The 56446-nt window shown below is 72.6% G+C and carries 54 protein-coding genes (1 of these 54 cut by a window edge); 27 read left to right on the top strand and 27 right to left on the bottom strand.

From position 1 onward, the window contains the following. The 8 genes from AC0ZLC_RS26820 to AC0ZLC_RS26855 form a co-directional block, all read right to left on the bottom strand. A partial coding sequence (locus tag AC0ZLC_RS26820; RefSeq protein ID WP_476754645.1) for a TerD family protein occupies window positions 1-567 on the bottom strand: 567 nt, incomplete at its 3' end. A 64-nt stretch (window positions 568-631) separates the two neighbouring features. Further along, on the bottom strand, window positions 632-853 hold the full coding sequence (locus tag AC0ZLC_RS26825) for a hypothetical protein (protein ID WP_476754532.1): 222 nt from the start codon (window positions 851-853) through the stop codon (window positions 632-634). 41 nt (window positions 854-894) lie between these two features. Next, window positions 895-1884, bottom strand: coding sequence for a zinc-dependent alcohol dehydrogenase family protein (locus AC0ZLC_RS26830; RefSeq protein ID WP_476754533.1), 990 nt, complete (start codon window positions 1882-1884; stop codon window positions 895-897). Further along, window positions 1881-2732, bottom strand: coding sequence for a carbohydrate ABC transporter permease (locus AC0ZLC_RS26835; RefSeq protein ID WP_476754534.1), 852 nt, complete (start codon window positions 2730-2732; stop codon window positions 1881-1883). The genes AC0ZLC_RS26830 and AC0ZLC_RS26835 overlap by 4 nt, the downstream gene beginning before the upstream one ends. Continuing rightward, window positions 2729-3667 carry a carbohydrate ABC transporter permease gene (locus tag AC0ZLC_RS26840; protein WP_476754535.1) on the bottom strand — a complete coding sequence of 313 codons (939 nt, stop codon included), beginning with the start codon at window positions 3665-3667 and terminating at the stop codon, window positions 2729-2731. The genes AC0ZLC_RS26835 and AC0ZLC_RS26840 overlap by 4 nt, the downstream gene beginning before the upstream one ends. Then, window positions 3664-5031, bottom strand: a complete 1368-nt coding sequence (locus tag AC0ZLC_RS26845) for an ABC transporter substrate-binding protein (protein ID WP_476754536.1) — start codon at window positions 5029-5031, stop codon at window positions 3664-3666. Before AC0ZLC_RS26845 ends, AC0ZLC_RS26840 begins: the two co-directional genes overlap by 4 nt. A gap of 97 nt (window positions 5032-5128) precedes the next feature. Next, window positions 5129-5899, bottom strand: a complete 771-nt coding sequence (locus tag AC0ZLC_RS26850) for a DeoR/GlpR family DNA-binding transcription regulator (protein WP_476754537.1) — start codon at window positions 5897-5899, stop codon at window positions 5129-5131. Window positions 5900-6154: 255 nt separating this feature from the next. Next, window positions 6155-6979, bottom strand: a complete 825-nt coding sequence (locus AC0ZLC_RS26855; RefSeq protein ID WP_476754538.1) for an NAD-dependent epimerase/dehydratase family protein — start codon at window positions 6977-6979, stop codon at window positions 6155-6157. Between the two features lie 287 nt (window positions 6980-7266). Here AC0ZLC_RS26855 and AC0ZLC_RS26860 point away from each other — a divergent pair, with 287 nt between their 5' ends. After that, window positions 7267-8208: a 5-dehydro-4-deoxyglucarate dehydratase gene (locus tag AC0ZLC_RS26860; protein ID WP_476754539.1), complete on the top strand. Its 942-nt coding sequence runs from the start codon at window positions 7267-7269 to the stop codon at window positions 8206-8208. Window positions 8209-8234: 26 nt separating this feature from the next. Beyond that, window positions 8235-9404 carry a hypothetical protein gene (locus tag AC0ZLC_RS26865; protein ID WP_476754646.1) on the top strand — a complete coding sequence of 390 codons (1170 nt, stop codon included), beginning with the start codon at window positions 8235-8237 and terminating at the stop codon, window positions 9402-9404. Here AC0ZLC_RS26865 and AC0ZLC_RS26870 read toward each other — a convergent pair. Continuing rightward, window positions 9338-10576 carry an MFS transporter gene (locus AC0ZLC_RS26870; RefSeq protein WP_476754540.1) on the bottom strand — a complete coding sequence of 413 codons (1239 nt, stop codon included), beginning with the start codon at window positions 10574-10576 and terminating at the stop codon, window positions 9338-9340. The two genes, AC0ZLC_RS26865 and AC0ZLC_RS26870, sit on opposite strands and share 67 nt — an antisense overlap. A gap of 609 nt (window positions 10577-11185) precedes the next feature. On the opposite strand from AC0ZLC_RS26870, the gene AC0ZLC_RS26875 reads away from it, so the two are divergent. The 15 genes from AC0ZLC_RS26875 (at window position 11186) to AC0ZLC_RS26945 (ending at window position 29288) form a co-directional block, all read left to right on the top strand. Continuing rightward, on the top strand, window positions 11186-11773 hold the full coding sequence (locus AC0ZLC_RS26875; RefSeq protein ID WP_476754541.1) for a TIGR03086 family metal-binding protein: 588 nt from the start codon (window positions 11186-11188) through the stop codon (window positions 11771-11773). Window positions 11774-11937: 164 nt separating this feature from the next. Next, window positions 11938-12594 carry a GntR family transcriptional regulator gene (locus tag AC0ZLC_RS26880; protein ID WP_476754542.1) on the top strand — a complete coding sequence of 219 codons (657 nt, stop codon included), beginning with the start codon at window positions 11938-11940 and terminating at the stop codon, window positions 12592-12594. Continuing rightward, window positions 12591-13499, top strand: coding sequence for a dihydrodipicolinate synthase family protein (locus AC0ZLC_RS26885; protein WP_476754543.1), 909 nt, complete (start codon window positions 12591-12593; stop codon window positions 13497-13499). The genes AC0ZLC_RS26880 and AC0ZLC_RS26885 overlap by 4 nt, the downstream gene beginning before the upstream one ends. Then, window positions 13496-15217: an L-arabinonate dehydratase gene (gene araD / locus AC0ZLC_RS26890; protein WP_476754544.1), complete on the top strand. Its 1722-nt coding sequence runs from the start codon at window positions 13496-13498 to the stop codon at window positions 15215-15217. Before AC0ZLC_RS26885 ends, araD begins: the two co-directional genes overlap by 4 nt. Window positions 15218-15333: 116 nt before the next feature. Then, a complete protein-coding gene (locus AC0ZLC_RS26895) occupies window positions 15334-16269 on the top strand; it encodes a carbohydrate ABC transporter permease (protein WP_476754545.1) in 936 nt (311 codons plus the stop codon). Next, window positions 16266-17168, top strand: a complete 903-nt coding sequence (locus AC0ZLC_RS26900) for a carbohydrate ABC transporter permease (RefSeq protein WP_476754546.1) — start codon at window positions 16266-16268, stop codon at window positions 17166-17168. The genes AC0ZLC_RS26895 and AC0ZLC_RS26900 overlap by 4 nt, the downstream gene beginning before the upstream one ends. Next, window positions 17165-18472, top strand: a complete 1308-nt coding sequence (locus tag AC0ZLC_RS26905) for a pectate lyase family protein (RefSeq protein ID WP_476754547.1) — start codon at window positions 17165-17167, stop codon at window positions 18470-18472. The genes AC0ZLC_RS26900 and AC0ZLC_RS26905 overlap by 4 nt, the downstream gene beginning before the upstream one ends. Next, a complete protein-coding gene (locus AC0ZLC_RS26910) occupies window positions 18469-19644 on the top strand; it encodes a Gfo/Idh/MocA family protein (protein ID WP_476754548.1) in 1176 nt (391 codons plus the stop codon). Before AC0ZLC_RS26905 ends, AC0ZLC_RS26910 begins: the two co-directional genes overlap by 4 nt. Continuing rightward, window positions 19641-20483, top strand: a complete 843-nt coding sequence (locus AC0ZLC_RS26915) for a DUF6807 domain-containing protein (protein WP_476754549.1) — start codon at window positions 19641-19643, stop codon at window positions 20481-20483. The genes AC0ZLC_RS26910 and AC0ZLC_RS26915 overlap by 4 nt, the downstream gene beginning before the upstream one ends. Then, window positions 20480-22189 carry a glycoside hydrolase family 43 protein gene (locus tag AC0ZLC_RS26920; RefSeq protein WP_476754550.1) on the top strand — a complete coding sequence of 570 codons (1710 nt, stop codon included), beginning with the start codon at window positions 20480-20482 and terminating at the stop codon, window positions 22187-22189. Before AC0ZLC_RS26915 ends, AC0ZLC_RS26920 begins: the two co-directional genes overlap by 4 nt. Window positions 22190-22229: 40 nt before the next feature. Then, entirely contained in the window at window positions 22230-24263 is a 2034-nt protein-coding gene (locus tag AC0ZLC_RS26925; protein ID WP_476754551.1) for a pectinesterase family protein, read from the top strand. A 141-nt stretch (window positions 24264-24404) separates the two neighbouring features. Further along, a complete protein-coding gene (locus AC0ZLC_RS26930) occupies window positions 24405-25757 on the top strand; it encodes an ABC transporter substrate-binding protein (RefSeq protein ID WP_476754552.1) in 1353 nt (450 codons plus the stop codon). A gap of 119 nt (window positions 25758-25876) precedes the next feature. After that, complete coding sequence (locus tag AC0ZLC_RS26935; RefSeq protein WP_476754553.1) at window positions 25877-26683, top strand: rhamnogalacturonan acetylesterase; 807 nt, start codon at window positions 25877-25879, stop codon at window positions 26681-26683. Between the two features lie 18 nt (window positions 26684-26701). Next, window positions 26702-28030 carry a pectate lyase family protein gene (locus AC0ZLC_RS26940; protein WP_476754554.1) on the top strand — a complete coding sequence of 443 codons (1329 nt, stop codon included), beginning with the start codon at window positions 26702-26704 and terminating at the stop codon, window positions 28028-28030. 136 nt (window positions 28031-28166) lie between these two features. After that, window positions 28167-29288 carry a pectinesterase family protein gene (locus tag AC0ZLC_RS26945; protein WP_476754555.1) on the top strand — a complete coding sequence of 374 codons (1122 nt, stop codon included), beginning with the start codon at window positions 28167-28169 and terminating at the stop codon, window positions 29286-29288. Window positions 29289-29455: 167 nt separating this feature from the next. On the opposite strand, the gene AC0ZLC_RS26950 is transcribed toward AC0ZLC_RS26945, so the two are convergent. The 9 genes from AC0ZLC_RS26950 to AC0ZLC_RS26990 form a co-directional block, all read right to left on the bottom strand. Beyond that, window positions 29456-30286 carry a pectate lyase gene (locus AC0ZLC_RS26950; protein ID WP_476754556.1) on the bottom strand — a complete coding sequence of 277 codons (831 nt, stop codon included), beginning with the start codon at window positions 30284-30286 and terminating at the stop codon, window positions 29456-29458. 135 nt (window positions 30287-30421) lie between these two features. Beyond that, a complete protein-coding gene (locus AC0ZLC_RS26955) occupies window positions 30422-31276 on the bottom strand; it encodes a hypothetical protein (protein WP_476754557.1) in 855 nt (284 codons plus the stop codon). Beyond that, complete coding sequence (locus AC0ZLC_RS26960; RefSeq protein WP_476754558.1) at window positions 31273-31839, bottom strand: SigE family RNA polymerase sigma factor; 567 nt, start codon at window positions 31837-31839, stop codon at window positions 31273-31275. The genes AC0ZLC_RS26955 and AC0ZLC_RS26960 overlap by 4 nt, the downstream gene beginning before the upstream one ends. Window positions 31840-32131: 292 nt before the next feature. Continuing rightward, entirely contained in the window at window positions 32132-33583 is a 1452-nt protein-coding gene (locus AC0ZLC_RS26965) for a peptidoglycan D,D-transpeptidase FtsI family protein (protein ID WP_476754559.1), read from the bottom strand. Window positions 33584-33665: 82 nt separating this feature from the next. Further along, window positions 33666-34322: a response regulator transcription factor gene (locus AC0ZLC_RS26970; protein ID WP_476754560.1), complete on the bottom strand. Its 657-nt coding sequence runs from the start codon at window positions 34320-34322 to the stop codon at window positions 33666-33668. Then, window positions 34319-35590, bottom strand: a complete 1272-nt coding sequence (locus AC0ZLC_RS26975) for a sensor histidine kinase (protein WP_476754561.1) — start codon at window positions 35588-35590, stop codon at window positions 34319-34321. Before AC0ZLC_RS26975 ends, AC0ZLC_RS26970 begins: the two co-directional genes overlap by 4 nt. After that, complete coding sequence (locus AC0ZLC_RS26980; protein WP_476754562.1) at window positions 35587-36618, bottom strand: hypothetical protein; 1032 nt, start codon at window positions 36616-36618, stop codon at window positions 35587-35589. The genes AC0ZLC_RS26975 and AC0ZLC_RS26980 overlap by 4 nt, the downstream gene beginning before the upstream one ends. Window positions 36619-36831: 213 nt before the next feature. Further along, window positions 36832-37302, bottom strand: a complete 471-nt coding sequence (locus AC0ZLC_RS26985) for a GNAT family N-acetyltransferase (RefSeq protein WP_476754563.1) — start codon at window positions 37300-37302, stop codon at window positions 36832-36834. A gap of 1 nt (window position 37303) precedes the next feature. Then, window positions 37304-38077 carry an IclR family transcriptional regulator gene (locus AC0ZLC_RS26990; protein WP_476754564.1) on the bottom strand — a complete coding sequence of 258 codons (774 nt, stop codon included), beginning with the start codon at window positions 38075-38077 and terminating at the stop codon, window positions 37304-37306. A 132-nt stretch (window positions 38078-38209) separates the two neighbouring features. On the opposite strand from AC0ZLC_RS26990, the gene AC0ZLC_RS26995 reads away from it, so the two are divergent. From AC0ZLC_RS26995 to AC0ZLC_RS27015, 5 genes are all read left to right on the top strand, one after another. After that, entirely contained in the window at window positions 38210-39739 is a 1530-nt protein-coding gene (locus AC0ZLC_RS26995; protein ID WP_476754565.1) for an aldehyde dehydrogenase (NADP(+)), read from the top strand. Window positions 39740-39764: 25 nt separating this feature from the next. Next, complete coding sequence (locus tag AC0ZLC_RS27000; RefSeq protein ID WP_476754566.1) at window positions 39765-40373, top strand: DUF1349 domain-containing protein; 609 nt, start codon at window positions 39765-39767, stop codon at window positions 40371-40373. A gap of 152 nt (window positions 40374-40525) precedes the next feature. Next, a complete protein-coding gene (locus tag AC0ZLC_RS27005; protein ID WP_476754567.1) occupies window positions 40526-41017 on the top strand; it encodes an N-acetyltransferase family protein in 492 nt (163 codons plus the stop codon). A 74-nt stretch (window positions 41018-41091) separates the two neighbouring features. Further along, the gene (locus AC0ZLC_RS27010) at window positions 41092-41811 is read left to right on the top strand and encodes a DsbA family oxidoreductase (protein WP_476754568.1); all 720 of its coding nucleotides are present in this window, start codon (window positions 41092-41094) and stop codon (window positions 41809-41811) included. Between the two features lie 127 nt (window positions 41812-41938). Further along, on the top strand, window positions 41939-42988 hold the full coding sequence (locus AC0ZLC_RS27015; RefSeq protein WP_476754569.1) for an aminotransferase class V-fold PLP-dependent enzyme: 1050 nt from the start codon (window positions 41939-41941) through the stop codon (window positions 42986-42988). Between the two features lie 67 nt (window positions 42989-43055). On the opposite strand, the gene AC0ZLC_RS27020 is transcribed toward AC0ZLC_RS27015, so the two are convergent. The 4 genes from AC0ZLC_RS27020 to AC0ZLC_RS27035 all read right to left on the bottom strand — a co-directional run bounded on the left by AC0ZLC_RS27020 (window position 43056) and on the right by AC0ZLC_RS27035 (window position 46989). After that, window positions 43056-43454, bottom strand: coding sequence for an ectoine synthase (locus tag AC0ZLC_RS27020; protein WP_476754570.1), 399 nt, complete (start codon window positions 43452-43454; stop codon window positions 43056-43058). Between the two features lie 35 nt (window positions 43455-43489). Then, window positions 43490-44764 carry a diaminobutyrate--2-oxoglutarate transaminase gene (gene ectB / locus AC0ZLC_RS27025; RefSeq protein ID WP_476754571.1) on the bottom strand — a complete coding sequence of 425 codons (1275 nt, stop codon included), beginning with the start codon at window positions 44762-44764 and terminating at the stop codon, window positions 43490-43492. Between the two features lie 58 nt (window positions 44765-44822). Next, window positions 44823-45368 carry a diaminobutyrate acetyltransferase gene (gene ectA, locus AC0ZLC_RS27030; RefSeq protein WP_476754572.1) on the bottom strand — a complete coding sequence of 182 codons (546 nt, stop codon included), beginning with the start codon at window positions 45366-45368 and terminating at the stop codon, window positions 44823-44825. Between the two features lie 520 nt (window positions 45369-45888). Beyond that, a complete protein-coding gene (locus tag AC0ZLC_RS27035) occupies window positions 45889-46989 on the bottom strand; it encodes a pyridoxal-phosphate-dependent aminotransferase family protein (protein ID WP_476754647.1) in 1101 nt (366 codons plus the stop codon). A gap of 241 nt (window positions 46990-47230) precedes the next feature. Here AC0ZLC_RS27035 and AC0ZLC_RS27040 point away from each other — a divergent pair, with 241 nt between their 5' ends. The 5 genes from AC0ZLC_RS27040 to AC0ZLC_RS27060 are packed head-to-tail and all read left to right on the top strand — an operon-like array spanning window position 47231 to window position 51047. Further along, window positions 47231-48082, top strand: a complete 852-nt coding sequence (locus AC0ZLC_RS27040; RefSeq protein ID WP_476754573.1) for a transporter substrate-binding domain-containing protein — start codon at window positions 47231-47233, stop codon at window positions 48080-48082. Next, window positions 48079-48912, top strand: a complete 834-nt coding sequence (locus tag AC0ZLC_RS27045; protein WP_476754574.1) for an amino acid ABC transporter permease — start codon at window positions 48079-48081, stop codon at window positions 48910-48912. The genes AC0ZLC_RS27040 and AC0ZLC_RS27045 overlap by 4 nt, the downstream gene beginning before the upstream one ends. Beyond that, window positions 48909-49709: an amino acid ABC transporter ATP-binding protein gene (locus AC0ZLC_RS27050; protein WP_476754575.1), complete on the top strand. Its 801-nt coding sequence runs from the start codon at window positions 48909-48911 to the stop codon at window positions 49707-49709. Before AC0ZLC_RS27045 ends, AC0ZLC_RS27050 begins: the two co-directional genes overlap by 4 nt. Before the next feature lie 34 nt (window positions 49710-49743). Next, window positions 49744-50835 (top strand): amidohydrolase family protein, encoded by a 1092-nt coding sequence (locus tag AC0ZLC_RS27055; RefSeq protein WP_476754576.1) that lies wholly within the window; start codon window positions 49744-49746, stop codon window positions 50833-50835. A gap of 59 nt (window positions 50836-50894) precedes the next feature. Then, window positions 50895-51047, top strand: a complete 153-nt coding sequence (locus AC0ZLC_RS27060; protein WP_476754577.1) for an LAETG motif-containing sortase-dependent surface protein — start codon at window positions 50895-50897, stop codon at window positions 51045-51047. Between the two features lie 30 nt (window positions 51048-51077). On the opposite strand, the gene cobC is transcribed toward AC0ZLC_RS27060, so the two are convergent. The 5 genes in view from cobC to cbiE are tightly spaced (each overlapping or abutting the next) and all read right to left on the bottom strand, a layout consistent with a single transcriptional unit that may run on beyond the window. Further along, window positions 51078-52196 carry an Rv2231c family pyridoxal phosphate-dependent protein CobC gene (gene cobC / locus AC0ZLC_RS27065; RefSeq protein WP_476754578.1) on the bottom strand — a complete coding sequence of 373 codons (1119 nt, stop codon included), beginning with the start codon at window positions 52194-52196 and terminating at the stop codon, window positions 51078-51080. After that, window positions 52186-53121, bottom strand: a complete 936-nt coding sequence (locus AC0ZLC_RS27070) for a sirohydrochlorin chelatase (protein WP_476754579.1) — start codon at window positions 53119-53121, stop codon at window positions 52186-52188. The genes cobC and AC0ZLC_RS27070 overlap by 11 nt, the downstream gene beginning before the upstream one ends. Then, window positions 53118-53774: a precorrin-8X methylmutase gene (locus AC0ZLC_RS27075; protein WP_476754580.1), complete on the bottom strand. Its 657-nt coding sequence runs from the start codon at window positions 53772-53774 to the stop codon at window positions 53118-53120. Before AC0ZLC_RS27075 ends, AC0ZLC_RS27070 begins: the two co-directional genes overlap by 4 nt. Further along, a complete protein-coding gene (cobJ, locus tag AC0ZLC_RS27080) occupies window positions 53771-55471 on the bottom strand; it encodes a precorrin-3B C(17)-methyltransferase (protein WP_476754581.1) in 1701 nt (566 codons plus the stop codon). Before cobJ ends, AC0ZLC_RS27075 begins: the two co-directional genes overlap by 4 nt. Continuing rightward, window positions 55468-56446: the 3' portion of a precorrin-6y C5,15-methyltransferase (decarboxylating) subunit CbiE gene (gene cbiE, locus AC0ZLC_RS27085; RefSeq protein ID WP_476754582.1), read on the bottom strand. The gene runs 281 nt beyond the window's last position; the window shows 979 of its 1260 coding nt (coding positions 282-1260); its start codon lies off the right edge, out of view; it ends in the stop codon at window positions 55468-55470. Before cbiE ends, cobJ begins: the two co-directional genes overlap by 4 nt.

Genomic DNA, 56446 nt, shown 5'->3' on the forward strand with positions numbered 1-56446 from the left:
CGGGGCGGCCGCGGGCTGCGCCGGGGCGGCGGCGGGCTGCGCCGGCGGCGGGGCCGGGGCGGCGGCGGGCGCCGGCTCCTCGACCGTCACGCCGAAGTCCGTGGCGATGCCGGCGAGGCCGTTCGCATAGCCCTGGCCGACCGCGCGGGCCTTCCAGGCGCCGTTGCGCAGGTAGATCTCGACGATCACCAGGGCCGTCTCCGTGCCCAGCCGGGGCGGGGTGAAGGACGCCAGGACGGAGTTGTCGTCCGCGCTGCGGATGGTGGCCGTGGGCTCGACGCCCTGGAACGTCTGGCCCGCGGCGTCGGGGCTCGCGGTGACGACGATCTTCTCGATGCCCGGGGGGACCGCGGCCGTGTCGACGGTGATCGCGTCCGGTGCCGAACCCCCGCCGGAGCGGTAGGTGACACCGGGGCCCGCGGGCTGGTTGTAGAAGATGAAGTCGTCGTCGGAGCGCACCTTGCCGTCGGCGGTGAGCAGCAGGCCCGAAACGTCGAGCCGCACGGGAGCGGCGACGTCCACCGTCACGCGGGTGACGGGGAGAGGGATGTTCGAGCCGGGGGTCATGACTGTCATGCCGGGTGAACGACCGACACCGCTTTACCGTTCCCTTACCCGACGGCCAATCGGGTCATCTTCGGTTGCGGGGGTGGTCGCGGGCCGTGCGTTCGTTGCCGTGCCGGTAGTTCCCGGTCCAGCGGGCCATGACGAGCTGCGGGTCCCCGGCCGCGATCTCGGCCAGGAACCGCCCGGCCCGGGCGCCGCGCAGCGTGCCCGCGGGCCGGCCGCGATGCGTGATCACGACCGTGCCGTCGGCGTGCTCCTCGTAGCGGAAATCCTGGGGTGGTGGCATGGCAGGATGCTAGGTCCCCGGCCATGACCGGGGACAGCGGATTACGGGGTCACGACGATCTTGCGGCCCACGCCCGCGGCGAACTGCTCCAGGGCCTGCGGGTAGCTCGTCAGCGGCAGCCGGTCGCTGATGAAGACGTCCGGGTCGAGGACACCGTTCGCGAAGAGCTCGGCCGCCCGCTCGAAGCTGTGCAGGACGGCCATGGAGCCGGTGATGGTGATCTCCTGGTTGTAGATGCGGTACGGGTCGATGGTGACGCGGGTCGCGTAGTCGGCGACGCCGAACTGGAGGAAGGTCCCGGCCTTGGCCACCCGGTCCAGGCCGTCCTGGATCGCGGCGCCGTTGCCTGTGGCGTCGACGACCACGTCCCAGCCCTGGGGGCGGTCCAGCTCGTCGGCGCTGGTGGCCGACGCGGAGACGCCGAGCAGCTGGGCGGTGGACAGCCTCTGCTGGTTGAGGTCCACCACGTCCACGCTCGCCGCGCCCGTGCGCTTGGCCAGCTCCAGCATCATCAGGCCCATCGTGCCCGAGCCGTAGATCAGGACGTGGGCGCCGAGGCGGGAGTTGAGGACGTCGTAGCCGCGGACCGCGCACGACAGGGGTTCGACGAGGGCCGCGTCCTGGGTGCGGACGTGCTCGGGGAGCTTCACGCAGTTGGCCACCGGGGCGAGTGCGTACCGGGCGGCGCCGCCCGCCGTGGTGACGCCGATGGCGGCCCAGCGTTCGCAGAGGTTGTTGTGGCCGTTGCGGCACTGGCGGCACTCGTGGCAGTAGAGGGACGGGTCCACCGCCACCCGGTCGCCGATCGCGAGCTCGGTGACCCCGGTGCCGATCCCGACCACCTCGCCCGCGAACTCGTGTCCGGGCACGATCGGCAGCCGGGGGGCGAACTCGCCCTGGAGGATGTGCAGATCGGTGCCGCACAGACCGCATGCCGCGACCTCGACGACGACCTCGCGGGGCCCTGGCGTCGGGTCCGGGACCTCGGCGACGACGGCCTTGCCCACGGACTCGATGACGGCGGCCTTCATTTCACGGCTCCCAACGACAGGCCCTGGACCAGCTTGTCCTGGGCGGCGAACCCCGCGGCGAGCACCGGCAGGGAGATGACGAGCGAGGCGGCGCACACCTTCGCGAGGAACAGGCCCTGGCTGGTGATGAAGCCGGTCAGGAAGACGGGCGCTGTCTCGGCCACCACTCCGGTGAGCACCCGGGCGAAGAGCAGCTCGTTCCAGCTGAAGATGAAGCAGATCAGCGCGGTCGCCGCGATCCCGGGGGCGGAGATCGGGGCCACGATGCGGGTGAGGACCGTCGGCAGCCGGGCGCCGTCGATCCGCGCGGCCTCGATGACCGCGACCGGGACCTCGGCGAGGAAGGACTGCATCATCCACACCGCGATCGGCAGGTTCATGGAGGTGTAGAGGATGACGAGGAGCCAGATGTTGTCCAGCAGGCCCGTGTTCTTCGCGAACAGGTAGACCGGCAGGAGGCCCGCGACGACCGGGAGCATCTTCGTGGAGAGGAAGAAGAACAGGACGTCCGTCCACTTCCTCACCGGCCGGATGGACAGCGCGTACGCGGCGGGCAGCGCCAGCAGCAGCACGCACAGCGTGGAGACGACGGACGCCACCGTGGAGTTGATCAGGGACGGCCAGGGGCTCGCGCCGCCGCCGGAGCCGAAGAACTCGCGGTAGCCGTCAAGGGTGAGGGAGGCGGCGAACGACGGCGGGTTCGTCGCCGCGTCCGATTCGGAGTGGAAGGACGTCAGGGCCATCCAGGCGACGGGCAGGAAGAAGACCAGGCCGGCCAGCCAGGCGAGCAGGCCGAGGCCCGCGCCGCGGGTGCGGCGGCTGCGTACGGGTGCGCCGGTGGCGCTCATGCGCGGGACGCCTCCTCGCTGAACAGGGACGACACCACGCGCAGGGCGAAGGTCGCGATGATGATCGAGCCGATGACGACGAGGACGCCCGCGGCTGAGGCGAGGCCGTTCTCGTGGGCCTGGTAGAAGCTCTGGTAGACGGTGTAGGGCAGGTTCGCGGTGCCGAGGCCGCCCGAGGTGATGGTGAAGACGGCGTCGAAGTTCTGCACGATGTAGATCGAGCCCAGCAGGGCGCCGAGTTCCAGATAGCGGCGCAGGTGGGGGAGTGTCAGGTGGCGGAAGACCTGCCAGTCGCTCGCGCCGTCGACGCGGGCCGCCTCGACCTGTTCGTGGGAGCGGCTCTGCAGCCCGGCCAGCAGGATCAGCATCATGAACGGCGTCCACTGCCAGATCAGTGAGGCCTCGACCGCCAGCAGCGGGGTGTGGGACATCCAGTCGGGCTGGGGGCCGCCCACATAGTGCAGCAGCCCGTTGAAGAGGCCGTACTCCGGGTTGTAGAGCACATGCTTCCAGAGGAGCGCCGCGGCGACCGGGACCACCAGGAACGGGGCGATGAGGAGCGTGCGGACCAGGCCCCGGCCGCGGAACCTCCGGTCCATCAGCAGGGCGAGGCCGAGGCCCGTCACCAGGCTGACGACGACCACGGTGGCCGTCAGCAGGATCGTGGTGAGGACCGACTTGCGCAGGTCCGGGTCGGTGAGGACGTCCGCGTAGTTGGCGAAGCCGGTGAAGTGACGGGCTTTCGGATAGAGGGAGTTCCAGTCGAAGAAGGAGATCACCAGCGTGGCCACGAAGGGCAGCTGGGTCACGGCGATCATGAAGATCAGGGCGGGGAGCAGGGGAGCCCGGGTGGCCCAGGCGCGCAGCCGGCCGGAGGGCTCGCGGGTGGTGCGTGCGGGCGCGGTGGCGATCGGGGCTGTCGTCGTGGCGGTCATCGTCCCTCGTACTCCTCGGAGATCTGCTCGGCCAGCCGCTGGGACTTCTTCAGGGCCGACTCGACGGACTGGCGTCCGGCGACGGCCGCGCTGATCTCCTGCGAGACCTTGGTGCCGAGATCGGTGAACTCGGGGATGCCGACGAACTGGATGCCGGGAGCGGGGCGGGGCTGCACCCCCGGGTCGCGGGGCCGGGCGCCCTCGATGGCCGCCCGGGTCATGTCCTGGAAGGCGGCCGCCTCCTTGCGGTATGCGGCGTTCGTGTACGTCGAGGCGCGCTTGCCGGCCGGGACGTCGGACCAGCCGACCTGCTCCCCGACGAGCTGCTCGTACTCCTTGCCCGACGCCCAGGAGACGAACTTCCAGGCCTTGTCCGAATTGTGGGAGGCCTTCTGCATGCCCCAGGCCCAGGTGTAGAGCCAGCCGGAGCTCTCGGTCTTCTCGACCGGCGCCGGCGCGTAACCGATCCTGCCCCTGACCGGGGACTTGGCCGACTCCAGGGAACCGGCGGCGGAGGTGGCGTCGTACCACATGGCTGTCTTGCCCTGGGTGAGGTTGTTGAGGCACTCGGCGAAGCCGGACTGGGCGGCGCCGGACTCGCCGTGCTCACGGACGAGGTCCACGTAGAACTTCGTCGCCTTCAGGAACGCGGGGGAGTCCAGCCGGGCCTGCCAGTCCTGGTCGAACCAGGTCCCGCCGAAGGTGTTCACGACGGTCGTCAGCGGTGCCATGATCTCGCCCCAGCCGGGCAGTCCCCGCAGGCAGATGCCCCGCATGCCGGACTCGGCGCCGTCCACCTTCGCGGCGAGGTCCGCGACCTGCCGCCAGGTCGGGTGCGCGGGCATCTTCAGGCCCTTCTCCGCGAACACGTCCTTGCGGTACATCAGGAACGACGACTCGCCGTAGAAGGGCTGCCCGTAGAGCTTGCCGTCGTCGGCGGTCAGGGACTGCCGCATGGGCCTCAGCACGTCCTTCTCGTCGTACGCGGGGTCCTCGCGGACGTACGAGTCCATCTCGTGCAGCCAGCCGTTCCTGGCGTAGATCGGTATCTCGTAGTTGCTCAGGGTGGCGACGTCGTACTGGCCGGCCTGGTTGGCGAAGTCCTGGCTGATCTTGTCGCGGACGTCGTTCTCCGGGAGGACGGTGAAGTTCACCCTGATGCCGGTCTCCTTGGTGAAGTGGGCGGCGGTGAGCTTCTGCAGTTGGACCATCTGCGGGTTGTTGACCATCAGGACGTTGAGGGAGTTGCCGCCGGAACCGGCTCCGCCCGCCCCGGCCCAGCAGCCGGAGAGCAGCGGGGCGAGCAGCGTCCCTGCGGCGGCCGCGGCGAGCGCGCGCGGCCTCCGTCGGCTCTGGGTTCGCATGGATCGCTCCTGGACGTAGGGGAGTCAGGGGATGGCAGTGGGCATGGCGGGGCCCTGCACGGCGCGTCGGGTGCGATGAGCGGGGCCGGGGGGTTGGTCAGACGCGGATGACCTGCGGGCCCTGCAACGAGTAGCGGTGTGCTTCCGAGGAGGGGAGCAGGGTGCTGGTGACGATCGCCTCCAGCGCGCTGACGTCGGCGAACCGGCAGAAGCTGACCGCTCCGAACTTGGTGTGCACGCCCGCGAAGACGGTGCGCCGGGAGGCCCGGATCGCCTGTGCCTTGACCTCGCTGACCGCCGGGTCGGGCGTGGTGAGGCCCCGTTCGCGGGAGATGCCGTTGGCGCCGATGAACGCCAGGTCGATGACGAAGCCGGCGAGCATCTTCGTCGTCCAGTGGTCCACGGTGGCGAGCGTGCCGGGGCGGACCCGGCCGCCGAGCAGCAGGACGGTCGTGTTGTCGGCCTCGGCGAGTGCGCCCGCCGTGGCCAGCGAGGCGGTGACCACGGTCAGCGGCCGGTCCCGGGGCAGCGCCTCGGCGATCAGCTGCGGGGTGAACCCCTCGTCGACGAAGACCGTCTCGGCGTCCCCGACCAGTTCGGCGGCCGCGGCGGCGATACGGCGCTTCTCGGGGACGTGGCTGGTGGTGCGGAAGGCGAGCGTCGTCTCGAAGCCGGCGCTCTCCACGGGATAGGCGCCGCCGTGGGTGCGCCGCACCAGCCCGTGGTCCTCCAGGGTGCGCAGATCACGCCGGACGGTCTCCTTGGCGACGCCCAGATCGGCGGCGAGCGTGGTGACGTCCACCGCGCCGGTGCGGCGTGCGGCCCGGACGATCTCGCGCTGACGTTCTTCCGCGGTCATGGCGGTCATTGCTCCCTGCTGGACTGCCCGTTCGGGCCCGGAGAGGCCCACGTGGGAAGTTCTACACAGGGTTCTGGCCAGTGACCAGGCCTGTTGCCTGCCCGATGGCGCCCGGCTGTGCCCGTTTCGCAGGCGGGTTGACCGTGCCGGACCTGCGGCGGAGCCCGGCGAGGGATGGATTCGGGCAGGCGCCGTGCCCGGACAGTGGGGCGGGCGGGCCCGTTCGGTGCCCGCCCGCCCCACTGATGCGCTCCTGTCACCCGGTCAGTGCGGCCAGATCGGCGGGTCGGTGACGAAATGGCCGCCCAGGTGCGCGTGGTCCGGGTTGTCCGGGTCGAGCTCGCCCTGCTCGGCGACGAGCTTGCCGGCGTACGGCTCGGAGTCGTCCTGCGGCTCGTAGCCCAGCGCTCGCGCGCTCGTGAGGTCCCACCACAGGCGGGTGTTGGCGGACGAGCCGTAGACGACGGTGTGCCCGACGTCCTCCGCGGTCAGGGCCGCGTGGAAGAGGCGGGCGCCGTCCGCGGGGCTCATCCACACGGAGAGCATGCGGACGCTGGTGGGCTCGGCGAAGCAGGAGCCGATGCGCACGGAGACCGTCTCCAGGCCGTGCTTGTCCCAGTAGAACTGGGCGAGGTCCTCGCCGAAGGACTTGGAGAGGCCGTAGAAGGTGTCGGGGCGGCGCGGGGTGTCGACGGGGATCAGCTCACCGGGGGCGAACGGCGCGTCCCCCCGCGGTCGCGGGGTGAAGCCCACCGCGTGGTTGGAGGAGGCGAAGACGATGCGGCGCACCCCTTCTTCGAGGGCGGCCTCGTACAGGTTGTAGGTGCCCTCGATGTTCGCCTTGACGATCTTGTCGAAGGAGGCTTCCAGGGAGATGCCCGCCAGGTGGATGATCGCGTCGACGCCCCGTACCGCCTCGCGCAGGGCCACCCGGTCCGAGAGGTCCGCCGTGATCGCGCCCGGTTCGCCGTCCACGGGGAGCACATCGAGGAGCCGCAGCTCGTATCCGTACCGCGGCAGCAGTTCCCGCATAAGGGTGCCGAGTCCGCCGGCGGCGCCGGTGAGCAGAACGGTTCGCGGAGCGGGCATCCTCGGATCTCCTTGGGTCGGCAGCCGCAATCATACGTATGCGTGTACGGAATTCACATTCATGGACACGCTAGGGAGCGGCGGCGCTCCGCGTCAAGTGTCGCGCGGCGACGGCCGATCCGCCGCGGTGTTGCGGGTTTGCGTGCTTGACCGGCCCCGAGGTCGCGGCTTAGCGTGGTCGCGTTCAGAAATATAGACGTGAATCAGAGACGTGCACTGTGCGGTGTGTGCGTGAGCGCCGGGGACGGCGCGGCGCGCCGGGCGCCGTGCCTGTTCAGGGAGAACCCGTGACGCCAGCCCCGCTCGCCGCCCGACTGCGTGCCCCCAGCGGCCCGTTGTTCTTCCCCGTCACCGCGTACCGCCCCGACGGCTCCGTCGACCTCGACGTCTACCGCGAGCATGTCCGCCACGGCGTCGAGGCCGGGGCCGCGGCGGTCTTCGCCTGCTGCGGCACGGGAGAGTTCCACGCGCTCACCCCCGAGGAGTTCGAGGCGTGCGTGCGGGCGGCCGTCGAGGCGGCGCAGGGACGGGTGCCGGTCGTCGCCGGCGCCGGGTACGGGACCGCGCTCGCCGTCCGCTTCGCCCGGCTCGCCGAGGCGGCCGGCGCGGACGGACTGCTCGCCATGCCGCCGTACCTCGTCGTCGCCGGACAGGAGGGCCTGCTGCGGCACTACCGGGAACTCGCCGCCGCGACCGCTCTCGACGTCGTCGTCTACCAGCGCGACAACGCCGTGTTCACGCCCGGGACCGTCGTCGAACTGGCCCGCACAGAAGGGATCATCGGCTTCAAGGACGGGCTCGGCGACCTGGACCTGATGCAGCGCACCGTGAGCGCGGTGCGCTGCGAGGTGCCGGGGGACTTCCTGTACTTCAACGGGCTGCCCACCGCCGAACTCACCGGACTCGCCTACCGCGGCATCGGCATCACCCTGTACTCCTCCGCCGTGTTCTGTTTCGCCCCGGAGATCGCGCTCGCCTTCCACACGGCGCTGAACTCCGGCGACGACACCACCGCCAACCGCCTGCTCGACGGGTTCTACCGGCCCTTCGTCGACCTGCGCGCCCTCGGCCGCGGGTACGCCGTCTCCCTCGTCAAGGCGGGGGTACGCCTGCGGGGGCTCGACGTGGGAGAGGTCCGGCCGCCGCTGCACGAGCCGCCCGAGGAGCACGTCAAGCAGCTCGCCCAGCTGATCGACCGGGGCCACGCCCTGATCGAGGAGGGCCGGTGAACGGGCCGGACGGCCGGACGCGGCAGCTGCCGGCGTCCGCCTTCGCCTATCCCTGGGACGTCAACGGCGACCCCGGCGCCCCGGCCCGCGTCGCCCGGCTCGGCGTGCGCGCGGTGACACTCGCCTCCGCCTACCACTCCACCCGCGCGCTCACCCCCCGGCACCCCCGGCACCGGATCGTCACCGCCGCGCACGCCGCCGTGCTGTACCCGCCGGACGCCGAGCGGTGGAACGGGCGCCGGCTGCGGCCGTACCCGGCCGGGGACTGGGCGCCCGGGGACGCCTACGGGGAGGCCGCCGCCGCCCTCGCGGACGCCGGGCTCGACGTGCACACCTGGGTCGTGCTCGCCCACAACTCCCGGCTGGGCGAGGAGTTCCCGGACACCTCCGTGGTCAACGCCTACGGGGACCGCTATCCCTGGGCCCCCTGCATCGCGCAGACCGACACGCGCGCGTACCTGGCCGACCTCGCCGTCGAGGCGGCGGTGCGGCCCGGGGCCGCCGGAACCGAGCTGGAGTCGCTCGGCTGGTACGGGCTCGCCCACCTCCACGCCCACGACAAGACGGCGGGGGTGCACCTCGGCGAGGCCGGGCAGTACCTGATGTCGCTGTGCTTCTGCCCCGCGTGCCGTGCCGGATACGCGGAGCTGGGACTGGACCCGGACGACACGGGGGCCGCGGTGCGGCGCGCCCTGGAGCCGGTCTGGCGGGGGGAGACGCCCGGCGGGGGCTGGGAGGCGGTGGAGAAGCTCCTCGGCGGCGAACTCGCCGCGGCCACACGTGCGTGGCGGGACTCCGTCGCACGCTCGCTCCAGTCGGAGACCGTCGCCGCCGTCCGCGCCGCCGCCCCCGCGGGGTTCCGCATCCTGCTCCACGCGGATCCGGTGGCGTACCACTGCGGCGCGAACGCGGGAGTGGATCCCGGGCACATCCTGTCGGTCGCCGACGGCGTCGTCGTGCCCTGCTCCGGGGGGCCCGGGCTGCTGACCCCCTTCGCCGAGCAGCGCGTCGCCGGGAGCGTGCTCGCCGCCAACTTCACCGTGGTGCGCGGGATGGGCGGCAGCCCCGCGACGCTGGGCGCGGACCTGGCGCGGGCCGCGGCCCTCGGCGCCACCGAAGTACGCCTGTATCACGCGGGACTGGCGTCCGACGAGGACCTGTCGCTGGTGGAGGAGGTGCTCGCCCGCCGCGACTGAACCCGCAACAGGGGCACGGGCGTCACCAGGAGAGCCACGCCTAGCACCGCCAGCACGATTTGGTGGGGGACCAGTTCGACCAGGCCCGCGCCCAGCGCCAGACCCACCGCGTTCGGCGCGAACAGCAGCGTGCCCGCCGTCGCCGAGACCCGCCCGAGCAGGGCGTCCGGTGTCTCGCGCTGGACCGCGGTCAGCGCGGCGATCAGGACGCAGGGCAGACCGAGTCCCGCCAGCGCGCTGCTCAAGAGGGCCACGGCATCGGAGGGAACCGCCCGCGCCGCCACGGCGACGGCGGTCAGGACGATGCCGCAGGCCGCGTAGCGCGGGGCGCCGAGGCGGCGCAGGAGGGGGCCCGAGGCCAGACCGGAGAGCACCGACCCGGCGCCCTGAACCGTGTAGAGCACGCCCGCGTACGCGGGTGCGTGGCCGAGGCCGGCCACCACCGCGTGGAGCAGCGCGCCGCAGACGCCCGTGAGGAGCATGGTCGTACCGCCCGCGACGACGAGCGGGCGCAGCGTCGCATGACCGCGGAGCGCGCGGACCCCCTCCGCCGTCCGCGTGCGCAGGTCCGCCGGGGGCGGCAGCGGCTTCGCCTCACGGACGCGCAGGAGTGCGCACAGGCCCCCGGCGAGCACGAAGGTGAGCGCGTCCAGGAGGGCGACCCGCGTACCGCCGTACGCCGCGTACAGGCCCGCTCCGGCGAGCGGGGCGACCAGTTTCACGCCCTCGTTGGCCGCCATGCGCAGGCCGTTGAAGTCGCCCAGCAGATTCCGGTCGACCGCCGTCGCGACCAGGGCCGCCTCCGCCGCGTCCTGGACGACGCCCGTGGCGCCGTGGACGAGGAGCACCGCGAGCAGCAGCCAGACGGTGTCCGCGGAGTCGACGGCGCACAGGGGCAGGATCAGGGCGGCCAGGCCCAGGTTCGTCCACACCAGCAACGGCCTGCGGCGGGCGCGGTCCGCGAGGGTGCCCAGGAGGGGGCCGGCGAGGGTGGGGGCCCAGAGGGCGAAGAGGCAGAGCGCCGCCAGGCCGTCGGAGCCGGTCAGGTCCTTGACCCAGATGCCCGACACCAGCCACATCGCCGACGAGCCGAACCCCGACACCACCACCGCGGCCAGGTACGGCCCCGCGTCGCGGTCCCGCAGGACACGCGTCACCTTCCATGTCGTCATGGACCGCCATCGTGCGCGTAAGGCCCCCTCACCGGGATCGGGCACCTGCCCTACCGGGCCGCTCCGGTGACGGCCGGCGCGCCCCGGGGGATCGGCCGTCCGCCACATGGCGCAGGGCGTCGGCGGCACGGTCCCCCGCCCTCGCCGGCGGCGAGGGCGGGGGACCCGCGCGGGGACGGGGCGTCGCTGCGGCAGCGGGCGGTTGGCCGCCGCGTCGAGGATGGCGTCGTGCCGGGTACGGCCCCCGGTGACGTCCTCGCGGGTACGGTCGACGCCCCCGGCGGCGCCCCCCGGTGACGTCCTCACGGGTACGGTCGACGACCCGGCGGCGCCCGGGGAGCGGACGAGGTCCGCGCCGGCGGGGTGGCGGACGCCGGTCACCCGCGCCGACCTCTTCGACGGGTCCGGCGCCGCCCTTGCCGCCGACGGGGCTGCTGGGCCTGCGCGGCCCGAGGACGAGGCGGGCCACGTCGGGTCGGCCCTTCATGAGGTGCCGCACGCCCGGGTCGACGCCGCGTGGCGCACCCCACGGAGCACCCCGGCGGCGATGACTTTCCCGGCCGCCGCCGGTCTGCATCAGGAGTGGAGACGCCTGACGAGGAGATTCTGATGACCGACACGATGCTCGACCTCGGACCGCAGGCCCGGATCGTGGCCCGCCTGGCCGCCGGGGTGGGTGAGGAGCAGCTCGACGACGCGACTCCCTGTCCCGCGTACGCGGTGCGCCACCTGCTCGGGCACCTGACCGGGCTGGCCACCGCCTTCCGGGACGCCGCGCGCAAGGACCTGGGCCCCACCACGGACACCGGCCCGGCATCCGCGCTGCCCGACATCGGGCCCGACTGGCGCGAGGCGCTGCCGAAGGCGCTCGACGACCTCGCCGGGGCCTGGCGCGACCCGGCCGCCTGGACCGGCGACACCCGCGCGGGCGGGATCGACCTGCCCGCCACGGTCGCAGCGGCGGTCGCGGCCGACGAACTCGTCGTGCACGGCTGGGACCTGGCGCGTGCCACCGGCCAGGACTACGAGCCCGACGAGGCCGCGCTGCGGGTGGCGCACGGATTCCTCGAGGCCTCGGCGGCGGACCCGGCCGGCGGCGACGGCATCTTCGGCCCGGTCGTGCCCGTACCGGCCGACGCGCCTCTCCTCGCCCGAGCGATCGGCCTGAGCGGCCGCGACCCCGGCTGGAAGCCGTAGGAATCCGTCCCCAGCCGTTTCTCTCGGAACTTCTTTTGTCCGAAGCGTTGACGAAACACGGGCGCCCTTCTAGCTTCAACGCGTCGTACTTCGTACGTCATATATGAGACGCGATACACGAGATCAGATGTACGCGATCCGCATGTGAGATCCGAGAGGCGCGCATGACCTCTGTGCCCACACCGATCCCGTCCCGCACGCAGTACGTGCTGGAGGGCATCAAACACCGCATCCTGACCGGGCAGTTGACCCCGGGCCAGGCCCTGGTCGAGACCGAGCTCGCCGCACAGTTCGGGGTGTCGAAGACCCCCGTGCGCGAGGCGCTCAAGACCCTCGCCGGGACCGGGCTCGTCGTGATGAACCAGTACAAGGGCGTCACGGTGCGCATGGTGGACGCGGACATGGCGCGCGAGGTGTACGACGTGCGGCTGCTGCTGGAGCCGGAGGCGCTGCGGCGGGCGGTGCGGCGCGGGGCCTCCCTGGACGCGGCCCGCGACGCCCTCGGCCGTTCAGACGAGGCCGCCGACACCGCCGAACGCTCCCTCGCCAACCGGGAGTTCCACCGCGCCCTGTACGTGTCCTGCGGCAACCCGCTGCTCGGCCGGATGCTGGACGAGGTCCGGGACCAGGCAGCTCTGGTCTCCGCCGTCGCCTGGGCCGCCGACCCGTCCTGGGAGCGCGAGGCGACCGAGCACCGGGAGATCCTGCGGCTCGCCCTGGACGGTGACGCCGACGGCGCGGCGGGCGCCCTCCACGCGCACATCGCGTCGTTCGTGCAACGGGCCTTCCCGGAGGTCCAGGGAGAGGACGGTCAGGCATGACAGCGACGTACGAGACCCAGCGGGCGGCGCTCGCCGAGGTCGTGGCGATCCCCGTGACCCCGTACGCCGAGGACGGCACGATCGACCGCGACACCCACCGGGTGCTGCTGCGACGGCTGCTCGACGGCGGCGTCCGCACCCTCACCCCGAACGGCAACACCGGCGAGTTCTACGCCCTCACCCCCGGGGAGGGGCAGCTCGTCACGGAACTGACCGTCGAGGAGGCGGGGGACCGTGCCGTCGTCCTGGTGGGCGTCGGCCACGACGTGCCGACCGCCGTCGCCTCCGCGCGCCACGCCCGTGAGCTGGGTGCGCAGATGGTGATGGTCCACCAGCCGGTGCATCCGTACGTGTCCGACGGGGGGTGGGTCGACTACCACCGGGCCATCGCCGAGGCCGTGCCCGAACTGGGCGTCGTACCGTACCTGCGCAACCCGCTGCTCCCGGGCGCCCGGCTCGCCGAACTCGCCGACGCCTGCCCGAACGTCGTCGGTGTGAAGTACGCCGTCCCGGACGCGGCACGCTTCGCGGCCTTCGCCCGCGACGCCGGCCTCGAACGGTTCGTGTGGGTGGCCGGGCTCGCCGAGCCGTACGCGCCCTCGTACTTCTCCGCGGGCGCCACGGGATTCACCTCGGGGCTCGTGAACGTCGCCCCCGCCGTCTCGCTGAACATGATCGAAGCGCTCCGGTCGGGGGACTACCCGGCCGCGATGAAGGTCTGGGAGCAGATCCGCCGCTTCGAGGAGCTGCGGGCCGCCAACGGCTCCGCGAACAACGTGACCGTCGTCAAGGAGGCCCTCGCCTCGCTCGGCCTGTGCCGCCGCGACGTCCGGGCCCCCAGCAAGCCGCTCCCCGAGACCGAGCGGTCGGAAGTCGCCGCCATAGCCGCGGGGTGGTCCATATGAAGCGCCCGGAGGACCTCAGAAGCCACCAGTGGTACGGCACCGACGGGCTCCGTTCCTTCAGCCACCGCGCCCGCACCCGCCAGCTCGGCTACCTCCCCGAGGAGCACCTCGGCAAGCCGGTCATCGCGATCCTGAACACCTGGTCCGACATCAACCCCTGCCATGTGCACCTGCGCGACCGTGCGCAGGCGGTGAAGCGGGGCGTGTGGCAGGCCGGGGGCTTCCCGCTCGAATTCCCGGTCTCCACCCTGAGCGAGACCTTCCAGAAGCCCACCCCGATGCTCTACCGCAACCTGCTCGCGATGGAGACCGAGGAACTGCTCCGGTCCTACCCGGTGGACGGCGCGGTGCTGATGGGCGGCTGCGACAAGTCCACCCCCGCACTCCTGATGGGGGCGGCCTCCGTCGACCTGCCTGCCGTCTTCGTGCCCGCCGGGCCCATGCTGCCCGGCCACTGGCGCAACGAGGTGCTCGGCTCCGGCACCGACATGTGGAAGTACTGGGACGACAAGCGCGCCGGCCTCATCGGGGACTGCGAGCTGGCCGAACTGGAGAGCGGACTCGCCCGCTCGCCCGGTCACTGCATGACCATGGGCACGGCGTCCACGCTCACGGCCGCCGCCGAGGCGCTCGGCGTCACCGTGCCAGGCGCGTCCAGCATCCCCGCCGTCGACTCCGGACACGACCGCATGGCCGCCGCCTCCGGGCTCAGGATCGTCGAACTCGTCCACCGGGGCCGCACGTTGTCCGACATCCTCACCGCGGACGCCTTCACGGACGCCGTGACGACCGTCCTCGGCCTCGGCGGCTCGACCAACGCCGTGATCCATCTGATCGCCATGGCCGGACGCGCCGGCGTCACGCTCACCCTCGACGACTTCGACCGGATCGCCCGGACCGTGCCGGTGCTCGCCAACGTCCGGCCCGGCGGCGGCCCGTACCTGATGGAGGACTTCCACTTCGCCGGGGGACTGCCCGGCTTCCTGTCCCGGATCACCGACCTGCTGCACCTGGACCGGCCGACGGTGGCGCACGACAGCATGCGCGAACAGCTCGCGACCGCCTCCGTGCACGACGACGACGTCATCCGCCCCCGGCACCATCCGGTCGCGGCCGAGGGCGGAGTCGCCGTCCTGCGCGGCAACCTCTGCCCCGACGGCGCCGTCATCAAGCACATCGCCGCCGAGCCCCACCTGCTCAAGCACACCGGCCCCGCCGTCGTCTTCGACGACTACCGGACCATGCAGCGGACCATCAACGACCCCGCCCTCGGCATCACCGCCGACAGCGTGCTGGTGCTGCGCAACGCGGGCCCCAAGGGCGGCCCCGGCATGCCGGAGTACGGCATGCTGCCGATCCCCGACCACCTGCTGAAGCAGGGAGTACGGGACATGGTGCGGATCTCCGACGCCCGCATGAGCGGCACGAGTTACGGCACCTGCGTCCTGCACGTGGCGCCCGAGTCGTACGTCGGCGGACCGCTCGCCCTGGTGCGCACCGGCGACAGCATCACCCTCGACGTCGAGGCCCGCTCGCTCCGACTCGACGTGGACGACGCCGAACTGGAGCGACGGCGGGCCGCGTGGACGCCGCCGCCCGAGCGGTACGAGCGGGGCTACGGCGCCCTCTACAGCGAACAGATCACGCAGGCCGACACCGGCTGCGACTTCGCCTTCCTGGCCAGGCCGGGCAAGGTACCGGACCCGTACGCGGGCTGACCGCGACACGACCGCCCAGCACCGGGCGGCCGGGCTCTCGCACACCGTACGAGAAAGCGCTTCCTACGAGCAGTGCGTTCCGCGCCACCCGCACACCCCGAGATCGGAGAACAGTCATGGCCCAAGCCGCAGCCGTGGCGAAACAGTCCGCGCCACCCCGGCGGCGCCGTGGCTCGTCGACGCCGCGCAAACTGCCGTATCTGCTGATCGCCCCGGCGGGTCTGCTGATGCTGGGCTTCATCGCCTACCCGGTCATCAGCGTCTTCTACTACAGCCTGCAGCACTACAACCCCACCAAACCGTGGCGCAACGGCTACGCCGGCTTCGACAACTTCCTGCACGCCTTCACCGACGACCCGCAGTTCTGGGACACGCTCACCTTCAGCGCCAAGTGGGTCGTCGTCGAGGTCGGACTCCAGCTGCTGTTCGGACTCGCCCTCGCCCTGATCGTCAACCAGACCTTCGTGGGGCGGGCGATCGGCCGGGCGCTGGTGTTCTCGCCGTGGGCCGTCTCCGGAGTGCTGACCTCCGCGATCTGGGTGCTGCTCTACAACTCCCAGACGGGCATCACCCGCTACCTCGCCGACGCGGGCATCGGCGAGTACGGCACCAGCTGGCTGTCCGACACGGCCACCGTCTTCCCGGCCGCCGTGGTCGCCGACCTGTGGCGCGGCGTCCCCTTCTTCGCCATCCTCATCCTCGCCGACCTCCAGTCCGTCTCCAAGGACCTGTACGAGGCCGCCGAGGTCGACGGCGCGAGCCGCTTCCAGCAGTTCCTGCACATCACGCTGCCCCACATCAAGGACGCCATCGTCCTGTCCACACTGCTGCGCGCGGTGTGGGAGTTCAACAACGTCGACCTCCTCTACACCCTGACCGGCGGCGGGCCCGCGGGCGAGACGACCACCCTCCCGCTCTACATCGCCAACACCAGCGTCGACGCCCACAACTTCGGCTACGCGTCGGCCCTGACCACGGTCGCGTTCGTGATTCTGCTGTTCTGCTCGGTCGTCTATCTGCGGCTGAGCAAGTTCGGAGGCGGAGACAAGTGATCACCAAGGACGTCGAGACCCTCGCACCGGCCGTGCCCGCGCCGGTCGCCGAGGAGCCCGGCCCGCGCCCGCGCGGCACCCGCCGCGCCTGGGACGAGGTCCCCCGCTGGCACATCTACCTCCCCCTCGGGCTCTACCTGCTCTTCACCCTGATCCCCTTCTACTGGATCCTGCTCTTCGCGTTGCGCCCCGCCGGCTCCACCTCGCTGGTGCCGTGGCCGATGACCTTCGAGCACTTCGACAAGGTGTGGACCGAGCGCAGCTTCGGGACCTACTTCCAGAACAGCGTCCTCATCGCCGTCACCACCCTCGTGATGACCACGGTCGTCGCGCTGGCCGGCGGCTACGCGCTCGCCCGCTTCGACTTCAAGGTCAAGCGCGCCTTCATGCTGGCGCTGCTCTGCTCGCAGTTCGTGCCCGGCGCCCTGCTGCTGGTGCCGCTCTTCCAGATCTTCGCCAAGCTGCAGATGATCAACTCGATCGCCAGCGTCGTCCTCGCCGAGACGGTGTTCCAGCTGCCGCTGTCGATGATCCTCATCAGCGGGTTCATCCGGAACGTGCCCTACTCGCTCGAAGAGGCCGCCTGGGTCGACGGCTGCAACCGTCTCAGCGCCTTCCGGATCGTCGTCCTGCCGCTGCTGCGGCCGGGCCTGATCGCCGTCGGTTCCTTCGCGTTCGTGCACGCCTGGAACCACTTCCTGTTCGCCCTGATGTTCCTCAGCAACCAGGACAAGCAGACCCTCCCCGTCGGCCTCAACACCCTGATGAGCTCGGACAGCGTCGACCTGGGGGCGCTCGCCGCGGGCGGCATCATCGCCGCCGTACCCGTGGTCATCGTGTTCGCGTTCATCCAGAAGTGGCTGATCACCGGCTTCAGCGCGGGGGCGGTGAAGGGATGAGGCGCGTACCGCACCTGACCGCGATCGGAGCCCTGCTGGCGCTGCTCGGTACGCCCGCCGACGCCCAGGGCCGGGACACCGGCCGCGACATCGGCCGGGACGTCCTGGCGGCGGACGACGGGTGGGCCGCCGCCGAGGGCGGCACCTCCGGCGGGGCCGCCGCCGACGACGCGCACGTGTTCACCGTGCGCACCCGGGCCGAACTGGTCCGCGCCCTCGACGGCGGCAGCGCCACCCCGAAGATCATCCGCGTCGCGGGGACGATCGACGCCGGCACGGACGACGACGGCGACCACCTCGACTGCGACGACTACGCCACCGACGGGTACTCGCTCGGGAAGTACCTGGCCGCCTACGACCCCCGCACCTGGGGGCAGGCGAAGCCGGCCGGCCCGCAGGAGGAGGCCCGCAAGGCGTCGGCCGCCGCCCAGGCCGCCCGCGTCGAACTGCCCGTCGGCTCCCGCACCACGATCGTCGGACTCGGCTCCGGCGCCGTGCTCAAGGGCGCGAGCCTGCGGGTCGAGAACGCGGACGACGTCATCGTCCGCAATCTCGAACTCCGCGACGCCTACGACTGCTTCCCCGTCTGGCAGCCCAACACCGGGGGCCTCGGCGACTGGAAGACGGCGTACGACACCGTCTGGCTGAACCACGCCACCCACGTGTGGATCGACCACGTCACGGCGAGCGACCGGGGTCACCCGGACGCCGAGGAGCCCACCCGCTTCGCCCGCAACTACCTGCGCCACGACGGCCTGCTGGACATCACCAACGGCTCCGACCTCGTGACCGTCTCCTGGAGCCGGTTCGCCGACCACGACAAGGCGATGCTGATCGGCAGCGGCGACCAGGCGATGGGCGACCGCGGCAGGCTCCGCGTCACCCTGCACCACAACGAGTTCGAGGGAGTCGTCCAGCGCGCCCCGCGCGTCCGCTTCGGACAGGTGCACCTCTACAACAACCGGTACGTGGTGCCCGAGGGCTCCGGCGACTACCGCTACTCCCTCGGCGTCTCCACCGAGTCCGCCCTCTACGCGGAGAACAACGCCTTCACCACCCCGTCCCACGTCGAGGTCGCCGACCTGGTCAAGAGCTGGAACGGGACGGCCCTGCACCAGACCGGAACGCTCTTCAACGGCTATCCCGTCGACCTGCTGGCCATCCACAACGCCTACAACTCCGGCAGCGAGCGGGACCTCACGGCCGACGTCGGCTGGACCCCCGCGCTGCACGGACCGGTCGACAGCGCCCGGCGGGCCGACCGCGACGTGGAACGCGGCGCGGGCGCGGGGAGGATCCGATGACCACACGTGAACACGCCCCGCCGCTGCCCGTCGTCCTCGCCGGAGCCCGCGGTCACGGCCGCTGGCACCTGCGGAACATCCGCCGGCTCCAGGACCTCGGCCTCGTGCGGCTGGCGGGCGTCTGCGAGCTGGCACCGCTCACCGAGGAGGAACTGGACGGCTTCACCGGCGAGGTGCGACTCCCCGAACAGTCCGCCGACTTCGGTGCCCTTCTCGACTCCACCGGTGCCGCGGTCGCCGTGATCTGCACCCCCATTCCCACCCACGCCGACCTGGCGCTGACGGCTGCGGAACGGGGCGTGCACCTGCTCCTGGAGAAGCCGCCCGCGCCGTCGTACGCCGAGTTCCGCCGGATGGCCGACGGGATCGCCGCGGCGGGCGTCGCCTGTCAGATCGGCTTCCAGTCCCTCGGCTCCCTCGCCGTCCCCGCCGTCCGGGAGCTGATCGCCGAGGGCGCCATCGGCCCGGTGGCCGGAATCGGGGCGGCCGGGGCGTGGGCGCGGGACGAGGCCTACTACCGGCGGGCGCCCTGGGCGGGCAGGCGCCGCATGAACGGCACCGACGTCGTCGACGGCGTGCTGACCAACCCCCTCGCGCACGCGGTCGCCACCGCGCTCGCGCTCGACGGCAGCACGCGCGCCGAGGACGTCGCCGGAATCGAGACCGAGCTGCTGCGGGCCAACGACATCGAGTCCGACGACACCTCGTGCGTCCGCGTGACGACGCGGGACGGCGGCCGGATCGCCGTCGCCGTCACGCTGTGCGCCGAGCGCCCCGGCGAGCCGTACGTCGTGGTGCATGGCGCCAGCGGCCGGATCACCTTCTGGTACAAGCAGGACCGGGTGCTCGTACAGCGGTCCGGACGCGGCCCGGAGGAGATCCAGTACGGCAGGACGGACCTGCTGGAGAACCTCGTCGCGCATCTGACGGACGGCACCGGGCTGCTGGTCACGCCGGAGTCGACCGGCGCGTTCATGAAGGTCGTCGAGGCGGTCCGGCGGGCCCCGGACCCGGTGGCCCTGCCGAGGGACGCCTGGGAGACGGTCCCCGGGGAGAACCGCCGGGTGGTCCGCGGCATCGACGCCCTGGTGGCGGCCGCCGCCGACTCCCTCGCCCTCTACTCCGAACTGGGCGCCCCCTGGGCGCTGTCGAACGAGGTGAGCAGCCGATGAACAACGACTCGCCGGTGCTGCGCGTCGCGGGCCGCCCCGTCGGCCGGTACATCACCCGGCCCGAGCTGCCGGCCCGGCTCTCGCCGCGCCCCTACCTGCACCCGGTCACCACGCTGGCGGGCACCGCCGTCACCGAGCTCGGCCCCGCCGACCACGCACACCACCTCGGCGTCGGTGTCGCCGTTCCCGACGTCGAGGGGTACAACTTCTGGGGCGGACGCACCTATGTGCGCGACCGGGGCCCCACCGAACTGGACAACCACGGCGCCCAGCGGCACGGCGGCTTCCAGCTGCGCGACCCCGACGGCTTCGTCGAGGAACTGCGCTGGGTCGCCGCGGGCGCCGAGCTGCTGCACGAACGCCGTACGGTCGCCGCCACCGGGCTGAGCGACACCGCCTGGGCGCTGGACTTCACGTTCTCCCTCACCAACACGACCGGGCGGACGCTGTCCATCGGCAGCCCCGCCACCAACGGGCGCCCCGGCGCGGCCTACGGCGGCTTCTTCTGGCGGGCCCGCAAGGAGGCACGGGCGCCGCACGTGTTCACCGCCGGCGCCGAGGGCGAGGAGGCGGTCCACGGCTCCCGCGCCGACTGGCTCGCCCTCGTCGGCGGTTCCTGGACCCTCGTCTTCGCCGGGGCCACCCGGGAGACCCGCCGTGACCCGTGGTTCGTGCGTGCCGTCGAGTACCCGGGTGTCGGTTCCTCCCTGGCCCACGACGACCGGCTGCCCCTCGGGGCCGGCGGGACGGCCGTCCGGCGGATCGTCACCGTGGTCGCCGACGGCCGGCTGGACCGGGACGGGGCCGCGGCCCTGGTGCGCAAGGCGGTGGGCACGTGAACAGCGCCTTCAGTGCGGACCTCGGTGACGGGACCTACCGCAACCCCGTCCTCGACGCCGACTGGTCCGACCCCGACGTGATCCGCGTCGGCGACGACTTCTACCTGACCGCGTCCAGCTTCGGCCGCGTCCCGGGCCTGCCCCTGCTGCACTCCCGCGACCTGGTCAACTGGACGCTCGTCGGCCACGCCCTCGAACGCCTGGAACCCGAGGCGGAGTTCGCCGTGCCCCGGCACGACCGCGGGGTGTGGGCGCCCTCCCTGCGCCATTACGACGAGCGGTTCTGGATCTTCTGGGGCGACCCCGACCACGGCGTCTTCCAGGTCAACGCCCCGGGCGTCCGCGGGCCCTGGACCCGCCCGCACCTGGTCAAGGAGGGCAAGGGGCTCATCGACGCCTGCCCGCTGTGGGACGAGGAGACCGGCGAGGCCTACCTCGTCCACGCCTGGGCCAAGTCGCGCTCCGGCGTCAAGAACCGGCTCACCGGCCACCGGATGCGGCCCGACGGCACCGGACTGCTCGACGAGGGCAAGGTGATCGTCGACGCCGACCGGATCCCCGGCTGGTTCACCCTCGAAGGGCCCAAGCTGTACCGGCACGACGGCTGGTTCTGGATCTTCGCGCCCGCCGGGGGAGTCGAGACCGGCTGGCAGGGCGTCTTCCGCTCCCGCGGCTTCTTCGGCCCCTACGAGGAGCGGATCGTGCTGGAGCAGGGGGACACGGAGGTCAACGGTCCGCATCAGGGGGGCTGGGTGCGCACCGCGTCCGGCGAGGACTGGTTCGTGCACTTCCAGGCGCGCGGCCCCTACGGGCGGGTCGTCCACCTCCAGCCGATGCGCTGGGAGACCGCTGCCGGCCCCGACGGCGCGGAGACCGGCGTGAGCCCCGGCGTGGAGACCGGCGGGGGCCCGGGCACGGGGTCCGGCGGGAGCCCCGGCCTGGGGTCCGGCGTGGGGACCGGCGGGGGTTCGGGCACGGGGTCCGGCGTGAGGTCCGGCGGGACTCCGGGCTCGGGGTCCGGGGCCGGGTGGCCGGTGCTCGGTGACGGCGGCGCTCCCGTCGCCGTGCACCGCAAGCCGGACCTGCCGCGGCAGCCGCCGTCCGCGCCGGCCACCGACGACGACTTCCCCGGCGGGCGGTTCGGGCGCCAGTGGCAGTGGACCGCCAACCCGCGGCAGGGCTGGGCCACCCAGCACTCCGCGGACGGGCTGCGGCTGACCTGCGTACGGACGGCGGACGCGCACGACCTGCGCAAGCTGCCGAACGTGCTCACGCAGCGGCTGCCCGGGATCGCCGCCACGGCCGAGGTCGAACTCGCCCTGGCGGGCGAGGAGACAGGCGCGCGGGCCGGGTTCGCCGTCCTCGGGGACGCGTTCAGCTGGATCGGGCTCCAGCGGGGCGCCGACGGGTCGGTCCACCTCGTGCACCGGTTCGCCGAGTCGGTCGCCGAGCGGGAGCGGGACGCCGCGCATCCGCGGCTCGCCCCCGGGGGACGGGCGCGGCTGCTGATCGAGATCGGCCCGGGAGCGCGCTGCCGCTTCTCCTACGACGTCGGAGACGGCCCCCAGCCCTCGGGCCAGGTCTTCGCCGCCACCCCCTGGCGCTGGGTCGGCGCCCTGCTCGGGCTGTTCGCGCTCGCGCCCGCCGGCGCGGGCCACGCGGGCACGGCCACGTTCACGCACTTCCGCATCACCGCGACCCCCTGAGGGTCGACTCCTCTCCGCCGTACGCCTGTTGGGAGCCGCAATGACGCACCTCCGTAGCAAGCGCTTGCCGAGGCCGGGGCCGCGCAGGACCCCGGCCGCCGTCGCCGCCCTCGTGGCCTGGCTGGCGCTCGGGGCCCTCACCCCGGCCGAGGCCGCGCCCGCCCCCGGCGTCCAGGACGTCGTGGCGGCCGGGGCGGGGACGCAGGACGTCGTGGCGGCCGGGGCGGGGACGGCGGACCGCTGGACCGACCGTGCCCACGGTTTCGCCTCCCTCGACGGCGGCACCACCGGCGGCGCGGGCGGCAGGGTGGTCACGGTCACCGACCGGGACGCGCTGGCCCGGTACGCGTCCGCCGAGGAGCCGTACGTCATCCGGGTCCAGGGAGCGGTCGCCGTCGAGCCCTTCGGGTCGGACATCGTCGTGGCCTCGGACAAGACGCTCATCGGCGTCGGCGACACGGGCGAGATCGTGCACGGCGAACTGCACCTCGGGCCCGGCACGCACAACGTGATCATCCGCAACCTGACGATCCGGGACTCGTACGTCGAGGGCGACTGGGACGGCAAGACGCAGGACTTCGACGCGATCCAGATGGACTCCGCCGACCACGTGTGGATCGACCACAACCGGTTCACGCACATGGGCGACGGACTGCTCGACATCCGCAAGGACAGCCAGTACGTCACCGTGTCCTACAACCGCTTCGACCGCCACAACAAGTCGTTCGGCATCGGCTGGACCGAGAACGTCAAGACGCAGATCACCATCGACCACAACTGGTTCACGGGCACGAAGCAGCGCAACCCCTCCGCCGACAACTGCGCCTACGCGCACCTGTACAACAACTACCTCTCGGCGCAGGCCGAGGACGGCGACCCCGTGTGGACGTACGGCAACTGGTCGCGCGGCCGCACCAGGATGGTCATCGAGAACAGCTACTACGACGGCGTCCAGCACCCCTACCAGGCCGACGCCACCGCGGAGTTGGTGCAGCGGGGCTCGGTCCTGAGGAACACCACCGGCCGCCGCGACGCGTGGGGCACCGCCTTCGACCCGCGCGACTTCTACGACTACCGCCTGGACCCGGCCCGCGCGGTGCCGGCGCTGCTGCGGCGGTTCTCCGGGCCCGAGGAGCGGATCGGGACCGTGCTGCGCGTCCCCGCCGACTACCCGACGGTGCAGGCCGCCGTGGACGCGGTGCCCGACGGCAACGACAGCCCGGTCACCGTCGCGATCGCCCCCGGCACCTACCGGGCGAAGGTCGTCGTCCCGGCCGCCAAGCCGCGGATCGTGCTCCAGGGCACCGGGCGGAGCCGCTCCGACACCGTCATCGTCCACGACACCCCGGCCCAGTCCGGCGGCTCCACGGGAAGCGCCACCGTGCGCATCGCCGCGAACGACGTCACCGCGCGCAACCTCACCTTCAGCAACGACTTCGACGAGGCCGCGTACGAGTACGGCGCCGAGCAGGCCCTCGCGATGAAGACGACGGGTGACCGGATCGTCTTCGAGAACACCGCCTTCCTCGGCAACCAGGACACCCTGATGACCGACAGCCCCAAGCTGGACGTGATCAGCCGGGTCTACGTCCGCGACTCCTACGTCGAGGGCGACGTCGACTTCCTCTACGGACGCGCGACCACCGTCGTCGAACGCTCCGTCATCAGGGCGCTCAGCCGCGGCTCCGCCACCAACAACGGTTACCTCACCGCCGCCTCGACCTGGCAGGGCAACCCGTACGGGTTCCTGATCACCCGGTCGAGGATCGTGAGCGACGCGCCCGCGGGCTCCTTCCACCTCGGCCGGCCCTGGCACCCCGGCGGCGAACCGGCCGCCGTCGCCCAGGTGCTGATCCGGGACACCGAACTGCCGGCCGCGGTCAAGTCCTCGCCGTGGACCGACATGAGCGGCTTCTCCTGGAAGGACGCCCGCTTCGCCGAGTACCGCACCTACGGCCCCGGCGCGACCGTGACCGCCGACCGGCCGCAGCTGTCGGACGCCGAGGCGGCCACCCGCACGGTCACCGCCTACCTGGCGGGCAACGACGGCTGGGCACCCCATGTCCGTCGCTGAGGCCGTGACACCCACGTGGACGCCGACTCCCGGGCGCGGCCCGCGGACCGCGCGCCGCCACCCGGCCCCGCGGACCGCGCGTCCGTGGCGCCACCCGCAGACCCCCACCACCCCGCTGGATCCAGACGAAGAGAGCCGACCATGAAGATCAGCATCCGGAGAAGCAGCCGAGGCGGATACCGCGCCGCCGCGGCCGTCGCCGCGAGCGCCGTGCTCGCCCTGACCGCCACCGCCTGCGGCGACGACGGCAGCGGTGCCGGCGGCGACAAGGGCGACGAGGGCTCGGGCAAGGGCGAGATCACCTTCTGGGACAACAACACGGCCGTCCGCCGTGACATCTGGATGGACATCATCGACGACTTCGAGAAGAAGTACCCCGACATCAAGGTCAACTACGTCGGGATCCCCGCCGAGAGCGTCCAGTCCAAGTACGACACCGCCATCCAGGGCGGAGGCCTGCCGGACGTCGGCGGGGTCGGCGCCGCGATGCTCGCCGGGGTCGCCGCGCAGAACGCCCTCGAACCGCTCGACTCCCGCCTCGCGAAGAGTCCGCTCGACGGCAAGCTGAACCAGGGCATGCTCGAATCGGTGAAGGTCGCCGGCGGCCAGGACAAGCTGTTCACCGTCCCCACCTCCGCCAGCAACGGCGTGCTGTACTACCGCACCGACCTGTTCGGGGCGGCCGGTCTTGAGGCGCCCACCACCTGGTCCAAGTTCTACGAGGCGGCCGAAAAGCTCACGGACAAGGGCAAGAACGAGTTCGGCTACACCATCCGCGGCGGCGCCGGTTCCATAGCGCAGGCCCTGGACGCGATGTACGGCCAGACCGGGATCACCGAGTTCTGGGACGGCGACAAGACGACGGTCGACGACCCGGAGAACGTGGCCGCGCTGGAGAAGTACGCCGCGCTCTACAAGAAGAACACCCCCTCCGCGGACGTCAACAACGACTTCACCAAGATGGTCGCCCAGTGGGACAGCGGCAAGATCGGCATGCTGAGCCACAACCTGGGCTCCTACCAGGACCACGTGAAGGCACTCGGTGACGGCAAGTTCCGCGGGCTGCCCAACCCGACCACGGACGACGGCACCCGCGTCCAGGTCTCCAACCCCGTCGACGGACTCGCCCTGTTCAAGTCCAGCAAGAACAAGTCGGCCGCCTGGCGCTTCATCGAGTTCGCCGCCGCGCACGAGTCCAACAGCAAGTGGAACGAGTCGGCGGGCGCCATCCCCTCGAACACCGAGGCCGCCGAGGACGCGTGGATCCAGAAGGCCGAGCCGACCAAGCTCGCGGCCGAGGCACTGAACAGCGGCAGCACCAAGATCGTGCAGCTGCCGTACTACCTGCCGGACTGGAACACCATCTCCAAGACCGACAACGAGCCGAACTTCCAGAAGGTCCTGCTCGGCAAGATGTCGGCCAAGGAGTTCCTGAACACCCTGGCCGACCAGCTCAACAAGGCCCAGGCGGAGTGGAAGCAGCAGAAGAAGTAGCAGCACCGCTCCCCGGATGCGGGGGCCGGCGGCGGTCCACCCGCCGCCGCCGGCCCCGCCCCTCACTTCCTCCAGCCCGGAACTCCTCCTGGAAAGAGCCGAAAGCGAGGCACCCCGACGTGTCCCTCACCCGCAGACAGGCCACCGCGGCGGCCCTCGCCGCCGTCCCGCTCGCCGTCGCCGCGACGGCCCCCGCATCCGCGGCTCCTTCGTCGCCGGGATCCCGGCGCACGCGCACCCTCCACATCGCCGGTGACTCCACGGCCGCCCAGAAGTACGCCGACGCGGCGCCCGAGACCGGCTGGGGCATGGCGCTGCCGTTCTTCCTGCACAAGGACCTCGAGGTCGCCAACCACGCCGTGAACGGCCGCAGTTCGAAGAGCTTCATCGACGAGGGCCGGCTCGACGCCGTCCTCGCCGCGATCCGGCCCGGGGACCTGCTGCTCGTCCAGTTCGGCCACAACGACGAGAAGAGCGCCGACCCCACCCGCTACACCGAGCCCTGGACCACGTACCAGGACCATCTGCGGCAGTGCCTCGACGGGGCGCGGGCCCGCGGCGCGCGGCCGGTGCTCGCCACCTCAGTCGAGCGCCGGAAGTTCGACGCGGCAGGCAACGCCCTGCCGACCCACGGGGACTACCCGGCGGCGATGCGTTCCCTCGCCGCGGAGGAGGGCGTCGCGCTGCTGGACATCCAGGCCCTGTCGATCGCCCTGTGGCAGAGGCTCGGCGTCGAGGAGACCAAGACGTACTTCAACTGGACCGCGACGGAGCAGGACAACACCCACTTCAACCCGCCCGGCGCCATCGCCGTGGCCCGCCTCGTCGCGGGCGCGCTGCTGCGCCATCGGGTCGTCGCACCCCGGGACGTGCGCCGGCTCGAGGACGAGATCCCCGGGTCCTGGATCACCTGGCCCACCGCCTGACCGAGAGAGAGCCACACGATGAGTACACAGAAGTGTCATGGACGTGTCATGAGTGGCATGCGTGTCGCCGCGTCGCTGGCCGGCTGCACCGCCCTGGTGCTGGCCGTCACCGGCACCCCCGCCCAGGCGCAGGGCCGCGACCCCGGCCGCCAGACCCTCGCCGCCGGCGACGGCTGGGGCTCCGCCGGTACGGGCACCACCGGTGGAGCCCGTGCCGACGCCGCACACGTACGGACCGTCGCCACCTGGGACGAGTTCAGGACCGCGCTGAAGGAGGGCGGCACCGCACCGAAGATCATCAAGGTCAGGGGCACGATCGACGCCAACGCCGACGGCTGCTCCTCCTTCGCGGCCGACGGCTACGACTTCGACGCCTACCTGGAGAAGTACTCCCCGCAGAAGTGGGGCCTGGACACGAATCTGGACGGCGAGCCCGCCGACAGCCCGGAGGGCCTGCGCCGGATCTCCGCCGAGAACCAGGCCCGAGCGATCAAGGTCGCCGTCCCGGCCAACACCACCATCATCGGCCTGGGGAGGAACGCCGGACTGAAGGGGGCGAGCCTGCAGATCACGGGCGTCGACAACGTCATCGTCCGCAACCTCGCCGTCGAGAGCCCCCTCGACTGCTTCCCGCAGTGGGACCCGACCGACGGAGACACGGGCAACTGGAACTCCGAGTACGACAGCGCGGTGGTGTACGGCTCCACGCACGTCTGGCTGGACCACAACACGTTCACCGACGGCGCCCACCCCGACAGTTCGCTGCCGAAGCACTTCGGCATGATCTACCAGCAGCACGACGGTGAACTCGACATCGTGAAGGGCGCCGACTACGTCACGGCCTCCTGGAACGTGTTCACCGAGCACGACAAGACCCTGATGATCGGCAACAGCGACAGCGCGGCCACCGCCGCCGTCGACCGGGGGCACCTCAAGGTCACCCTGCACCACAACCTGTTCTCCGGACTCGTCGAGCGCGCCCCGCGCGTCCGCTTCGGGCAGGTCGACGCGTACAACAACCACTACGTCGCCGACGCGTCGTACGCCTACAGCTTCGGTATCGGCATGGAGTCCCAGCTCGTCGCCGAGAAGAACGCGTTCACCCTGCCGGCCGGGATCAGCGCCGCCAGGATCCTCAAGAAGTGGAAGGAGGCCCCGGTCACGGCCGTCGGCAACCACGTCAACGGTGTGCCCGTCGACCTGATCGCCGTGCACAACGCGGAGATCCCGGCGGAGACGCTCCAGTCGGGGGCCGGCTGGACGCCGACCCTGCGGACCAGGGTCGACTCGCCGAAGGCGGTACCGGGCATCGTCGACCACCGCGCGGGCGCCGGAAAGATCTGCTGACCCGCACGCCCCCGGCCGGCCGGAGCGGCTCCGCACACCCCCGCACCCCGGGGCGTGCCGCTCCGGCCTCCCCGCCGCCCTCAGCGCCTCCGGCATCCGCCGCACACCCCGAGCCGCTCAGCGAAGGAGCATCGCCATGCTCTCGCACCACCCACGCACCGCCCCCGGCCGCCGGACCTTCCTCGTCGCCGGTGCCGGGGCCGCTCTCGCACTCGGCGTCAGCACCCCCGCGGGCGCCGCCACTGGGCGCCCCTTCGGACGGTACGGCTCGCCCGCCGCCCGCCTCACCGCGCAGACCCTGTACGTGGACGCGTGCGGCGCCGGCGACTTCACCACCGTCCAGGCCGCCGTGACCGCCGCGCCGGGGAGCGGCACCACGCTCGTCATCGCCCCCGGCACCTACCGCGAGACGGTCGCCGTCGGCGCCGCCCGCACCGGCATGACCTGGATCGGCGCCTCCGAGAACCCCCGCGACGTCGTCGTCGTGTACGACAACGCCAACGGCACCCCGAAGCCCGGCGGCGGCACCTACGGCACCAGCGGGTCCGCCACCACCACCGTGCAGGCCGACGGCTTCACCGCCCGCTGGATCACCTTCGCCAACGACTGGCTGCGCGCCGGCCACCCGGAGATCACCGGTACCCAGGCAGTCGCGATCAAGGTGCAGGGCGACCGCTCCGCCTTCCACCACTGCCGCTTCCTCGGCCACCAGGACACGCTGTACGCCGACTCGGCGGCACTCGGCACCTTCGCCCGCCAGTACTACGCCCACTGCTACGTCGAGGGCGACGTGGACTTCGTCTTCGGCCGGGCCACGGCGGTGTACGAGCACTGCCACTTCCACACCCTGAACCGTACGGACCTGGCCACGGCCCCCTACGGCTTCGTCTTCGCCCCGTCCACCGCGGCCGCCAACCCGCGCGGCTACCTGGTCACCCGCAGCCGGATCACGAGCGCGGCGCCGGACGCGTACTACAAGCTGGCCCGCCCCTGGGTGCCCGGCTCGGACACCACCGTCCGCCCGATGCTGACCGTCCGCGACACCCGCATCGGCCCCGGCATCGACGCGGCCGCGCCCTACACGAACATGTCCGCCACCTACCCCTGGCAGAACCAGCGCTTCGCCGAGTACCACAACACGGGCCCGGGCGCCGCGGCGCCGGTCCCGGAGAACCGGCCCCAACTCACCCGAGCGGAAGCCGCGTTGCACACGCGTGCGGCCTATTTCGGTGACTGGATGCCCGACGGACGCCGCTGACCGGCCCTCGCCGACGCGGTCTTCGGTCACCGGTGCTGGGTGGCGACGGCCGGGGCCACCTCGCGGACCCCGGAGGGCGAACGCCCCCGCCGGTCGTCACCGGCGGGGACGTGCCTCCGGCCGGCCGAGGGGCTCGGCCGGCGGGTCTCGGGGAAGCCGGGCGGACGTCAGTCGTAACTGACGTCGGACGCCTGGTACTTGCAGTGGGTGCCGTCGGGGCCGCTGCCGAGCTGCTTGGGCTCCTTGCCGGTGTTGTTGCCCTGGAAGCGGACACACGGCTTGATCTTCTTGCCGCTGTCGCCGTGAATGCGCACCTTGGTGAGCGTCGCGGTGTCCCCGTAGTTGGAGTTGATGCCGACCAGGGTCTTGCCCGGCGCGGTCACGTCGACGTCGTTGACGACGATCGTGCGCTTGTACTGCTTGGAGCAGTTGCCGCACGAGCGGACCAGCTTGCCGAAGTTCTCGACCCGGAAGCCGGTCACGGTCAGCTTGCCGGCGCCGTTGAACTGGAACACCTTGTCCGAGGCGGACTTCGCGCCGCCGCCGGTCACGGTGTACGTGGCGGACGACGACTTGCCCTTGAAGCTCGCCGCGTCCTCGCCGACGTCCAGCCACCACACGTTCTGCAGGGTGCAACTGCCCGTGCAGTGCACGCCGTCCGCGCCCGGGGTGCCGATGACGACGTTCTTCAGGACCGCGCCGTCCGCCAGCTCGAAGATGGGGCCCTGGCCCTCGTCCTGACCGCCGTCGCCGAGGTCGCCGCTGCCGTAGAACTTCTGCAGCTTGCCGTCGTACGTGCCCGAGACCTCGATCGTCTCCGGCACGGCCTTGCTGCCCTTCGCGTCCGGCCAGGGGGTCGCCGCGCCGGCGGTGCCCAGCATCGAGGCCGTGACGATCGCCGCGCCGGTGAGGCCCAGCGCGGCCGCGCCGCCGACGACCGCGCGCCGCCTGGTGACCCTGCGACGGTGGCGTACGCGCTGTTCAACTCGTGCAGTCATGAACGGTGTTCCTTGGGGTGGGAGGAGATCTTTACGTCTCCTGGTCGCCGCCCGCCGGGAAAGGGTTGCCGCGTCCGCCGATCTTCTTCGCACGACTTCCCCGCGGGGCGCGGACGTCCACTCCACGCGTCGCCGTCAGGAGTCGTCGTCGGTGTTCCGGTGCGCGAAGTCACCCGCCACGCGCAGCGGCCGGTCCGCGGTCCCGGCGGTCGCCGCGTAGCTGTCGTCCTTCGCGTCCCGGCCGCCGCGGGCATGGTCGTACTGGCCCGCGAACACCCACTCGCCGGGCGGCACGCTGCGGCCGGACTTCAGCACCCACGTGTAGACGAGGAAGCCCTCGCGCTCGGCCACCGTCAGCGTGAAGTCGTCCTCGGGCAGCGAACGCCAGGCGCCGGACGAGGTCACCCCGCCGGTCTGCGCGATCCTCAACTCGACCGTGAGCGAGGTGAGTCGCTCACCGGTCTTGAGGGTCACGTCGCTCTGCGCCCAGAAGTCGTTGCTGTGCGGGTTGACCGAGCCGTCCGACCACAGCGGGCCGTCCTCGGCGCCCGCCGCGGGCGGGCGCGGCGTCGCCGACGCGGTCCCGGACGACGGGGTGCGGGACGCGGGCGTGCGCGGCTTCCGCGACTGCTCCGGCGGACCGGAGCCCTGCGCGGGGTCCGGTGGCAGCGGTGCCCGGCTCGTCGCGCCCGGGGAGGGATCGGGGCCCGGCGAGACCGCGGCGGAGCGCTGCGGGGGACTCTCGTCCCGCACGACCGAGGCGACGGCGTAGCCGCCCACCGCGAGGACCCCGGCGACCGCGGCGGTCGCGCCGACGACCCGGGTCCAGCCGAGCAGCGGGGGACGGGCCGCACGCGAGGGCCGCTCGTCGGCCCCCGCCATCCCGCGCTCGACGCGGGCCAGGATGCGCGCACGGTCGGGCTCGTGCGCCGCGGCCGCCTCCCGCAGCCCGCTGCGCAGCTCGTCGTGCACGTCCTGCGCCTCCCTCATCGGTCCCTTCCTCCGGCTCCGCCCGTCCGCAGCACCGCCGCGTGCACACGCTGCGGCGCCTCCTGCGTGCCGAGAAGCCGCTGCAGTTCGGCCATGCCCTTGGAGGTCTGGCTCTTCACCGTACCGACCGAGACCCCGAGTGCGAGCGCCGTGTCCTTTTCCGACAGGTCGAAGGCGTGCCGCAGCACCACACAGGCGCGCTTGCGGAACGGCAGCCGGCGCAGCGCCTCCTGGACATCCACCACACCCGGTACGTCGGGGTTCTCCACCCTGTCCTCGCGCTGCGACCAGAACAGGGTGAGCCGCCGGCGCTCGCGCACCGCGCTGCGGATGCGGCTACGGGCCAGGTTGGCGACCACACCCCGCGCGTACGCCACCGGACGGTCGGCCGCGCGGACCCGGTCCCAGCGGTGCCACAGCGCGAGCAGCGCGTCCGCGGCGAGATCGTCGGCCGCGTCCGCCTCACCCGTCAACAGGTGGGCCAGGCGTGCCAGTTCCGCGTAGTGCCGCTCGAAGAAGGCGTGGAACTCCACGGAGGCGGCGTCGTCGACGACAGTGCCCACGGGCGACCTCTCCTCGCGGCTTCTCGGCAACCGGTGCGGGTGCGTGCGTATACGGCTCCCGTTCGACCCCGGCGCCGACCGATGGTCCGCCGGGGCGAGATCCGAGAGCGTACCAGCGTTTCGTACGAGTCTTCGAACGGCGTGTGGCAGACCGAACTCGATGACGTGACACGGGAGAAGCCCGCACGCGGTGCGACACGGGGAAGCTCCGGCGGATGTCCATGGCGGGAGGAAGCGCGACGAAGGGCCGCCCCCGGGAGCGGGGCGGCCCTTCGTCGGGTGCGAGGGCGGTTCAGTCCTCGAGCGCCGCCCGCATCGCGGCCTTCGCGACCGGGGCGGCCAGGCCGTTGCCGCTGACCTCCGAGCGGGCCGCGTCGGACTGCTCGACCAGGACCGCCACGGCGACCTCCTTGCCGTTGGAGTCCGACTTCGCGTACGACGTGAACCAGGCGTACGGCGTCTTGCTGTTGTTCTCGCCGTGCTGGGCCGTACCGGTCTTGCCGCCCACGGTGGCGCCGTCGATCCGCGCGTTCGTGCCCGTGCCGTCCTCGACGACCGTGCGCATCGCGGACCGCAGCTGCCCGGCCGTGGCGGAGCTGACGACCCTCCGGGTCTCCGCGCTGCCGTCGTAGTCCTTCAGCACGTCGCCGCCGGCGTCGCTGGTCCGCGCCACCATGTGCGGCGAGACCAGCTTGCCGTCGTTGGCGATGGCCGCCGAGACCATGGCCATCTGGAGGGGGGTCGCCGTCACGTCGAACTGGCCGATGCCCGTCAGTGCCGTCTGCGCCGGGTCCATGTCCTTCGGATACACGCTCGGGTACGCGCGCACCGGCACGTCCTGCGTCTCGTCGTCGAAGCCGAACTTCTCGGCCGTCGCCCGGACCTTGTCCTGGCCCAGACTGACGGCCATCTTCGCGAAGACGTTGTTGCAGGAGTACTGGAGCGCGACCCGGATCGAGGCGTTCTCACAGGGGGCGGAGGTGTTCTCGTTCGCCAGGACCCGGGTCGTGCCGGGCAGCGTGTACGGGTTCGGGCTGTCCGTCCGCGTGTCCACGTCCGCGTACAGGCCGTCCTCCAGCGCGGCGGCCGCCACGACCAGCTTGAACGTCGAACCCGGCGGCAGCGGCTGGCGCAGCGCGCGGTTCGTCATCGGCTTGTCGGCGGACATGGTCAGCTTCTTCCAGGCGGTGTCGTTCCCGGTGCTGAGCCGGCCGGGGTCGTACGACGGCGTGGAGACGGCCGCGAGGATCCGGCCGGTGACGGGGTCGATCGCGACCGCCGCGCCCAACTTGTCGCCGAGGGCCTCGTACGCGGCCTTCTGCACGTCCGGGTCGATCGTCGTGACGACGTCACCCGGGGCGGCGCGCTTGTCCGTGAGGGTGTCCAGAGGGTTCTTCAGCTGGTTGTCCGTGCCGTCGAGCAGGCTCCGGTAGATGCCCTCCAGCTGGGTCGCCCCGTACACCTGGGAGCCGTAGCCCGTCACCGCCGCGTACAGACTGCCGTCCGTGTACGTGCGCTTGTACGCGAGGTCGCCGCCCTTCGTCCGTGCGGAGCCGGTGATCGCGTCGCCGGCCACGATGATGTCCCCGAGCGGGTGCGCGTACTGCTCGATCGCGTTCCGCCGGTTGTGCTTGTCGTCCGCGAGTGCCTTTCCGTCGTAGAACTGCACCCAGGTCGCCCTGACCAGCAGGGTGACCACGAGCAGCAGGGTGAAGACGGCGGCACGCCTGATCGTCTTGTTCATCGCGCTCAGGACGACGAACGAGCGGGTGCGAATCGTTCCCTTCCGTCCGGATTTCTCATCCGCCGTTCATGAAGCGGAACTCTCAGGCGGAGCTGTTCACGAAGCCCGCCTCGTAGGCGGCGATCACCGCCTGCGTGCGGTCCCGGGTGCCCGTCTTCGCCAGCACGGCCGCCACATGGCTCTTCACCGTCGCGGGGCCCACCCCCATCCGCGCGGCGATCTCGGCGTTGGTGAGGCCCGTGGTCATCAGCCGCAGCACGTCGCGCTCGCGGTCCGTGAGCCTCGCCGTCCACGCGGGCGGCTCGGGGCGGGCGTGTTCGGCGGCCAGCGCCCGTACCGCCGCCGGGAACAGCAGGCTGTCGCTGCGCGCGACCAGCCGGACGGCCTGCACGAGCGCGTCCGCGTCGGCCCGCTTGAGCAGAAAGCCGCTGGCCCCGGCCCGCAGCGCCTCATAGACGTACGAGTCGTTCTCGAACGTGGTCACCACGACGATGCGGGGCGGGGCGTCGAGCGTCGCGAGGATCTGCTCGGTGGCGCGGATGCCGTCGGTCTCCGGCATGCGGACGTCCATCAGGACGACGTCCGGCCGCAGTCGGCGCACCACCGACACCGCCTCGGCGCCGGTCGCCGCCTCCCCGACGATCTCCAGGCCGTCCTCGGCGGAGAGGATCGCGCGCAGCGCGGTGCGCACCATGCGCTCGTCGTCCGCGAGGACGATCCGGATCGTCGGGCCGCTCATGCGGGTCCCTCCAGCGGGAGTCGGACGTGCAGGCGCCACACCCCGTCCACCGGACCGGCCTGTGTCGTGCCGCCCAGCAGCCGGGCCCGGTCCGCGATGCCGCGCAGACCGTGACCGCCGCCCGGGCGGGACGCGGGGGCGCCCGTGACCGGGTTCTCGGCGGTGATCTCCAGTTCCTCGCCGTCGCGGGCGATCCGCAGGCGCACCGGGGTCCGCGGCCCGGTGTGCCTCAGCGCGTTGCTGAGCCCCTCCTGCACGATGCGGTACGCCTCCCGGGAGACCAGCGGGGGCACCGACCCGGGGTCCGCCTCGACGGCCGCCGTGACGGGGAGACCGCCGGCGCGGATGCGGCGCAGCAGTCCGTCGAGATCGGCGAGCGTGGGAGCGGGGGCGGCGGAGCGGGCACCGGCGCCCGCGTCCCGCGGCGCGTCCCCCTCCCGCAACACTCCGAGCACCGCGTCCAGTTCACCCACCGTGCGACGCGTGGTGTCCTCGATCGCGGCGAGTGCCTCGCGGACGAAGCCGGGGTCGGTGTCCAGGACACGCCGGGCGGCGCTCGCCTGGAGGGTGACCGCGCTGAGCGCGTGGCCGACGGAGTCGTGCAGCTCGCGGGCGAGCCGGTTGCGTACGGCGAGGTCCGCGACACGCCGTTCGGCCGCCGCGAGGCGGTCCTCCGGGGCCGGTCCCAGCAGGACGGGCGCGGCGCGGGCCAGCAGAAGGCCCGCCCCGGCCGCGCAGGCAGCCAGCGCGATCAGCACGGCGGCCCCGGCGACCGGGGAGAGGGCCAACGCCCAGGGCGAGTCCAGGACGTCGGGCGGCCCGAGGCGGGAGTCGCGCAGCCGGGCGACGGCGGGCAGCGCGATGAGAAAGGCCGCGAACGGCGGTACGGCCAGGGACATTCCGGCGATGACCCCGCCGAGGCCCAGATGCAGCGTGAACCAGGCGGCGGTGCGGCGCCGGGCCGCCCGGGTGCGCGCGGGCCCTTCGGCGAGCCCGTCGCCCTCGACACCGCACAGCGCCCGGACGACGGCCACCGACAGCGGCCGGGTCGGCGGGAAGAGCGCGGTGATCGCGGCGAGGGGCAACCCGACCGCGAAGGAGGCGAGTTGGAGGGGGAGAGAGTTGAACACGTTCTGCGTGTCCGTCAGCGGTCCCACCACGACCTCGCCGACGAAGACGTACGGCATCGCGAGCGCGCCGCCGAGGATGAGGTGGATCCACCGCCGCCGCGCCCGCCGTCCGAACAGGAACCGGGTGAACCCGCTCACACCGGCCGCTCCGCCCGGACGGACCGCTCCGCGAGGAAGTGCGCGCCGATGGTGACCACGAGCATGCCGACGATCATCTGCCCAGCGTAGGTGAGGGTCATCACCTCCGTGGGGCGCCTGGTGATGTCGTCCACCCCGCCCAGGCTCGCCAGCGCCAGCCAGCCGCCCCAGCAGGCGGTGGCCGCGGAACCGGTCCAGGCGAGTGCCAGCGGCACCCGCGCGGGCAGTGCGCGCCCCCGCCGGAACGCGAGCAGCGAGGCGCCGGCGACGGCGGACAGCAGGAACACGGCGTCCAGGACCTCGAGGACGTAGAAGTCACCGGTCCGGTCCGCGGCACGGCCGGTGCTCAGTCCGGCCGAGCTGCCGCAGGCCCACAGCAGATGCGCGGTGACCGGGAACAGGGCGAGGACCGCCGCGGCGACGGCGGTCGCGCGCTGGGCGGACCCCACTGCGCTCGCGGGCAGTTCCCGTACCCGCCCGCGCCACAGGTCCCCCCAGCGGTCCCGCGTGTACAGGGCGAACAGGGTGCCCAGCGCGAGGCCCTGCACGATGAACCCCGTGTACACGACCCCGAACACCCACTCGTCGAGGAACGGTTCCGTGCCGGCGTCCCCGGACTCCGGCACGGAACCGCCGAGCGCCCTGACCAGCAGTTGCAGCGGATACCCGGTCATGACCGGCACGAGCAGCCCGGTCGCCGCCCACATCGGGACGGCGAGCAGCCACGCCGGCACGCGCCGGCCCCAGGGCCGGGTCAGCAGCAGGACGATCACGATGACGGCGCCGTCCATCAGCACCGTCAGGGCGTTGGCCAGGGCCATCTCCGCCCGGTGCTCCAGCAGGGAGCTGCCCTCGGGGATGCCGAGGTGACTGCCCGCAATCCAGGCGGTCTTGAGGCCGAGGTACGGGAGGCAGGAGACGACGGCGGCGGCGCGCAGGACGCGGCGCGCGCGGCCTGCCCGGCCGCGCTCGGAGGCCCGGGAGGGTCCGGCGACGGGGGCGGTGGAGGAACGGGATGGAAGCGACATGTCCTCACGGTCCCGCGGTGGTCCCCCACCCCGCGTCCTGCGCGCCGACGATCCGCCTCCGCCGTGCGGGGGAGAGGAAGGTCGTCCGTCCTGCGAGCCGACCCGGTGTCCGGGGTGAGGCCCGCGGGGTCGGGACGACGTCGTGGATCTCTTCGGCCCGGGGGTCAGGCCCGCGGGGTGGGGACGACGTAGTCGATCCCCTCGGCCCGGGGGTCAGGCCCGCAGGGTGAGGACGACCTCGTCGATCTCCTCGGCGCGGGCGTCGGCGTAACCGCGCGTGCGGGCCTTCTCGCAAAAGCCGCACTTCTCCAGGACCCGCAGGGACGCCGCGTTGTCCGCGGCGACGCGGGCCTCCAGGGGCCGCTCGGGGACGAGCGCGAGCAGGGCGCGCAGGGCCCGGGTCGCGACGCCCCGGCCCCAGTACGCGCGGTCGATCCAGTACGTCACCTCGCGCTCACCCGGCTCGCCGTACACCGCGGCGCTGCCGACCACGTCGCCGTCCGCGAGGACCGTGCGCACCACGGCGGTCGAGGCGCGGACGCGGCGCCAGTGGGCGTCGAACCGGTCCCGGTCCGCCGGGTCCTCGGCCGTGAACGCGGCCATGCGGTTCGACTCGGGGTCGTTCGCCAGCCGGAAGAAGACCGGCAGATCGCTGTCGTGCACCGGGCGCAGGACCACCTCCACCTCAGAGCCTCCGCGTCGCAAGGGTGAGCCGGTCACGGGCGTCGAACAGCGCGTCCTTGACCATCTGCTCGTGGGCGGGCGTGAGCCGCGCCACCGGCACGGAGCAGCTGATCGCGTCCCGCGCGGGCGTGCGGTAGGGGATCGCCACGCCGAAGCAGCGCAGCCCCAGTGTGTTCTCCTCGCGGTCCACCGCGAAACCCTGCTCCCGCACCTGGTGCAGCTCCTCGATGAGCTTCTCCCGGTCGGTGATGGTGTGCTCGGTCAGCGCCGGCAGCGTCTCCGGGAGCATCTTGCGGACCTGCTCGTCGGTGTGGGAGGCCAGCAGTGCCTTGCCCAGGGAGGTGGAGTGGGCGGGCAGCCGCCGTCCCACCCGGGTGAAGGGGCGCAGGTAGTGCTGCGACTGGCGGGTGGCGAGATAGACGACGTTCGTCCCGTCGAGCCGGGCGAGGTGGATCGTCTCCGTCGTGTCGTCCGACAACCGGTCCAGCGTGGGCCGGGCCGCGGCCACCACCTCGTCGCCGTCGATGTAGGACGTGCCGACCAAGAGGGCGCGGACGCCGATGCCGTACCGCGTGCCGGTCGCGTCCGTCTCGACCCAGCCGAGCTCCACCAGCGTGCGCAGCAGCATGTACAGGCTCGACTTGGGGTAGCCGACGGCCTCCTGGACGGCGGCCAGGGAGTGCATTCCGGGCCGGCCGGCGAAGTACTCGAGCAGTTCCACGGTCCGTACCGCGGACTTCACCTGTGCCCCGCCGCCTGTCTCGACTGCCGACATCGCGCTTGACCCCTTCGTTGGACGCGAAATAGTCTCCAACAGCATATTCACCATCAGAGACAGCGTTCAGTATATCGAACGCGCCTGGTGAGTGATACAGGAAGTACGGCATCACATCTGGAGGAACCCGCGGTGGCAGCAGCACCAGTCTGGAGTGTCGACCCCCGTACCGGGAAGCAGCGTGAGCAGGTTGCGGTGGAGGCCACCGCCCAGGAGGTGGACGAGGCCGTCCGCGCCGCGCACGCCGCCAGAGGGGCCCTCGCCGACCGCACCGTACGCGCCGCCTTCCTGCACACGGCGGCCGACCTGCTCGAAGACGCCAAGGACCGGCTCGTCGAGGCCGCGGACGCGGAGACCGCGCTCGGCCCGGTCCGCCTCACCGGCGAACTCGCCCGCACCTGCTACCAGCTGCGGGCCTTCGCGGACATCGTCGACGAGGGCGCCTTCCTCGACGTCGTGATCAACCACCCCGACGACACCGCGACCCCGCCGGTACCGGACCTGCGCCGCTACAAGGTGCCTCTGGGCGTCGTCGCCGTCTACTCGGCGTCGAACTTCCCCTTCGCCTTCTCGGTCGCCGGCGGCGACACCGCCAGCGCGCTCGCCGCGGGCTGCCCGGTCGTCGTCAAGGCCCATCCCGACCACCCGGGCCTGTCGGAGCTGGTCGCGTCGACCCTGCGCAGGGCCGCCGCCCGGCACGACATCCCCGCGGGCGTCGTCGGCCTGGTCCACGGCTTCGAGGCGGGCGTCGAGCTCGTCAAGCACCCGCTCGTCTCGGCGGCCGGCTTCACGGGCTCGGTCCGCGGCGGCCGTGCCCTCTTCGACGCGGCGGCCGCGCGCCCCGTGCCGATCCCCTTCCACGGCGAGCTCGGCTCGCTCAACCCCGTCGTCATCACCGAGGCCGCCGCCGCCGAGCGCGCCGAGGCGATCGGCACCGGGCTCGCGGGCTCGATGACGCTCGGCGTCGGCCAGTTCTGCGTGAAGCCCGGCCTGGTGCTGGCACCCTCCGGAGACGCCGGTGACCGGCTGCTCAAGTCCCTCACCGACGCCGTCAGCGACACCGAGGCCGGGGTCCTGCTCGATCACCGGATGCGGGACAACTTCCTCGCCGGCGTCGCCGAACGCACCGGCCTCGAAGGCGTCGAGTCCCCGGTCACCCCCGGCGCGGGCGGCGAGCACACGGTGAGCCCCGGCTTCCTGACCGTGCCCGCGGACAAGCTGGCGGCCGAGGGCGAGCACGACCTGCTCCTGGAGGAGTGCTTCGGCCCGCTCACGGTCGTCGCCCGCTACGAGGACGACGCCGAGGCCGGCGCGGTCCTCTCCCGGCTGCCGGGCAACCTGACCGCCACCGTCCACCTCTCCACCGAGGAAGCGGCCGGCGAGGGGCGCGGCGCCGAGATCCTCGCGGAGCTGACCCCGCTCGCGGGCCGTGTCCTGGTCAACGGCTGGCCGACCGGCGTCGCCGTCGCGCCGGCCCAGCACCACGGCGGGCCCTACCCGGCGACCACCTCCACCTCGACCTCCGTGGGCGGTACGGCGATCGAGCGCTGGCTGCGCCCGGTGGCGTACCAGAACGCTCCCGAGGCCCTGCTGCCGCCGGAGCTGCGCGACGACAACCCGCTGGGGCTGCCCCGCCGTTACGACGGGCGGCTCGAACGCTGACCCCGCCCCCTGGGACACTCGGCGGATGGACTTCGAACTTCCCCAACTCCCCTTTCCCCTCTGCACGTACGGGCCGGACGGCCACTGGTCGTACGAGGACGGAGTGCTCACCGGATGGGCGGGCGCGCGGCAGGACCGCTTCGTGCCGCCCACCGGCGAGGCCCTGGACCCGGCCACCGACGCGCCCCGGCTGCTGGGCGCGCCCGAGGGCGACTTCCAGCTGGTGGCCCGCGTCACGGTCGGGTCCTCCGCCCCCTTCGACGCCGGGGTGCTCTACGTGCACGTGGCGGAGCGGGCCTGGGCGAAGCTCTGCCTGGAGTACTCCCCGAACCTGCCCACCGTCTGCACGGTGGTCACCCGGGGGCACTCCGACGACGCCAACTCCTTCACGGTCGAGGGCAGTTCCGTCTGGCTCCGGATCAGCCGCACGGGTCGTGCCTTCGCCTTCCACGCCTCCCGCGACGGCGTCCGCTGGACCTTCGTCCGGCTGTTCACCCTGGCCGACGAGGAAGCGTCCGGGGCGGCCCTCGTCGGCTTCATGACGCAGTCCCCCCTCGGCGAGGGCTGCGTGGTCACGTACGACGCCATCGAGTACCGCCCCACCTGGCCGAAGGACCTGCGGGACGGCAGCTGACGACCGCTGCGGACACGGCCCCACGGATCTTCGCCCCCTCGGCCCCTTCCGTTCCCGGGGTCTCCGTCCCCGAGCGCGTACCGCACCCGGTTCGACCGCCGCGGAACCACCGCGCCGCCCGTCACGTCCTCCGTTGCGCGATCGGAGACCGTGTGGCCCGGGTGCACCGGGTGATCAGGACCGCGCTGCCCGCCGAGGCCCCCGCGGTCGCGGCCCTGCACGCCCGGGCCCGGGCGACGTACTACCCGGACGGCCTCCCCTACGACGGCACGGACTGGCTCGCCGACTGGCGGAGCGCCATCGACCGCCCGGAAGGACACGTGCTGTGCGTGGTCGAGCGCGGCCGGATCGCCGCGCTCGCCTCCTTCCGCACCGTCGAGGGCGCGCCCCGCGACACCGTGAAGCTCTTCCAGTTCCACGTCGACCCCGATCACTGGCGGACCGGCCTCGGCACCGCGCTGCACGCGGCCTGCGTCGAGGAGTGGCAGGCGGACGGGAAGCGCGCGGCGTCGCTGGACGTGCACGTGGAGAACCTGCGCGCCCGGGCCTTCTACGCGCGCCGGGGCTGGGTCCCGGACCCGGAGCACCCGCCCGCCGAGGACGATCACCACCTGGTCCTGCGCTACGCGGTGCCGGGGGAATGACCCCAGCCGCTTGAACGTTCACGTATGCGGCGGAGGGCGTCTCCGTACCCGTACGACCTGGAAGAAGCCGAAGAATGCGCGTCGAGATCTGGAGCGACATCGCCTGCCCGTGGTGCTACGTGGGCAAGGCCCGCTTCGAGAAGGCGCTCGCCGCCTTCCCGCACCGCGCCGAGGTCGAGGTGGTGCACCGCTCCTTCGAGCTGGACCCGACGCGCGCCAAGGGCGACACCGGACTCGTCCTGCCGATGCTGGCCAGGAAGTACGGGATGAGCGAGGCACAGGCGCAGGCCGCCGAGAACAACCTCGGCACGAACGCCGCCGCGGAGGGCCTGGACTACCGCACCGAGGGCCGCGACCACGGCAGCACCTTCGACATGCACCGCCTCCTGCACTTCGCCGGGGAGCAGGGCCGCCAGGACGAACTGATCGACCTCCTCTACCGCGCGAATTTCGCGGAGGAGCGGTCCGTCTTCGACGACGACGAACGGCTCGTGGAGCTGGCCGTCGCCGCCGGCCTCGACGCGGACGCGGCCCGCGCGGTCCTCGCCGACCCGGCCGCCTACGCCGAGGCGGTGCGCGCGGACGAGCGTGAGGCCGTCGAGCTGGGCGCGACCGGCGTCCCCTTCTTCGTCCTCGACCGCACGTACGGCATCTCCGGCGCCCAGCCCACCGAGGTCTTCACCCAGGCCCTGGCCCAGGCCTGGGGCGAGCGGCCGGCGCTGACGCTGATCCAGGAGCCGGCCGGCGACGCGCACGCCTGCGGCCCCGACGGCTGCGCCGTCCCGGGGAACTGAGTTCGCGGGCCGGGCACCCCGGCCGACGGAGAAACCGCAGGCCGGGGCCCACGTATAAGCGTTTCTTGGTGAAAGCCCGCAGAAACAGGCGATGGACGGGGGCTTCGCGGGGCCGCAGAGTGGTCCCATGGAGACCTTCGAGAGCCTCGTACGAGCCGAGTTCGCCCCGAAGAACACCTATCTGAACACGGCCAGCACCGGACTGCTGCCGGTCCGCGCGGTCGACGCCGTGCGGGCCGGCGTCGAGTCCGTGGCGGCGGGCCGGCCGCAGGACATGTTCGCCGACGTGGAGGCGTCCCGGGCCGCCTTCGCCCGGCTGGCCGGCGTCCCCGGCAGCCGGGTGGCGGCCGGCGGTTCGGTCGCCGTCTACACCGGTCTGATCGCCGCCTCGCTCCCCGCGGGCGCCGAAGTGCTCACCGCCGAGGCGGACTTCACCTCGGTCGTGAACCCCTTCCACGTGCGCGGCGACCTCAAGGTGCGCGCGGTGCCGCTGGAGCGGATCGCCGAGTCGGTCCGCCCGGGCACGGCACTGGTCGCCGTCAGCGCCGCGCAGTCCGCGGACGGCCGGGTCGCCGACCTGGCCGCGATCAGGGAGGCGGCCGCCGCGCACGGGGCGCGGACGTACATCGACGTGTCCCAGGCCGCGGGCTGGCTGCCGATCGACGCGAACGCGTACGACTTCGTGTCCTCCGTCGCCTTCAAGTGGCTCCTCTGCCCGCGGGGCGTTGCCTTCCTGGTCGTCCCGGAGGACTTCGGCGGCCTCACGCCCGTCTTCGCGGGTTGGGTCGCGGGCGAGCGCCCCTGGGACAGCTGCTACGGCCCGGTCGAGGAACTCGCGCACTCCGCACGGCGGTTCGACGAGAGCCCCAGCCTCTTCTCGTACGCGGGAGCCCGACACTCGCTGGCCCTGATCGGGGAACTTGGCGTGGACGCCGTACGGGCCCACGACCTCGCGCTCGCCGACCGGTTCCGGGCGGGGCTCGACCGGCTCGGGCACGCGCCCGTGCCGGCTCCCGGCTCACCCATCGTCTCCGTCCCGCGGCTCGGCCACCGGCAGGCCGAACTGAGCCGGGCCGACGTCGAAGTCTCCGACCGCGCGGGCAACTTGAGGGCGGCCTTCCACCTCTACAACACTCCCGCCGACGTCGACCGGCTGCTCGACGTCCTGTCCGGCTGACCGCGGGCGGAGAACCGCCTGGGCCGGCACCCCGGGGGTGCCGGCCCAAAACGCGGTGCGCAGCCGCTCAGACCTCCTCGGTCAGCAGCGGGTACACGCCGTTCTCGTCGTGGTCCTCCCGTCCGGTGACCGGCGGATTGAAGACGCAGACGCACCGGAAGTCGGTCCTGGGACGCATGGTGTGGCGCTCGTGGCCGTCCAGCAGGTACATCGTGCCCGGCGTGATCCAGTGCTTCTCGCCGGTCTCGTCATCGGTCAGCTCGGCCTCGCCCTCCACGCAGAGCACCGCCTCGATGTGGTTCGCGTACCACATCGACGTCTCGGTGCCCGCGTACAGAGTCGTCTCGTGGAGGGAGAACCCGACCTTCTCCTTGGCCAGCACGATGCGCTTGCTCTCCCACGTGCCGGACTTGGCCTTCACATGACGGTCGGTTCCCTCGATGTCCTTGAACGATCGGACGATCACGGTGAGTTGCTGCCTTTCTGTGGTGCGTACGCGGGTCAGGCGACCGTCTCGCGGACGGCGCGGGCGAGGGCGCGCAGGCCCTCGTCCAGTTCGTCGGGCGTGATCGTCAGCGCCGGAAGCAGCTTGACGACCTCGCTCTCCGGGCCCGAGGTCTCGATGAGCAGACCGAGCTCGAAGGCGCGCTGCGCGACCCGGCCGGCCCGCTCCTTCTCCTTGAACTCCAGGCCCCAGACGAGGCCGCGGCCCCGGTACTCCTTGATGTCGGCGAGGTTCTCCTCGGTGATGGAGATCAGCGCCTGCTCGACCTGCTCGCCGCGGGTGCGGGTCTGCTTCTCCATCGCGGCCCCGTCGGTCCAGTACGTCTCCAGGGCGGCGGCGGCGGTCACGAACGCCGGGTTGTTGCCGCGGAAGGTGCCGTTGTGCTCGCCCGGCTCCCAGATGTCCAGCTCGGGCTTGAAAAGGCACAGCGACATGGGCAGTCCGTAGCCGCTGATGGACTTGGACACGGTGACGATGTCCGGGGTGACGCCCGCCTCCTCGAAGGAGAAGAACGCCCCGGTGCGGCCGCAGCCCATCTGGATGTCGTCGACGATCAGCAGCATGTCCTGGCGCTCGCACAGGTCGGCGAGGGCCCGCAGCCACTCGGGGCGCGCGACGTTGATGCCGCCCTCGCCCTGCACCGTCTCGACGATCACGGCGGCGGGCTTGTTGAGACCGGAGCCCTGGTCATCGAGCAGCCGCTCGAACCAGAGGAAGTCCGGGACCTGGCCGTCGAAGTAGTTGTCGAACGGCATCGGGGTGCCGTGCACGAGCGGGACGCCGGCGCCGGCGCGCTTGAAGGCGTTGCCGGTGACGGCGAGCGAGCCCAGCGACATGCCGTGGAAGGCGTTGGTGAAGGACACGATGGCCTCGCGGCCCTTCACCTTGCGGGCCAGCTTCAGCGCGGACTCCACCGCGTTGGTGCCCGTCGGGCCCGGGAACATGACCTTGTAGGGCAGGTCGCGCGGGCGCAGGATCAGGTTCTGGAAGGACTCCAGGAAGGCGCGCTTGGCGGTCGTCGACATGTCGAGACCGTGGGTGACGCCGTCGCGCTCCAGGTAGTCGATCAGGGCGCGTTTGAGCACGGGGTTGTTGTGGCCGTAGTTGAGCGACCCGGCGCCCGCGAAGAAGTCGAGGTAGGCGTGCCCGTCCTCGTCGTACATGCGGCTGCCCCGGGCGCGGTCGAAGACGGTGGGCCAGCCGCGGCAGTAGCTGCGCACCTCCGACTCCACGGTCTCGAAGACGCTCAGGTCGGGCTGGGTGATGGTCACAGCGAATCTCCTCCTGGGAGATGAAGTCGTGGGGGGATGCCGGAGAGGGGACGGCGGTTCAGAGAGACAGCGGTCCGATGCGGTGGAGCACCTCGGGGTCGTGCGGCCCGTCGGGGAAATGCCCGGTGTCGAACAGGACCTCCCGCTCCAGGGCCGCGCCGCGGCGTGCGGCGTACGACGCGAACAGGCGCTCGGAGGCGGTGTTGCCCGGCGTGATCGTGGTCTCGACGAACTCGGGCCGGTGCTCGCTCTCCTTCGCCAGCCGGGCGGTCAGCCCGTCGAGCAGCGCGGCGGCCAGTCCGCGCCCGCGGTAGTCGCCGTCGACGGCCACCTGCCACACGAGCAGCGTGTGCGGCTGCTCGGGGCGGACGTAGCCGGTGACGAAACCGACGGGGTTCCCCTCCGCGTCCCGGGCCACCGCCGACGTGCCGGCGAAGTCACGGCACCACAGGAGGTAGCTGTACGAGGAGTTCAGGTCGAGGTTTCCGGAGTCCTTGGCGATGCGCCAGAGCGCGGCCCCGTCGGCCACCTCCGGACGGTCGATCCGGAGGCCCTCGGGCATTCCCAGGAATTCCGCTTGCAGGTCTGCTGGTGCGGCGGTCATGCCGATTGAATTTACCCAGCGAAAGTTGAAATTGCATCGTCGGCCGGGGTTACGGACACGCCATGCTTGTGTTATCACGCGGGCGTGAGCCGCTCGGTTCGAGCAAGGCGTTATCCGGCGTTCTGTCCGTATAAGGGGGGAGGAAAAGGGCGTCTTGTGGAGTGCATCACAACGCGGTGACCTGTGCGCGACGTGCCCGGAACCCCTCGGTCGGCGTTCGCGAAATATTTGCGTTTAACATCAGCGAAAGCGGGCAGGAGAGCAAAGGGAAGCTATTCCGGATAATGCTGAGTGAATAGCTGGGGAAAGGTGCTTTGCATTGCGCCGCATTTCTGTGGACGTGGCAGATCTCGGCAACTCGGAGAGGTGAGGCCGTCCCACGCGCGCGGCATGCTCCGGCGTCGTGAGACGCCTCACGCCAAGGGGCCGACGCGCGTACGAGGGGCAGGCCCCAGCCGGACGGCCGGGGCCCATCACCCGCCCGGGGACGGACCCGGGCGCGGGACGCACGAGTTCGGGATCACTCCCACACGTCGGACACCGCGCGCCCCGCCGCCTCCAGGTCCACCGCGCCGCCCAGCTCGGCCAGCGCGGACCCCAGCGCCGTCAGGCAGGCCCGCACGACGCCGCGCGTCGCGTCAGGACCGTAGTGGTTCACCCGGATCATCTCCTTGGCGAGCGCGCCCCCGCCCGCCACCAGCGGGAGCGCGGGATCGGCGGCCAGGGCCCGCGCCACCAGTTCCGACGCGTCGATCCCGGGCGGCGTCCGCAGCGTGGTCGCCACGGGCGCGGCGTCCGACACCTCGTGCACGTACGGCTCGATGCCCCCGCCCAGCGCGAGGGCGCCCGCGCGCGTGGCCGCCGCCGCCGAGGCGTGGCGGGCCATCACCGCGGCCGGACCCTCGGCCTCGATGCGCTCGACGCACGCCTCGAGCGCCAGCATCTCCAGCTGCGCGGGCGCGTGCAGCAGCGCCTTGCGGCCGCCGTCGATCCACCGCTCCTTCCAGTCCAGGAGGGAGAGGTACGACCGGCGCGGGGCCGCGGGATTCGCCGCCATCCGTGCCCACGCCCGCTCACTCACGGACACCGCCGACACGCCCGCGGGCCCGCCCATCGCCTTCTGGGCCCCGATGACGCACAGGTCCACGCCCCACGCGTCCGGCAGCACCGGCTCGGCGCCGATCGAGGCGACGGCGTCCAGGTAGAACAGCGCGCCGTGCTCCCGTACCACCTCGCCGATCGCGCCGACCGGGTTCGTGTTGCCGGTGGCCGCCTCGGCGTGCACGAGCGAGACGAAGTCGATCCCCGGGTGCTCGGCGAAGGCCGCCCGGACCTGCTCGGCCGTGACGGCCGCGTGGAAGGGCACGGCGAGGTCGATCACCCGCGCCCCGCAGTCCCGCAGCCAGTCGCCGAACGTCTGCCCGTACGGGCCCGTGACGATGTTGAGAGCCGTCGTCCCCGGTCCCGCGGTGGCGCGGATCGCGCCCTCCAGCGGAAGCAGCGCCTCGCCCTGCATGATGACGACGTCCTGCCCGGTGGACAGCAGCCGGGCCACCCGGTCCTCGATCGACGCGAAGTGCGCCGCGGTCAAGGGGGCCAGGTCCAGGAAGGGGTGGGTCACGGCGACGCTCTCTTCACTCACGGGTTCCAGTACGCGGATTCCAGTACGTGGATACGCGGTATGAGCGTAACGGGCGGTCCCGCGGCGGCCCCGGCAAGGTCCGGGCGGCCGCAGTCGGCGCCCCGCCCCCCTCCGGGGCCGGGATCCGAGGCCGGACGGCCCAGCGACCATCGGATTGATTTGAGCAACCCAAACCTTTCCTTATAATCGGAACTCCCAGTTCCCTCACAGGAGGTCCCCCGTGAACTCGGTCCTCGGACGCCGGACCCGCATTCTGGCCGCCACCACCGCGACGGCCGGGCTGCTGCTCGTGGCCGGCTGCTCCTCGGACGACGACGGGGGCAAGAAGACCACCGCCGGCGGGGTCACGCTGGTCAAGGGCGGTCAGCTCACCACCTGCACCCACCTGCCGTACCCGCCCTTCCAGTCGGAGGTCGACGGCAAGGTGCAGGGCTTCGACGTCTCCCTCATCGACCTGGTCGCCAAGGACCTCGGCGTGAAGCAGGTCATCGTCGACACGCCGTTCGAGAACTTCAAGACCGGCGCGTTCCTCAACTCCGGCCAGTGCGACCTCGCCGCCGCCGGTATGACCATCACCGAGGAGCGCAAGAAGAACGTCGACTTCTCCGACCCGTACTTCGACGCCACGCAGGCCGTCCTGGTCGACAGGAAGAGCGGCGTCAACTCCCTGGCGGACGTGAAGTCCAAGGGCAAGAAGCTCGGCGCCCAGGCGCAGACCACCGGTGAGGACTACGCGCACAAGCAGGGCTTCGACCCCGTCTCCTTCGAGTCCTCCGACGCGGTCATCAACGGCCTGCGCACCGGCCAGGTCCAGGCGGTGATCATCGACTACCCGGTCGTCCAGGGCTGGCTCAAGGACAAGGCCAACGCCGACGCCCTGAAGGTGGTGGACAACCTCAACACCGGTGAGCAGTACGGCTTCACGGTGAAGAAGGGCAACACCAAGCTGGTCGCCGCGGTCAACGAGGCGATCAAGGACGCCAAGGCCGACGGCACGTACAAGAAGCTGTACGAGAAGTGGATCGGCCCGTACGACGAGTCCGCGGCGACCGCCTCCCCGTCCGCCTCATGAGCGAAGCCGGCACCACGGTCCAGCCCCGCAAGTCCGGCCTGACCCGGCGGCAGAAGCGTGCCGTGTCGCGCGGTGTCCAGTACGTCGTGTTCGTCGCCGCCCTGATCGCCTTCGCGTTCACGGCGGACTGGGGACGGCTGAAGAACCAGTTCGCGCAGTGGGACCTGGTCCGGCAGATGTTCCCGGACGTCATCACGCTGGCCCTGAAGAACACCGTGCTGTACACGATGTCCGGCTTCGTCTTCGGCCTCGTGCTCGGCATGGTCATCGCTCTCATGCGGCTGTCGCCGGTGGGCCCCTACCGCTGGCTCTCCGGCATCTACATCGAGGTCTTCCGCGGGCTGCCGGCCCTGCTGATCTTCGTCTTCGTGGGCGTCGCCGTACCGCTGGCGTTCCCCGGCACGGAGATCCCGGGCGGCACCTACGGCAAGGTGGCGCTCGCACTCGGCCTGGTCTCCGCCGCGTACATGGCGGAGACGATCCGCGCCGGCATCCAGGCGGTGCCCAAGGGGCAGATGGAGGCGGCCCGTTCACTGGGCTTCTCGCACGCCAGGGCCATGGTCTCGATCATCGTCCCGCAGGCGTTCCGCATCGTGATCCCGCCGCTCACCAACGAACTGGTCCTGCTCTTCAAGGACTCCTCGCTGGTGCTGTTCCTCGGTGTCACGCTGGAGGAGCGCGAACTCACCAAGTTCGGCCGCGACCTGGCGAGCCAGACCGCCAACTCCACGCCGATCCTGGTCGCGGGCCTGTGCTATCTGCTCGTGACCGTGCCGCTCGGCTTCGTCGTGCGGCGCCTGGAGGCCAAGGCCGGGGAGGCCACCAAGTGAGCACGTCCAGCACACCGGAGATCCAGGTCAAGGGGCTGCACAAGTCCTTCGGCGACAACGAGGTGCTGCGCGGCATCGACCTGGAGATCGGCACCGGCGAGGTGGTCTGCGTGATCGGCCCCTCCGGCTCCGGCAAGTCGACCCTGCTGCGCTGCGTGAACCTCCTCGAGGAGCCCACGAAGGGGCAGGTCTTCGTCGGCGGCACCGAGGTGACGCACCCCGACGTCGACATCGACGCCGTCCGCCGCCGGATCGGCATGGTCTTCCAGGCGTTCAACCTCTTCCCGCACCTCACGGTGACCGAGAACCTCGCGCTGCCGCAGCGCCGGGTCCTTCGCCGCGACAAGGCGCAGGCGGCCGAGGTGGCCGCCGAGAACCTGCGCCGGGTGGGCCTGTCCGAGAAGGCCGACGCGTACCCCGCCTCGCTGTCCGGCGGCCAGCAGCAGCGGGTGGCGATCGCCCGGGCGCTGGCGATGGGCCCCGAGGTGATGCTCTTCGACGAGCCGACCTCGGCCCTCGACCCGGAGCTCGTCGGGGACGTGCTCGCCGTCATGCGGATGCTCGCGAACGAGGGCATGACCATGATGGTCGTCACCCACGAGATGAGCTTCGCCCGCGAGGTCGCCGACCGGGTCGTCTTCATGGACGGCGGTGTGGTCGTCGAGGAGGGCGCCCCCGCACAGGTCATCGGCAACCCCGGCCACGAGCGCACCCGGCACTTCCTGTCCCGGCTGCTGGACCCGGCGATGGCGGACGTGGAGGAGGGCACGCCCGGGACGGTCGAGAAGGGCCTCTAGCCAGGGCATCCGGGCCAGGAACTAGGGTGCGGTCATGAGTGATCGCGCGGTGCTGCACGTGAAGGGGCGGGTGCTCGTCGGCCCCGACGACGTCCGGGACGAACTGTGGGTCGTCGGCGGGAGGATCTCCTACGAGCGCCCCGCCGGCGCCCGCGACGTCCGCACCGTGCAGGGTTGGGCGCTGCCCGGTCTCGTCGACGCGCACTGCCACGTCGGGCTCGGACCGCACGGGCCGGTGCCCGAGGACGTCGCGGAGAAGCAGGCGCTCACCGACCGCGAGGCGGGCACCCTGCTGATCCGGGACGCCGGCTCGCCGTCCGACACCCGCTGGATCGACGACCGCGACGACCTCCCGAAGATCATCCGGGCGGGCCGGCACATCGCCCGCACCCGTCGCTACATCCGCGGCTATGCCCACGAGATCGAACCCGAGGACCTCGTCGCGTACGTGGCCCGAGAGGCCCGGCGCGGCGACGGCTGGGTGAAGCTGGTGGGCGACTGGATCGACCGCGCTACGGGCGACCTGAGCGCCTGCTGGCCGCGGGACGCGGTCGAGGCGGCGATCGCCGAGGCCCACCGGCTCGGCGCCCGCGTCACCGCCCACTGCTTCGCCGAGGACTCCCTGCGGGACCTGGTCGAGGCGGGCATCGACTGCGTCGAGCACGCGACCGGTCTGACCGAGGACACCATCCCGCTCTTCGCCGAGCGGGGCGTCGCCATCGTCCCCACGCTCGTCAACATCGCCACCTTCCCGCGGCTCGCGGCGGGCGGCGACGCCAAGTACCCCGCCTGGTCGGCGCACATGCGACGGCTGCACGAGCGGCGCTACGACACGGTACGGGCCGCCTACGACGCCGGAATCCCGGTCTACGTCGGCACCGACGCGGGAGGCTCCCTCGCCCACGGCCTGGTCGCGGGCGAGGTCGCCGAACTCGTCACCGCCGGCATCCCGCCGCTGGCGGCGCTGTCCGCGACCGCATGGGACGCCCGGCGCTGGCTGGGCCGGCCGGGACTCGACGAGGGGGCACCCGCGGACCTCGTGATCTACGCCGAGGATCCACGCGCGGACGTCCGCGTGCTCGCCGCACCGCGCCGGGTGATCGTGAACGGCAACCCCGTCGGCTGACCTCACCCGCGCCTCCCCGTTGACGCGGCGTGACGCCGGGCCAACCGGCTCGATACCCGTTGTCCGAGGCCGAGCCGCAGGGCGCACCGGGCGAGGCCGGCCTCGCCGACACCGGCGCCGGTTCGGTGACGCCGTACCTCCCGGGCGGCGCGGTGGCGCTGCTCACCGTCGGCGGGGGAGGGGCGCTCCTGTCCCGAAGGAACCGCGGCTGACGCCGGGGCCCCCTCAGCGGGCTCCTCGCCTCACCCGTCGGCCCGCGTCACCGCCCGGTCCAGCGCTTGCAGGAAACGATTCACCGTCGGCCGGTCCCGCACCGCGAGCCGCAGCCACTCCTCTCCCAGCCCCGGGAAGGTGTCGCCGCGGCGCACGGCGAAGCCCAGGTCCCGCAGGTGACGGCGCACGGCCCCGGCCCGGGGCAGCCGCACGAGCACGAAGGAGGCCTCCGCGGGCTCCACCACCCGCAGCCCGTCGGACGCGAACTCCCGCAGCCCGGCGACCAGATGGGCCCGGTCCGCGGCGATGCGGTGCGCCGCGTGACCGGCCTCCGCGAGGGCCTGCGAGGACACACACGCCCGCGCCGCGGCGAGGGCGGGCGTGGAGACCGGCCACAACGGCTGGGCCCGCTCCAGTTCCGTGACCGTCTCAGGGCCGGCCAGCACGTACCCGATGCGCAGCCCCGCCAGCCCCCACGTCTTGGTGAGGCTGCGCAGCACCACGAGCCCGGGCACGTCCGTCCGCCCGGCGAGGGCCTCGCGCTCGCCGGGCACCGCGTCCATGAACGCCTCGTCGACGACCAGCACCCGCCCGGGACGGGCGAGTGCGGCGATCACCTCGGCCGGATGCAGCACGGACGTCGGGTTCGTCGGGTTGCCGATCACGACCAGGTCCGCGTCCTGCGGGACGGCCCCCGGGTCGAGCCGGAAACCGTCCTCCTCACGCAGCAGTACCCGCTCCACGGTGTGCCCGGCGTCCCGCAGCGCCGCCTCCGGCTCGGTGAACTGCGGGTGCACCACCACCGGGTGACGCACCTTCAGCGCACGGGCGAGCAGGACGAAGGCCTCCGCCGCACCGGCGGTGAGCAGCACGTGCTCCACGGGGAGCCCGTGCCGGGCGGCCACCGCGGCCCGCGCGGCCCGCCCGTCCGGGTACGCGGCGAGCCCCGTCAGCGACTCGGCGATCCGCTCGCGCAGCCACACCGGCGGCGTGTCCGCACGGACGTTCACGGCCAGATCGGTGAGCGCGGAGCCGTCGTCCCGGACCTCCGCGTCACCGTGGTGACGCAGATCGTGCGCGGCCCCCTCGGCAGCGGCAGTGGCGGCGGCAGCGTCGGCGCCGGGACCGGCCGTGCCCTCAGTGGGCATGGGAGTGCGAGTGCGCGGCGTCTCCGTGGTGCCCGTGATGGTGGTGGCCGTCGTCGTCCGGGTGGAAGTGCGGCTGCTGCGCCATGCCGACCTTGTCCTCGAAACCGGGCAGGGCGATGCGGTAGACGCACGAGTCGCAGTTCATCCTGAGGTCGCCCTCGACCGCCTCCCGGTAACGCTCCATCACCAGGTCGAGCAGCTCCGGCTCCGGGCCGATCACGTCGGCGGAGCGGACCTCCACCTCGGGATGCGCGGCCGCCCAGCCCTCGGTCTGCTGCCGCACCCGGTCCGGGAGGATCCCGGTGAAGAGGAAGTACGGGAGCACGACGACGCGCCGCGCGCCCAGCTTCACGCAGCGGTCGAGGCCGGACGGCACGTCGGGCGCCGCCAGCGACACGAACGCGGTCTCCACGCCGGCGTAGCCCCGGCCCTCCCACAGCAGCCGCGCCGCCTTGTACACCTCGGCGTTGGCGTCCGGGTCGGTGGACCCGCGCCCGACGAGCAGCACGGTCACGTCGGCGCGGTCTCGGGGCGTACGCGTCGGCCCGTCGCCCAGCGCCTCGTCGAGCCGCCGCTCCAGCACGGCCAGCAGCGCGGGGTGCGGCCCCAGCGGACGCCCGTACGTGTACGAGATCCCGGGGTGCCGCTCCTTCTCGCGGTTAAGCGCCGCCGGGATGTCGCCCTTGGCGTGCCCGGCGGACACCAGCATCAGCGGGACGGCGGCGAACCGCCGCACCCCCTGCGCCACGAGCTCGCCCACCGCCTCGGTGAGCGGGGGCGGCGACAGCTCGATGAACCCGCCGGCGACGGGCAGTTCGGGGTGACGGCGCCCCAGCTCCCGTACGAAGGCGCGGAAGGCCTCGGCTCCGGCCTCGTCCCGGGTGCCGTGTCCGGCGATGAGCAGGGCGGGGGCAGGAATGGTCACGATTTCTCCTTGGCGGCCGGTGCGGCCTCGGCGGTCGAAACGGCCCCGGCGGCCGGTGCGACGGGGTGGTACAGCAGGGCGTTCAGCGCGGCCGCGGCGACCGCGGAACCGCCCTTCTCGGACACGTTGCTGACAGCGGGCAGCCCGCTCTCGCGCAACGCGGCCTTGGACTCGGCCGCGCCGACGAAACCGACGGGCAGACCGATGACGAGCGCGGGATCGGCGTGGAGCGTGAGCAGCTCCTCCAGGGCGGTCGGCGCACAGCCGATGACCCAGATCGCGCCGGGGCCGACGTCCTCGAGGGCGAGGCGGATCGCGTGCGCCGAACGGGTCAGCCCGGGGCCGGACCTGGCGTCCTTCAGCCGGCACACGGTGTCGCGCCGGGTGATCCCCGCCGCGACCATCTCCACGTCCACGACGACGCGCGCTCCGGAGTGCAGCAAGGCGTGCGCCCGCTCCAGCTCCCGCTCGTCCATGACGAGATCGTCGGCGTACTCGAGGTCGGCCGCCGAGTGGATCACCCGTTCCACGACCGCCCGGGTCAGCGGCGGGAAACCGGAGGTGTCCAGGCGGGCCCGCAGCCGCCGGAAGGACTCCTGCTCGATGGGGTGCACGACCCGGCTCGCGGGCAGTTCCTGGTTGCTCGGCCTCACTTGGGCTCCTCCTGCCAGCGGTAGCCGCGCGGCGTGACCATCCGCCCGGCGATCTCACGCGTCGCCGTGTTGCCCACGGTCACCACGGTCATCATGTCCACCACGGCCGGGTCGAGTTCCGACAGCGTGGTGAGACGGCTGCTCCCGTCCGGGCGCGAGGCGTTCCGTACGACCCCGACCGGCGTCGACGGCTCCCGGTGCTCCGCGAGGATCGCGAGCGCCTTCGGCAGCTGCCAGTCACGGCCCCGGCTGCGCGGGTTGTAGAAGGTCACCACGAGGTCGGCCTCGGCGGCGGCGCGCACCCGCCGCTCGATGACCTCCCAAGGCGTGTGCAGGTCGGACAGGCTGATCGACACGTGGTCGTGCCCGAGGGGCGCGCCCAGGATCGCTGCGGCCGCGAGCGCGGCGGTCACGCCGGGCACCCCGACCACGTCGATGTCGTCGGACGCCTCGGCCAGCGCGGGCGACGCCATCGCGTACACGCCCGCGTCCCCGCTGCCGATCAGCGCGACGGCCTGCCCGCGGCGGGCCTCCGCGACCGCGGTGCGGGCCCGCTCCTCCTCGGCGCCGAGCCCCGACTCCAGGATCCGGGTGCCGGGGCGCAGCAGGTCGCGGATCTGGTCGACGTACTGGTCGAGCCCGACGAGCACGGCGGCGCGCCGCAGTTCCTCCGCCGCCCGCGGGGTGAGCAGGTCGCGTGCTCCCGGACCGAGCCCGACCACGGCCAGCCGGCCGCGCGCCGCCCGCCGCACGACGGCACAGGTCGCCATCGCGGGCTGCCCGTCCGGCCGTACCGACTTCCGCTTGGGGACGAGGAGTTCACCCCCGCGGGCCAGCGCGGCGGCCTCCGCCACGGACGGCGTGCCGACCGCGGCGAGGGGCGCGTCCGAGGGGTTCGGCACCTCGACCGCCGACAGCTCCTCCGCCGGGTACGTCACCACGGGCACCCCGAGCCGTTCGGCGGCCCCGATGACGCCCGGCTCGTCGGCCTTGGCGTCGACGGTGGCGAGCTCGGCGACGGACCGCACGGACAGTCCGGCGTCCCGCAACGCGTCCTCGACCAGGGCGAGCACCTCGTCCACGGGGGCACCCCTGGAGGCCCCGACGCCGACGACGAGGGAGGGCGGCCGCAGGAGCACCTCGTGCTCGGCGTGCCCGACGGCTCGGTCGGTGACGCGGATCCGGTACGCGCCATGCGTCCCCACGGGCAGCGGCGGAAGGGGCCAGGCCAGTTCCGCGTCCAGGGCGACGTGCTCCCCGTCGAGCAGCGCCCGCGACACCGCCGCGACATCCCCCTCCACGGGGAGTCCGAGCGTGTCGAGACCGGGCATGCCGACCGCGTCCGTCGCGGTGGTCACCACCGGTTCGGCACCCAGCACCGCGCCGGCCTCCCGCGCCAGTTCGTTCGCGCCGCCGGCGTGGCCGCCGACCAGGGACACGGCGAACCGTCCGGCCTCGTCGACGCACACGATCCCCGGGTCGGACGTCTTGTCACCCAGCAGCGGCGCGACGAGCCGCACCACCGCGCCCGTGGCCAGGAAGCACACCAGCCGGTCGCACTCGGCGAAGGCCAGCCGCACGGCGTCCCCGGCACGACCGCCGGACCCGTCGTACACCCGGGTGCGCCCGGGCCAGGCCGCGGCCAGCCGGTCACGGGCGGCCGCGCCCGCCGCCGTCGCGGAAATCAGGCCGATCACTGAGGGACTCCTTCGGTACGGGCCGGAGGCCTGACGCCCCACAGCAGGAAAACGGGATTGGTCGCGGCGAGCCGGGTGACGTCGCCCGGCAGCGGCGCGAGCCGGGAGGACTGCAGCAGCACGCCGTCGCAGTCGAACCCGGCGGCGGTGAGCGCGTCACGGACCGCGGGCACCCGGTCGAGCGCGGCCACGGCGACCACGACCGCCCGCCGGGCCCGGCGCGCGCACGCCGTGACGATGCCGGGCAGCTCGCGTCCCCCGCCGCCCACGAAGACGGCGTCCGGATCGTCCAGGTCGAACAGCACCGTGGGCGCGGCGCCGTGCACGACCTGCACGTCCACGCCGTGCGCCGCCGCGTTGGCGCGGATGCGTTCCACCCCGTCCCGCGTCTTCTCTATCGCGGTGACGGCGGCACCGAACCGCGCGCACTCGACCGCCACCGACCCGGAACCGGATCCCACGTCCCAGACGAGGTCGCCGAGCCGCGGACCGAGCCGGGCCAGCGCCAGCGCCCGCACCTCGAACTTGGTGATCATCGAGTCGCGATGCGTGAACTCGCTCTCGGCCAGGGCCCAGCGGCCGGGTCCTGGGGGCGGCCCCGCCACCGTACGGGCGGGTGCCGGGGCGTACGAGGTGTCCAGGCACACGACGACGCTCACCGCCGTGCCCCAGTCGCGGGCCGCCGCCTCGGCGGGCGTGACCCGCTCCACCCGCTCGTGCCCCGGGTCGCCGAGGCGGCTCGCCACGACGAGGACCCGCTCGCCGGAGCGGTAGGCCAGCGCGGCGCCCAGCTCGGCGGGCCCGGCGCCGGGCCCGGTCAGCACGGCCACCTTGGGGTGCGCGCGGCAGACGTTGACGGCGGTGCGCAGGTCACGCCCGTGGGCGCTCACCACGACCGCGTCGTCCCAGGTCAGGCCGAGCCGGGCGAAGGCGGTGGCGACGGAGGACACCCCGGCGGAGACCGTCAGGTTTTTG

This window comes from Streptomyces sp. GLSS-08, assembly GCF_056387915.1.

Coding starts and splice junctions, on each gene's coding strand:
- AC0ZLC_RS26825 (WP_476754532.1), bottom strand. CDS start 853: ATGCCACCACCCCAGGATTTCCGCTACGAGGAGCACGCCGACGGCACG.
- AC0ZLC_RS26830 (WP_476754533.1), bottom strand. CDS start 1,884: ATGAAGGCCGCCGTCATCGAGTCCGTGGGCAAGGCCGTCGTCGCCGAG.
- AC0ZLC_RS26835 (WP_476754534.1), bottom strand. CDS start 2,732: ATGAGCGCCACCGGCGCACCCGTACGCAGCCGCCGCACCCGCGGCGCG.
- AC0ZLC_RS26840 (WP_476754535.1), bottom strand. CDS start 3,667: ATGACCGCCACGACGACAGCCCCGATCGCCACCGCGCCCGCACGCACC.
- AC0ZLC_RS26845 (WP_476754536.1), bottom strand. CDS start 5,031: ATGCGAACCCAGAGCCGACGGAGGCCGCGCGCGCTCGCCGCGGCCGCC.
- AC0ZLC_RS26850 (WP_476754537.1), bottom strand. CDS start 5,899: ATGACCGCCATGACCGCGGAAGAACGTCAGCGCGAGATCGTCCGGGCC.
- AC0ZLC_RS26855 (WP_476754538.1), bottom strand. CDS start 6,979: ATGCCCGCTCCGCGAACCGTTCTGCTCACCGGCGCCGCCGGCGGACTC.
- AC0ZLC_RS26870 (WP_476754540.1), bottom strand. CDS start 10,576: ATGACGACATGGAAGGTGACGCGTGTCCTGCGGGACCGCGACGCGGGG.
- AC0ZLC_RS26875 (WP_476754541.1), top strand. CDS start 11,186: ATGACCGACACGATGCTCGACCTCGGACCGCAGGCCCGGATCGTGGCC.
- AC0ZLC_RS26880 (WP_476754542.1), top strand. CDS start 11,938: ATGACCTCTGTGCCCACACCGATCCCGTCCCGCACGCAGTACGTGCTG.
- AC0ZLC_RS26885 (WP_476754543.1), top strand. CDS start 12,591: ATGACAGCGACGTACGAGACCCAGCGGGCGGCGCTCGCCGAGGTCGTG.
- araD (WP_476754544.1), top strand. CDS start 13,496: ATGAAGCGCCCGGAGGACCTCAGAAGCCACCAGTGGTACGGCACCGAC.
- AC0ZLC_RS26895 (WP_476754545.1), top strand. CDS start 15,334: ATGGCCCAAGCCGCAGCCGTGGCGAAACAGTCCGCGCCACCCCGGCGG.
- AC0ZLC_RS26905 (WP_476754547.1), top strand. CDS start 17,165: ATGAGGCGCGTACCGCACCTGACCGCGATCGGAGCCCTGCTGGCGCTG.
- AC0ZLC_RS26910 (WP_476754548.1), top strand. CDS start 18,469: ATGACCACACGTGAACACGCCCCGCCGCTGCCCGTCGTCCTCGCCGGA.
- AC0ZLC_RS26915 (WP_476754549.1), top strand. CDS start 19,641: ATGAACAACGACTCGCCGGTGCTGCGCGTCGCGGGCCGCCCCGTCGGC.
- AC0ZLC_RS26925 (WP_476754551.1), top strand. CDS start 22,230: ATGACGCACCTCCGTAGCAAGCGCTTGCCGAGGCCGGGGCCGCGCAGG.
- AC0ZLC_RS26930 (WP_476754552.1), top strand. CDS start 24,405: ATGAAGATCAGCATCCGGAGAAGCAGCCGAGGCGGATACCGCGCCGCC.
- AC0ZLC_RS26940 (WP_476754554.1), top strand. CDS start 26,702: ATGAGTACACAGAAGTGTCATGGACGTGTCATGAGTGGCATGCGTGTC.
- AC0ZLC_RS26945 (WP_476754555.1), top strand. CDS start 28,167: ATGCTCTCGCACCACCCACGCACCGCCCCCGGCCGCCGGACCTTCCTC.
- AC0ZLC_RS26950 (WP_476754556.1), bottom strand. CDS start 30,286: ATGACTGCACGAGTTGAACAGCGCGTACGCCACCGTCGCAGGGTCACC.
- AC0ZLC_RS26955 (WP_476754557.1), bottom strand. CDS start 31,276: ATGAGGGAGGCGCAGGACGTGCACGACGAGCTGCGCAGCGGGCTGCGG.
- AC0ZLC_RS26965 (WP_476754559.1), bottom strand. CDS start 33,583: ATGAACAAGACGATCAGGCGTGCCGCCGTCTTCACCCTGCTGCTCGTG.
- AC0ZLC_RS26970 (WP_476754560.1), bottom strand. CDS start 34,322: ATGAGCGGCCCGACGATCCGGATCGTCCTCGCGGACGACGAGCGCATG.
- AC0ZLC_RS26980 (WP_476754562.1), bottom strand. CDS start 36,618: ATGTCGCTTCCATCCCGTTCCTCCACCGCCCCCGTCGCCGGACCCTCC.
- AC0ZLC_RS26990 (WP_476754564.1), bottom strand. CDS start 38,077: ATGTCGGCAGTCGAGACAGGCGGCGGGGCACAGGTGAAGTCCGCGGTA.
- AC0ZLC_RS27000 (WP_476754566.1), top strand. CDS start 39,765: ATGGACTTCGAACTTCCCCAACTCCCCTTTCCCCTCTGCACGTACGGG.
- AC0ZLC_RS27010 (WP_476754568.1), top strand. CDS start 41,092: ATGCGCGTCGAGATCTGGAGCGACATCGCCTGCCCGTGGTGCTACGTG.
- AC0ZLC_RS27015 (WP_476754569.1), top strand. CDS start 41,939: ATGGAGACCTTCGAGAGCCTCGTACGAGCCGAGTTCGCCCCGAAGAAC.
- ectA (WP_476754572.1), bottom strand. CDS start 45,368: ATGACCGCCGCACCAGCAGACCTGCAAGCGGAATTCCTGGGAATGCCC.
- AC0ZLC_RS27045 (WP_476754574.1), top strand. CDS start 48,079: ATGAGCGAAGCCGGCACCACGGTCCAGCCCCGCAAGTCCGGCCTGACC.
- AC0ZLC_RS27055 (WP_476754576.1), top strand. CDS start 49,744: ATGAGTGATCGCGCGGTGCTGCACGTGAAGGGGCGGGTGCTCGTCGGC.
- cobC (WP_476754578.1), bottom strand. CDS start 52,196: ATGCCCACTGAGGGCACGGCCGGTCCCGGCGCCGACGCTGCCGCCGCC.